Source organism: Insulibacter thermoxylanivorax (assembly GCF_015472005.1).
GTDB classification, from domain to species: domain Bacteria; phylum Bacillota; class Bacilli; order Paenibacillales; family DA-C8; genus Insulibacter; species Insulibacter thermoxylanivorax.
In genome coordinates, this window is sequence record NZ_BMAQ01000013.1 from 1 (window position 1) to 57,671 (window position 57,671).

59 protein-coding genes, 1 tRNA gene and 2 pseudogenes (1 of these 62 running past the window's edge) are annotated in these 57,671 nt (G+C 48.6%); 47 read left to right on the forward strand and 15 right to left on the reverse strand.

Annotated features, from left to right (window positions below; all coding sequences use genetic code 11):
• Positions 1–660: 660 nt before the first annotated feature.
• Positions 661–1,740: an HD-GYP domain-containing protein gene (locus PRECH8_RS07150; RefSeq protein WP_200966422.1), complete on the reverse strand. Its 1,080-nt coding sequence runs from the start codon at positions 1,738–1,740 to the stop codon at positions 661–663.
• A 144-nt stretch (positions 1,741–1,884) separates the two neighbouring features.
• Positions 1,885–4,440, reverse strand: coding sequence for a DNA gyrase subunit A (gyrA, locus tag PRECH8_RS07155; RefSeq protein WP_200966423.1), 2,556 nt, complete (start codon positions 4,438–4,440; stop codon positions 1,885–1,887).
• A 397-nt stretch (positions 4,441–4,837) separates the two neighbouring features.
• Here gyrA and PRECH8_RS07160 point away from each other — a divergent pair, with 397 nt between their 5' ends.
• Positions 4,838–5,452, forward strand: a complete 615-nt coding sequence (locus tag PRECH8_RS07160) for a DedA family protein (protein ID WP_200966424.1) — start codon at positions 4,838–4,840, stop codon at positions 5,450–5,452.
• A gap of 132 nt (positions 5,453–5,584) precedes the next feature.
• Here PRECH8_RS07160 and gyrB read toward each other — a convergent pair whose 3' ends face one another.
• The 6 genes from gyrB to dnaA form a co-directional block, all read right to left on the reverse strand.
• Entirely contained in the window at positions 5,585–7,495 is a 1,911-nt protein-coding gene (gene gyrB / locus PRECH8_RS07165; RefSeq protein ID WP_200966425.1) for a DNA topoisomerase (ATP-hydrolyzing) subunit B, read from the reverse strand.
• A 39-nt stretch (positions 7,496–7,534) separates the two neighbouring features.
• Positions 7,535–7,777: an extracellular matrix regulator RemB gene (remB, locus tag PRECH8_RS07170; protein ID WP_200966426.1), complete on the reverse strand. Its 243-nt coding sequence runs from the start codon at positions 7,775–7,777 to the stop codon at positions 7,535–7,537.
• 35 nt (positions 7,778–7,812) lie between these two features.
• Positions 7,813–8,919 carry a DNA replication/repair protein RecF gene (gene recF, locus PRECH8_RS07175; RefSeq protein WP_200966427.1) on the reverse strand — a complete coding sequence of 369 codons (1,107 nt, stop codon included), beginning with the start codon at positions 8,917–8,919 and terminating at the stop codon, positions 7,813–7,815.
• An 18-nt stretch (positions 8,920–8,937) separates the two neighbouring features.
• Entirely contained in the window at positions 8,938–9,153 is a 216-nt protein-coding gene (gene yaaA / locus PRECH8_RS07180; RefSeq protein ID WP_200966428.1) for a S4 domain-containing protein YaaA, read from the reverse strand.
• Between the two features lie 15 nt (positions 9,154–9,168).
• Entirely contained in the window at positions 9,169–10,308 is a 1,140-nt protein-coding gene (gene dnaN, locus PRECH8_RS07185; RefSeq protein ID WP_200966429.1) for a DNA polymerase III subunit beta, read from the reverse strand.
• Positions 10,309–10,501: 193 nt separating this feature from the next.
• Positions 10,502–11,863 carry a chromosomal replication initiator protein DnaA gene (gene dnaA / locus PRECH8_RS07190; RefSeq protein ID WP_200966430.1) on the reverse strand — a complete coding sequence of 454 codons (1,362 nt, stop codon included), beginning with the start codon at positions 11,861–11,863 and terminating at the stop codon, positions 10,502–10,504.
• A gap of 587 nt (positions 11,864–12,450) precedes the next feature.
• On the opposite strand from dnaA, the gene rpmH reads away from it, so the two are divergent.
• The 12 genes from rpmH (at position 12,451) to PRECH8_RS07250 (ending at position 23,424) form a co-directional block, all read left to right on the forward strand.
• Positions 12,451–12,588 (forward strand): 50S ribosomal protein L34, encoded by a 138-nt coding sequence (gene rpmH / locus PRECH8_RS07195; RefSeq protein ID WP_200966431.1) that lies wholly within the window; start codon positions 12,451–12,453, stop codon positions 12,586–12,588.
• Positions 12,589–12,657: 69 nt separating this feature from the next.
• Positions 12,658–13,035, forward strand: a complete 378-nt coding sequence (rnpA, locus tag PRECH8_RS07200; protein WP_200966471.1) for a ribonuclease P protein component — start codon at positions 12,658–12,660, stop codon at positions 13,033–13,035.
• A gap of 77 nt (positions 13,036–13,112) precedes the next feature.
• Positions 13,113–13,907, forward strand: a complete 795-nt coding sequence (locus tag PRECH8_RS07205; RefSeq protein ID WP_242457478.1) for a YidC/Oxa1 family membrane protein insertase — start codon at positions 13,113–13,115, stop codon at positions 13,905–13,907.
• Complete coding sequence (jag, locus tag PRECH8_RS07210; RefSeq protein ID WP_200966432.1) at positions 13,904–14,524, forward strand: RNA-binding cell elongation regulator Jag/EloR; 621 nt, start codon at positions 13,904–13,906, stop codon at positions 14,522–14,524. Before PRECH8_RS07205 ends, jag begins: the two co-directional genes overlap by 4 nt.
• Positions 14,525–14,647: 123 nt before the next feature.
• Positions 14,648–16,024 carry a tRNA uridine-5-carboxymethylaminomethyl(34) synthesis GTPase MnmE gene (gene mnmE / locus PRECH8_RS07215; protein WP_200966433.1) on the forward strand — a complete coding sequence of 459 codons (1,377 nt, stop codon included), beginning with the start codon at positions 14,648–14,650 and terminating at the stop codon, positions 16,022–16,024.
• A gap of 66 nt (positions 16,025–16,090) precedes the next feature.
• Positions 16,091–17,989, forward strand: a complete 1,899-nt coding sequence (gene mnmG, locus PRECH8_RS07220) for a tRNA uridine-5-carboxymethylaminomethyl(34) synthesis enzyme MnmG (RefSeq protein WP_200966434.1) — start codon at positions 16,091–16,093, stop codon at positions 17,987–17,989.
• Positions 17,990–17,991: 2 nt separating this feature from the next.
• Complete coding sequence (rsmG, locus tag PRECH8_RS07225; RefSeq protein WP_200966435.1) at positions 17,992–18,723, forward strand: 16S rRNA (guanine(527)-N(7))-methyltransferase RsmG; 732 nt, start codon at positions 17,992–17,994, stop codon at positions 18,721–18,723.
• Between the two features lie 138 nt (positions 18,724–18,861).
• The gene (noc, locus tag PRECH8_RS07230; RefSeq protein ID WP_200966436.1) at positions 18,862–19,677 is read left to right on the forward strand and encodes a nucleoid occlusion protein; all 816 of its coding nucleotides are present in this window, start codon (positions 18,862–18,864) and stop codon (positions 19,675–19,677) included.
• A 383-nt stretch (positions 19,678–20,060) separates the two neighbouring features.
• The gene (locus PRECH8_RS07235) at positions 20,061–20,822 is read left to right on the forward strand and encodes a ParA family protein (RefSeq protein WP_200966437.1); all 762 of its coding nucleotides are present in this window, start codon (positions 20,061–20,063) and stop codon (positions 20,820–20,822) included.
• Positions 20,815–21,675, forward strand: coding sequence for a ParB/RepB/Spo0J family partition protein (locus PRECH8_RS07240; protein WP_242457479.1), 861 nt, complete (start codon positions 20,815–20,817; stop codon positions 21,673–21,675). The genes PRECH8_RS07235 and PRECH8_RS07240 overlap by 8 nt, the downstream gene beginning before the upstream one ends.
• A gap of 97 nt (positions 21,676–21,772) precedes the next feature.
• A complete protein-coding gene (locus PRECH8_RS07245) occupies positions 21,773–22,921 on the forward strand; it encodes an aminotransferase class V-fold PLP-dependent enzyme (protein ID WP_200966439.1) in 1,149 nt (382 codons plus the stop codon).
• A gap of 17 nt (positions 22,922–22,938) precedes the next feature.
• Complete coding sequence (locus tag PRECH8_RS07250; RefSeq protein ID WP_200966440.1) at positions 22,939–23,424, forward strand: DUF4446 family protein; 486 nt, start codon at positions 22,939–22,941, stop codon at positions 23,422–23,424.
• Here the strand turns inward: PRECH8_RS07250 and yyaC are convergent.
• Complete coding sequence (yyaC, locus tag PRECH8_RS07255) at positions 23,399–24,010, reverse strand: spore protease YyaC (RefSeq protein ID WP_200966441.1); 612 nt, start codon at positions 24,008–24,010, stop codon at positions 23,399–23,401. The two genes, PRECH8_RS07250 and yyaC, sit on opposite strands and share 26 nt — an antisense overlap.
• A gap of 256 nt (positions 24,011–24,266) precedes the next feature.
• On the opposite strand from yyaC, the gene PRECH8_RS07260 reads away from it, so the two are divergent.
• The 3 genes from PRECH8_RS07260 to PRECH8_RS07270 all read left to right on the forward strand — a co-directional run bounded on the left by PRECH8_RS07260 (position 24,267) and on the right by PRECH8_RS07270 (position 25,022).
• On the forward strand, positions 24,267–24,503 hold the full coding sequence (locus PRECH8_RS07260; RefSeq protein WP_200966473.1) for a putative Se/S carrier protein: 237 nt from the start codon (positions 24,267–24,269) through the stop codon (positions 24,501–24,503).
• A gap of 31 nt (positions 24,504–24,534) precedes the next feature.
• Positions 24,535–24,738: a DUF951 domain-containing protein gene (locus tag PRECH8_RS07265; protein WP_200966442.1), complete on the forward strand. Its 204-nt coding sequence runs from the start codon at positions 24,535–24,537 to the stop codon at positions 24,736–24,738.
• 193 nt (positions 24,739–24,931) lie between these two features.
• Positions 24,932–25,022, forward strand: a tRNA-Ser gene (locus PRECH8_RS07270).
• Positions 25,023–25,061: 39 nt separating this feature from the next.
• Here PRECH8_RS07270 and PRECH8_RS07275 read toward each other — a convergent pair.
• Complete coding sequence (locus PRECH8_RS07275) at positions 25,062–25,247, reverse strand: YjzC family protein (protein ID WP_200966443.1); 186 nt, start codon at positions 25,245–25,247, stop codon at positions 25,062–25,064.
• 230 nt (positions 25,248–25,477) lie between these two features.
• Here PRECH8_RS07275 and rpsF point away from each other — a divergent pair, with 230 nt between their 5' ends.
• From rpsF to PRECH8_RS07325, 8 genes and pseudogenes are all read left to right on the forward strand, one after another.
• Complete coding sequence (gene rpsF, locus PRECH8_RS07280; protein ID WP_200966444.1) at positions 25,478–25,765, forward strand: 30S ribosomal protein S6; 288 nt, start codon at positions 25,478–25,480, stop codon at positions 25,763–25,765.
• Between the two features lie 21 nt (positions 25,766–25,786).
• Positions 25,787–26,239: a single-stranded DNA-binding protein gene (gene ssb, locus PRECH8_RS07285; protein ID WP_200966445.1), complete on the forward strand. Its 453-nt coding sequence runs from the start codon at positions 25,787–25,789 to the stop codon at positions 26,237–26,239.
• Between the two features lie 297 nt (positions 26,240–26,536).
• Complete coding sequence (gene rpsR, locus PRECH8_RS07290) at positions 26,537–26,821, forward strand: 30S ribosomal protein S18 (protein ID WP_023559051.1); 285 nt, start codon at positions 26,537–26,539, stop codon at positions 26,819–26,821.
• Positions 26,822–26,901: 80 nt separating this feature from the next.
• Entirely contained in the window at positions 26,902–27,408 is a 507-nt protein-coding gene (locus PRECH8_RS07295) for a spore germination protein (RefSeq protein WP_200966446.1), read from the forward strand.
• Positions 27,402–28,039 (forward strand): annotated as a pseudogene (locus PRECH8_RS14750) (spore germination protein). The gene PRECH8_RS07295 and the pseudogene PRECH8_RS14750 overlap by 7 nt, the downstream one beginning before the upstream one ends.
• Before the next feature lie 181 nt (positions 28,040–28,220).
• On the forward strand, positions 28,221–28,295 hold the full coding sequence (locus PRECH8_RS14755) for a CHASE3 domain-containing protein (RefSeq protein ID WP_081494688.1): 75 nt from the start codon (positions 28,221–28,223) through the stop codon (positions 28,293–28,295).
• Between the two features lie 960 nt (positions 28,296–29,255).
• The gene (locus PRECH8_RS07320) at positions 29,256–29,579 is read left to right on the forward strand and encodes a CBO0543 family protein (RefSeq protein WP_242457480.1); all 324 of its coding nucleotides are present in this window, start codon (positions 29,256–29,258) and stop codon (positions 29,577–29,579) included.
• 253 nt (positions 29,580–29,832) lie between these two features.
• Positions 29,833–30,885 carry a YkvI family membrane protein gene (locus PRECH8_RS07325; protein WP_200966448.1) on the forward strand — a complete coding sequence of 351 codons (1,053 nt, stop codon included), beginning with the start codon at positions 29,833–29,835 and terminating at the stop codon, positions 30,883–30,885.
• Positions 30,886–31,019: 134 nt separating this feature from the next.
• Here PRECH8_RS07325 and PRECH8_RS07330 read toward each other — a convergent pair whose 3' ends face one another.
• Positions 31,020–31,226: a DUF1657 domain-containing protein gene (locus PRECH8_RS07330; protein ID WP_200966449.1), complete on the reverse strand. Its 207-nt coding sequence runs from the start codon at positions 31,224–31,226 to the stop codon at positions 31,020–31,022.
• Between the two features lie 210 nt (positions 31,227–31,436).
• Here PRECH8_RS07330 and PRECH8_RS07335 point away from each other — a divergent pair, with 210 nt between their 5' ends.
• Positions 31,437–32,297 (forward strand): DUF421 domain-containing protein, encoded by an 861-nt coding sequence (locus PRECH8_RS07335; RefSeq protein ID WP_200966450.1) that lies wholly within the window; start codon positions 31,437–31,439, stop codon positions 32,295–32,297.
• A pseudogene (locus tag PRECH8_RS07340) lies at positions 32,296–32,991 on the forward strand (beta-ketoacyl-[acyl-carrier-protein] synthase family protein); the annotation flags it as partial. The gene PRECH8_RS07335 and the pseudogene PRECH8_RS07340, both read left to right, overlap by 2 nt.
• Positions 32,992–34,105: 1,114 nt before the next feature.
• Here the strand turns inward: PRECH8_RS07340 and PRECH8_RS07345 are convergent.
• A complete protein-coding gene (locus PRECH8_RS07345; protein ID WP_005832064.1) occupies positions 34,106–34,534 on the reverse strand; it encodes a cell wall hydrolase in 429 nt (142 codons plus the stop codon).
• 475 nt (positions 34,535–35,009) lie between these two features.
• Between PRECH8_RS07345 and PRECH8_RS07350 the strand changes: the two genes are divergently transcribed.
• From PRECH8_RS07350 to PRECH8_RS07440, 19 genes are all read left to right on the forward strand, one after another.
• Positions 35,010–35,369, forward strand: a complete 360-nt coding sequence (locus tag PRECH8_RS07350; protein ID WP_242457481.1) for a hypothetical protein — start codon at positions 35,010–35,012, stop codon at positions 35,367–35,369.
• A gap of 95 nt (positions 35,370–35,464) precedes the next feature.
• A complete protein-coding gene (gene dpsA, locus PRECH8_RS07355; RefSeq protein WP_200966451.1) occupies positions 35,465–36,301 on the forward strand; it encodes a dipicolinate synthase subunit DpsA in 837 nt (278 codons plus the stop codon).
• Positions 36,302–36,597: 296 nt separating this feature from the next.
• Positions 36,598–37,272: a PAS domain S-box protein gene (locus PRECH8_RS07360; protein ID WP_242457482.1), complete on the forward strand. Its 675-nt coding sequence runs from the start codon at positions 36,598–36,600 to the stop codon at positions 37,270–37,272.
• Between the two features lie 46 nt (positions 37,273–37,318).
• Complete coding sequence (locus PRECH8_RS07365) at positions 37,319–37,705, forward strand: sensor histidine kinase (protein ID WP_242457483.1); 387 nt, start codon at positions 37,319–37,321, stop codon at positions 37,703–37,705.
• 175 nt (positions 37,706–37,880) lie between these two features.
• Positions 37,881–38,318 carry an Hsp20/alpha crystallin family protein gene (locus tag PRECH8_RS07370; protein ID WP_200966452.1) on the forward strand — a complete coding sequence of 146 codons (438 nt, stop codon included), beginning with the start codon at positions 37,881–37,883 and terminating at the stop codon, positions 38,316–38,318.
• A gap of 105 nt (positions 38,319–38,423) precedes the next feature.
• Positions 38,424–38,771, forward strand: coding sequence for a hypothetical protein (locus tag PRECH8_RS07375; protein WP_128630790.1), 348 nt, complete (start codon positions 38,424–38,426; stop codon positions 38,769–38,771).
• Between the two features lie 8 nt (positions 38,772–38,779).
• The gene (locus PRECH8_RS07380) at positions 38,780–38,977 is read left to right on the forward strand and encodes a hypothetical protein (RefSeq protein WP_144943526.1); all 198 of its coding nucleotides are present in this window, start codon (positions 38,780–38,782) and stop codon (positions 38,975–38,977) included.
• Between the two features lie 1,014 nt (positions 38,978–39,991).
• Positions 39,992–40,279 (forward strand): 30S ribosomal protein S18, encoded by a 288-nt coding sequence (gene rpsR, locus PRECH8_RS07385; RefSeq protein WP_200966453.1) that lies wholly within the window; start codon positions 39,992–39,994, stop codon positions 40,277–40,279.
• Between the two features lie 242 nt (positions 40,280–40,521).
• Complete coding sequence (locus tag PRECH8_RS07390; protein WP_200966454.1) at positions 40,522–41,394, forward strand: DUF2232 domain-containing protein; 873 nt, start codon at positions 40,522–40,524, stop codon at positions 41,392–41,394.
• Positions 41,395–41,445: 51 nt separating this feature from the next.
• A complete protein-coding gene (locus PRECH8_RS07395) occupies positions 41,446–43,407 on the forward strand; it encodes a DHH family phosphoesterase (protein WP_200966455.1) in 1,962 nt (653 codons plus the stop codon).
• Complete coding sequence (gene rplI / locus PRECH8_RS07400; protein ID WP_200966456.1) at positions 43,404–43,844, forward strand: 50S ribosomal protein L9; 441 nt, start codon at positions 43,404–43,406, stop codon at positions 43,842–43,844. The genes PRECH8_RS07395 and rplI overlap by 4 nt, the downstream gene beginning before the upstream one ends.
• 37 nt (positions 43,845–43,881) lie before the next feature.
• The gene (gene dnaB / locus PRECH8_RS07405; RefSeq protein ID WP_200966457.1) at positions 43,882–45,243 is read left to right on the forward strand and encodes a replicative DNA helicase; all 1,362 of its coding nucleotides are present in this window, start codon (positions 43,882–43,884) and stop codon (positions 45,241–45,243) included.
• A 228-nt stretch (positions 45,244–45,471) separates the two neighbouring features.
• Positions 45,472–46,140: a hypothetical protein gene (locus tag PRECH8_RS07410; protein ID WP_200966458.1), complete on the forward strand. Its 669-nt coding sequence runs from the start codon at positions 45,472–45,474 to the stop codon at positions 46,138–46,140.
• Positions 46,141–46,376: 236 nt separating this feature from the next.
• Positions 46,377–47,765: a M23 family metallopeptidase gene (locus PRECH8_RS07415; RefSeq protein ID WP_200966459.1), complete on the forward strand. Its 1,389-nt coding sequence runs from the start codon at positions 46,377–46,379 to the stop codon at positions 47,763–47,765.
• A 278-nt stretch (positions 47,766–48,043) separates the two neighbouring features.
• Complete coding sequence (gene yycF / locus PRECH8_RS07420; RefSeq protein ID WP_200966475.1) at positions 48,044–48,757, forward strand: response regulator YycF; 714 nt, start codon at positions 48,044–48,046, stop codon at positions 48,755–48,757.
• Positions 48,758–48,759: 2 nt separating this feature from the next.
• Positions 48,760–50,586, forward strand: coding sequence for a cell wall metabolism sensor histidine kinase WalK (gene walK / locus PRECH8_RS07425; protein WP_200966460.1), 1,827 nt, complete (start codon positions 48,760–48,762; stop codon positions 50,584–50,586).
• On the forward strand, positions 50,583–51,869 hold the full coding sequence (locus PRECH8_RS07430) for a YycH family regulatory protein (protein WP_200966461.1): 1,287 nt from the start codon (positions 50,583–50,585) through the stop codon (positions 51,867–51,869). The genes walK and PRECH8_RS07430 overlap by 4 nt, the downstream gene beginning before the upstream one ends.
• A gap of 107 nt (positions 51,870–51,976) precedes the next feature.
• Entirely contained in the window at positions 51,977–52,714 is a 738-nt protein-coding gene (yycI, locus tag PRECH8_RS07435; RefSeq protein WP_200966462.1) for a two-component system regulatory protein YycI, read from the forward strand.
• Entirely contained in the window at positions 52,715–53,539 is an 825-nt protein-coding gene (locus PRECH8_RS07440) for an MBL fold metallo-hydrolase (protein ID WP_200966463.1), read from the forward strand.
• Here the strand turns inward: PRECH8_RS07440 and PRECH8_RS07445 are convergent.
• Positions 53,508–53,744: a hypothetical protein gene (locus PRECH8_RS07445; protein ID WP_200966464.1), complete on the reverse strand. Its 237-nt coding sequence runs from the start codon at positions 53,742–53,744 to the stop codon at positions 53,508–53,510. The genes PRECH8_RS07440 and PRECH8_RS07445 overlap by 32 nt on opposite strands.
• A 129-nt stretch (positions 53,745–53,873) precedes the next feature.
• Between PRECH8_RS07445 and PRECH8_RS07450 the strand changes: the two genes are divergently transcribed.
• Positions 53,874–55,214, forward strand: coding sequence for a S1C family serine protease (locus PRECH8_RS07450; protein ID WP_200966465.1), 1,341 nt, complete (start codon positions 53,874–53,876; stop codon positions 55,212–55,214).
• A gap of 160 nt (positions 55,215–55,374) precedes the next feature.
• A complete protein-coding gene (gene rlmH, locus PRECH8_RS07455) occupies positions 55,375–55,854 on the forward strand; it encodes a 23S rRNA (pseudouridine(1915)-N(3))-methyltransferase RlmH (protein WP_200966466.1) in 480 nt (159 codons plus the stop codon).
• A 185-nt stretch (positions 55,855–56,039) separates the two neighbouring features.
• On the opposite strand, the gene PRECH8_RS07460 is transcribed toward rlmH, so the two are convergent.
• Both PRECH8_RS07460 and PRECH8_RS07465 read right to left on the reverse strand, forming a co-directional pair.
• Positions 56,040–57,080, reverse strand: a complete 1,041-nt coding sequence (locus PRECH8_RS07460) for an IS30 family transposase (RefSeq protein WP_200966467.1) — start codon at positions 57,078–57,080, stop codon at positions 56,040–56,042.
• 150 nt (positions 57,081–57,230) lie between these two features.
• Positions 57,231–57,671, reverse strand: the end of a protein-coding gene (locus tag PRECH8_RS07465; RefSeq protein ID WP_200966468.1) for a DUF2326 domain-containing protein. The gene runs 1,263 nt beyond the window's last position; 441 of the gene's 1,704 nt are visible here — the last part of the coding sequence; the start codon falls outside the window, past its right edge — the gene reads right to left on this strand; it ends in the stop codon at positions 57,231–57,233.

The window sequence follows — 57,671 nt, forward strand, 5'->3', positions numbered from 1 at the left end:
TTCGTCGTCTCTCGGCCGCTCTGATAGTTTCGTCAGTGCCTCAAGGCGACTTTATTAATATAACACATCTTCAATCTTCTATGCAAGCACTAATTTGTGGATTTTATTTTCTTTTTGTGCTCTCATGTATTGGCATGATCAGAACAAAATAAATATCTGCTCTGCTCGGTTACAAACTCATCTCCTCGCTCATCCTGCATGAATTGCAGCGCAAGGAGCGTGAGGATTAATATAACACATACTTCCGATCTGCCGCAAGCTCATAAATCTTGGAAGATAAAGAGCAAGATGTTGTGAGCAGTACTTCACGAAGATCACAGACGTGTGTCGGAGATACTAACGGAACTAGAGTACGTTATTTGACCGAAAACAGCATGTATTGAAAAACTAACGGAACAATGGTTCGTTATTTGAGTAAAAAAGAGATGATTGAAGCTGATTTTGATGCAATAGCGCATCGTTGTTCCGTTACATTACAAGTAAAGCTGAAACGAGGCAAATAACGTACTGACGTTCCGTTACTGTTAATTCTGTTAAAATCGATCACAGTATGTTCCGCTACTCTGCTCTGCTGCGGTCAATTCCGAACCAATTCCTCAACCACTGTTGCACTCCGCCCTCCGCTCTATGCTGCAGCACGCGCTTCGGGCCCGCTTCCGGTTACTCGAGTTGATGTGAGATCACTTCTGCAATATAGAGATCACGCTTCTGCGTCAAATTGATGATCTCCCCTTGAACCTCAACCCAAGGCCGAGTAGGATTCGCGCTGTCGGCATAGACGATCTTGCCGATCCTGCCGCAGCTCAAGCGAATGGTATACCCGATCTGATGCTGGGTTAATTTATGAATGAAGGTCTGCACGAATGCAGGATCCAGCTTGCCAAAGGCATCCTGAGTCAACTGCTCCAACACGACATACGGCGAACGCGCATGCTGGTACTTCGTCGAATGCGTCATCGCATAGAAGACATCCGCAATCGCAACAACCTTCGCATAAGGATGGATCTTATCTCCGGTCAATCCAAGCGGATACCCTGACCCGTCCTCCCTTTCATGATGCTGCAGAGCGGCTAATTTTACTCCCTCATTGATGCCTTTAACAGGCTTCAGAAGATTATAGCCGATGATCGTATGTTTCTTAACTTCCTCCATCTCTTCCGCCGTTAATCGACCCGGTTTGTTGAGCAGCGCCGGATCAATCTCCATATTGCCGATATCATGCAGCAGTCCTGCCAGGGCCGCCGGCATGAGGTCCTTTGCCTTAAACTTGCTCCAACTTGCCAGGTAATAGGAGATCAGCCCGACTCCGATGCTTTTGTGAAAGAGATAGTCCTTAACCCTGATCTTGTCCTCGGCGGTAATCAGAAGATCCTGATAGTCATAATGCTGTACCATGATCTCAAGATGATTGCGCATCTCAACGATCGGTAAGTCTTCGGCGGCACTTGTATTCTTAAATGCGCGTTTCATAATCTGCAGAAGCTGTTCATAATGCTGCTCAAAAATCTGCGCATCGCTTAAGCTGGATCCGCTGCTTCTATCATCCGGATCTTCCTGAATCCCGTGCTTGCTTGCAGACGGATCGATCGATACTTCATCGATCATGAACGCTTTCAGAATCTCCAAGTCCCGCTCCGTAAGAACCGTGCCTTTGTAGAAGAGAATATTCCCTCGATGCGTCAAAACATCCGCAAGCAGCACGTCCCCGATCTCTAAACTGCTGACACGTACTTGTACCATACCAATCACCTACTAAGCTGTTATCGTTCACTGAGTATGTGTCAATCCGGGTGAATCCTGGCGATCTAGCAAAAAAGGGCCCTTGACAACTTAATATCCTTAATTGTCAAAGAAGCCCTTGCTTTGCACAATCTCATCTTATTGTTAATCTTCGCTCGCATCCATCTCCGGTTGGTCGCCCATCTCTTGCTGATCATCCATCACCGGATGGTCGCCCGCTTCCTGTTGGTCGTCTATCTCCGGCTGATCCGGCTGATCTTCGTCTTCTTCGTGGAAGGGATCCACTTCTGCTACCGTCGACACCTCATCCTCATCACGGATATGGATGATTCGGACACCTTGCGTATTCCTGCCCATCTCAGAGATCCCGGCAATATTCGTGCGAATCACCGTGCCGGTCGTCGTAATCACCATGAGATCATTCTTCTCATCGACAATCTGCAAAGCAACGACACGGCCGTTCTTCTCCGTGATGTTGATCGTTTTGATTCCCTTGCCGCCGCGGGATTGGCTGCGGTATTCCGATACCGGCGTCCGCTTGCCGTATCCGAGCGCTGTGACAACCAAGACATCGCCTTCGCCGTCATCATCGATGACATCCATGCCGACAACATAATCCTCTTCCTCGATGCTGATCCCCTTTACGCCGGCAGCGGTGCGTCCCATCGGTCGTACCTCTTCTTCGGAGAAGCGGATCGACATCCCTTGGGAAGTTCCCAGGATGATCTCTTGATTGCCATCCGTTAACCTTACGTCGACCAACTCATCTCCATCGCGCAGATGGATGGCGATCAAGCCGCCCTTGCGAATATTGGTATAATCCGCAAGCTGCGTCTTCTTCACGATCCCTTGACGCGTAGCGAAGAACAGATATTTGTCCAGATCTTCTTCGGAGACCGGGATCACGGCATTGACGATCTCACCAGGTTCAATCTGGATGAGGTTGATCACCGGCGTCCCCCGCGCAGTTCGGCCTAATTCTGGTACCTCATACGCTTTGATCCGGTAGGCCTTGCCCTTATTCGTGAAGAACAAGAGATACTGGTGCGTATTGGTGACGAATAGATGCTCTACGAAGTCATCTTCCTTCGTATCCATACCTACGACGCCCTTGCCTCCCCGCTTCTGTGTGCGGTAAGTCGTCACGGGCAGACGCTTGATATAGCCTGTATGGGTGATGGTGATGATGACATCCTCCCGCGGGATCAGATCCTCATCGAGGATCTCTTCCTCAGCGGCAATGATCTCCGAACGTCTCTCGTCGCCGTATTTTTCTTTGATCTCCAAGAGCTCTTCACTGATGATGTTCAGCACCAGCTGCTCATCAGCGAGGATCGCCTTGTATTCGGCAATCTTCTTCAGCAATTCATTGTATTCTTCCTCGATCTTCTCGCGTTCCAGCCCAGTTAACCGCTGCAGACGCATATCGAGGATGGCTTGTGCCTGCTCATGGCTCAAAGAGAACCTCGTGATCAGTCCTTCCCGCGCCTCCTCCGTCGTTCGGGAACTGCGGATCAGATTGATCACTTCGTCGAGGTGATCCAGAGCGATGCGGAGTCCTTCGAGGATATGAGCCCGTGCCTCGGCTTTCCGCAGATCGAACTCCGTTCTGCGGCGAATCACTTCGACTTGGTGCTGGATATAGTAGTGCAACATATCGCGAAGACCGAGAACCTTGGGCTGTCCATCGACCAGGGCAAGCATATTCACGCCGAAGTTCGATTGCATCGCCGTGTGTTTGTACAGATTGTTTAGGACCACATTCGGGTTCACATCGCGGCGCAGTTCGATCACGACCCGCATGCCGTTGCGATCCGATTCATCCCGCAGATCGGTGATACCGTCGATTCGCTTCTCATTGACGAGTTCAGCGATCTTCTCCACCAATCTTGCCTTGACAACTTGATACGGCAGTTCGTGAATGATGATGCGGGATCGGTTGCCGACTTCTTCGATCGACGTCTTCGCACGCATCGTAATCGCACCGCGGCCTGTGAGATAAGCCTGTTTGATGCCTTCTCGGCCCAGGATATAGCCTCCCGTTGGGAAGTCCGGACCCTTAATATATTGCATCAATTCCAGCGAAGTGAGATCGGGATTGCGGATCAGAGCAATCGCTCCATCGATCACTTCCGACAAGTTATGCGGCGGGATGTTCGTCGCCATCCCGACGGCGATCCCTGACACTCCGTTGACAAGCAGATTCGGAAAACGCGACGGCAGAACCGCCGGTTCCTTCTCCTCTCCGTCATAGTTCGGTACGAAATCCACCGTATCCTTATTCAGGTCACGCAGCAGCTCCATCGCGATCTTCGAAAGTCTCGCTTCTGTATACCTCATCGCAGCTGCCGAGTCACCGTCGATCGAACCGAAGTTGCCGTGACCTTCTACGAGGGTATACCGCATCGAGAAATCCTGCGCCATGCGGACCATCGTCTCATATACAGCAGCATCCCCGTGGGGATGGTATTTACCGATGACTTCGCCGACGATTCTGGCTGATTTCTTGAAGGGTTTGTCGGGGGACATTCCCAATTCAGCCATCGCGTATAAGATCCGGCGGTGAACGGGCTTCAGCCCGTCCCTCACATCCGGGAGCGCGCGGCTCACTATGATGCTCATGGCATAATCCATGAATGATTGACGCATCTCTTGACCTATATCAATATCTTTAATCCTGGATTGCATATCGTCAGCCATGAGAACCTCCTGTATTATGATCTAATCCATATGTGAACTAACCCCATATGCGATCAATTCCATATATCAAATCATTGTTAACCCATATGAAGATTGACTTGTTCAGCAAATAGTAAAATTATTCATATCTTCTCTATTATATTACTTTCTCAAAATAAGTACAATTAAACCGCCGCTCATAAGATCTCGCAAATCCTTGATGTTGTGCGCTTTTTGTAATGAACTTTCCTTTGGTCACAAGTCTTTGCTAAGATCCGTTCATGTGCGCCTCATGCTGCAAAGCAAAATTCGCGGTTCAATTATGCCCAATTCTGTTATATGCTAGTAAGGGTATGAAAAGGATTCGAACCAAGACACCTAAGACGAACATAACACTGCAATAGGAGCGACGGTACATATGGCTAATTGGATTCTGAATGTCATGGAGCAGTACGGTTATCTGGGCATCGCACTCATCATCGCAATCGAGAATCTATTTCCGCCGATCCCTTCCGAGCTGATCTTAACCTTCGGCGGTTTCCTCACCACTTATACGAATATGACCATTCTCGGCGTGATCATCGCTTCGACGATTGGATCGATCGGCGGAGCGGTCATCCTCTATGCCCTCGGCCGGATCTTCGACATCGAAGTGCTGCAGAAGATCATCGACCGCTGGGGGCGTATCCTCCGCGTGAAACGGGAAGATCTGGACAAAGCTAATAACTGGTTTAACCGCTACGGTTATTGGACGGTATTTTTCTGCAGGATGGTGCCGTTGATCCGCAGCCTTATCTCGATCCCTGCGGGCATGGCGAAACTGAATTTTGGTTTATTCCTGCTCTTCACGACCTTGGGTACGCTGATCTGGAATACCGTTCTCGTCTCACTTGGGGCCCTGCTCGGTGAGAACTGGGAGATCATCCTGCACTATATGGATGTCTACTCCAACGTAACCTATGCGGTCTTAGCGATCCTGTTCATCGCTTTCATCTGGTACTGGTTCTTCAAACGCAGCCGCAAGAACGGCTGAGCTCCGCAGACTCAATTGAACTGCATACTCAATTGGACGCCTGTCCGATCGCATAACCTTTACTGCTGTGCATATCCCATATACAGAGAGAAGGTGCTTGATTCTGCTAGAAGCAGCAGGCACCTTCTCCTTCTAGATATCCAGATTTCGAACATATCTGGCATGCTGTTGTATGAATTCCCGTCTAGGTTCTACGTTATCCCCCATCAGGATGTTAAACAGCTCATCGGCTTTCACCGCATCTTGTATGCTCACTTGCAGCAGAGTGCGGCTTTCCGGATCCATCGTCGTCTCCCAGAGCTGCTCCGGGTTCATCTCTCCAAGACCCTTATAGCGCTGGATATCAATTTTCCCTTCTCCCAGACTCGCCACGATCTCATCCCGCTCTTTGTCGCTGTAAGCATATCGCACAACCTTGTTCTTCTCGATCTTGTAAAGCGGCGGCTGAGCGATATAGACATATCCCGACTCGATAATCTGCCGCATGAAACGATAGAAGAAAGTCAGCAGCAGGGTGCGGATATGAGCGCCGTCCACGTCAGCATCGGTCATGATGATGACTTTATGATAGCGAGCCTTCGTGATGTCAAAATCTTCTCCGATTCCCGTGCCAAGAGCCGTGATGATCGCACGGATCTCCGAATTCGAGAAGATGCGGTCTAGTCTGGCTTTCTCTACGTTCAGAATCTTCCCCCGCAGCGGCAAGATCGCTTGGAAATGACGATCCCGGCCTTGCTTGGCAGATCCGCCTGCAGAGTCCCCTTCGACGATGAACAGTTCGCTGATCGATGCATCCCTGGATGCACAATCCGCCAGCTTGCCCGGCAGCGAGCTTGCTTCGAGCGCCGTCTTGCGCCGCGTCAGCTCCCGTGCCTTGCGCGCCGCTTCCCGCGCCCGGGCCGCTTGCAGCGCCTTCTCTACGATCTTCTTCGCCGTCGCTGGATTCTCATCCAGGAATTCGGAGAATTTCTCACTGAAGATCGATTCGACGATGCCGCGCACTTCGCTGTTGCCGAGTTTCGTCTTCGTCTGACCCTCGAACTGCGGTTCAGGGATCTTCACCGAGACGATAGCTGTCAAGCCTTCACGCACATCATCACCGGTCAGGTTGGAATCATTGTCCTTGATCGCATTGGTCTTGCGGGCATATTCATTGATGATCCTCGTCAACGCGCTCTTGAACCCAGATTCGTGGGTCCCGCCTTCGTGGGTATGGATATTGTTCGCGAAGGAATAGATGTTCTCCACATAGCTGTCGTTGTATTGGAGCGCGATCTCCGCATGGATATTGTCACGCACACCCTCCATATAGATCGGCGGTTCGTGCAGCGCTTCCCGATTGCGGTTGAGGTACTCGACGAACTCGATGATGCCCCCGTCATACTTGAAGGTCTGCCCGCTGTCTGTCCGTTCATCATACAACCGGATCTGAATGCCCTTGTTCAAAAAAGCCAGTTCGCGAATTCTCGATTCTAAGATCTCATAATCAAATTCCGTCGTCTCCGTGAAAATCTCTGCATCCGGCAGAAAATGAATCTTCGTACCCGTCTCATCCGTTTCGCCGATGACCTTGAGATCATACAGCGGAACACCGCGCTGGAATTCCTGTTTATGAATCTTGCCGTCGCGTTTGATCTCTACGGTCAGATGTTCGGACAAGGCGTTCACAACGGATACCCCTACGCCGTGCAAGCCGCCGGATACCTTGTAGCCCTCACCGCCAAACTTACCGCCGGCATGGAGTACCGTGAGCACGACTTCAACCGTCGATTTCTGCATCTGCGGATGCATGCCGACAGGAATCCCCCGTCCGTTGTCGATGACGGTTATGCTGTTATCTTTGTGTACGATGATCTCGATCTCCGAACAATACCCAGCCAAGGCTTCGTCGATCGAGTTGTCAACTACTTCCCATACCAGATGGTGCAGACCCCGAGCGCTGGTCGAACCGATATACATGCCGGGACGTTTCCTAACGGCTTCAAGTCCCTCTAATACTTGAATCTGGCTTTCATCATATGACTTATTCTGAAACGATGTCATGGCTTCACCTACTCTATTAATGTGAATTGCAGCGAGGTTCTAGAAGATATGATTCAGTCGTTTTTTCAGCGTGGTGGATGAGATCGGCGAATAATAGATCTGATCCTGCGTCATGACGATGGACTTAACCTCTTCTTCCCCTACCTGTACGACCCGTCCCTGTTCTCTCGCATGTTCCATATACTCACTGGATATCTTGGAAGACTGTTCGATATTCACATCGAAGATCGCGATCAGTTCTGCTGCTCGAATCATCCGATCTGCACCGATATGGATGTACATATCCTCACTCCTGTCCCATCCCACTGCAATCTCGATTACTTGGTGCGAACTTGGCCATTCTCGACAATATATAAAGCTGCATCATGCAGCTGCTGCAGCCTTAAACTCTCGATGCTGGTTGTCGTGATGAAGGTCTGCACCTTGCTCTGAAACGTCGTAATCAGCTGATTTTGCCGATTCTGATCGAGTTCTGACAACACATCGTCCAGAAGCAGCAGCGGATATTCTCCGATCTCCTGATGAATGAGTTCAATCTCGGCCAGCTTAACAGACAGCCCGACGGTGCGTTGCTGCCCTTGTGAGCCATAGACTTGTGCGTCCTTGTCATTGATCAGAAACTGAATATCATCGCGATGAGGACCGACCAGCGTCGTGCCGCGCCTTACCTCCTGGTCCCTCATCTGGGATAACTTTATCATAAATTGGTTAATTAATACAGATTCCTCATCTAACGGATTGCAGTCGAAGGATGGTTTGTATACGATCTTAAGCTGTTCCGTATCATTGGTGATCCCTGCATGGATCTCCTCTGCCCAAGCTTGCAGTTGTGTTATAAATTGTTGACGTTTGCGCATGATTTTAGAACCATATGCTGCAAGCTGTTCGTCCCAGATCTCCATCATGACCTGATTGGCGGGGCTCCATTGCTTCAGCGCATTGTTGCGCTGCAACAGGATCTTCTGATACTGACTGAGATGATACAGATAAGTCGGGTATACCTGACCCAGCTCAACATCAAGAAAACGCCGTCTAACCCCGGGGGACCCCTTGACGATCTCGAGGTCTTCCGGAGCAAACATCACTGCGTTCAGAGAACCGATATATTGACTTAACCTGCGTTGCTCCAAGCCGTTGATACTGGCTTTCTTCCCTTGTTTGGAGATCCTGATTTTAAGTCTTAGATCCCCAAGTTCGCGTGTAATCCTTCCTTCGATCTCCGCATGTTCAGCATCCCAGGCGATGAGTTCCTTATCCTTGTGCGTCCGATGCGACCTTGTCAAAGCAAGCACATAGATCGCTTCCAGCAGGTTCGTCTTACCTTGAGCATTGGCACCTATGAATAGATTCACTTGGTGATTCGTAGAAAGCGCAAGATGTTCATAATTCCGGTACCGAATCAGCTGTATATCGTTAAGATACAAAAAAATATCCTCCTGCTGTTAATTGCCCGTTATCTTGAATTTACCGCAACCTTCTACTGCAATTATATCATTTTTGTAGAGTTTTTTCCCTCTTTTGTTTTCCGGCTCTCCGTTTACATATACGCTCCGATCAGCGAGGAATGCCTTGGCTTGACCGCCTGTATCTACAATATAGGCCAGTTTTAGAAACTGGCCTAAGGTGATATATTCCGTTGAAATCCTAACTTCCTTCATAGTATGCTTCGCTCCTTAGTTCGTCGTGCGATAAGGCAGGATGAGATGCAGGACGGCGTCGCTTCCCTCAGGAGTAACGATGATCGGGCTCATCGCACCTGTAAAGGAGATATGTACCCGCTCCGTATCCATCACTTTCATCACATCCAGCAGATACCTCGAGTTAAATGCGATTCTAAGCGGTTCCCCGCGGTATCCCTCAACTTCGATCTGTTCCGTTACCTTGCCGAGTTCGGTAGAGGAAGAAGAGAGTTCGATCGTCTGCTCATCGATGGAAACCAGCCGCACGATATTCGTCTTCTCTTCCCGTGACAACAGATAAGCCCGGTCCAGCGCATCGGTCAATTGCTTCGTATCCAGCGTGAACTCCGTCTTGAAGACCGTCGGAATGATCTTGGATGTGTCAGGATATGTACCGTCCAAGATTCGGGAGTAGAAGAGCATGTTCTCCATCCGGAACAGAACTTGATTGTTCTCGATCACGATATCGATCATCGCGTTCTCCGGAAGGATCTTGCTGAGTTCATTGAGTGTCTTCGCCGGAATGACGATCGGCCGATCGCTGTTCGGTTCATGTCCTTGAATCTCGACTTCGCTGCTTGCCAGACGATGGCGGTCCGTAGCAACAAACTTCAAGCGATTGCTCTGGATATTCCATAGGATACCCGTGAGGATCGCGGAATTTTCATTCGTGGAAGCTGCGAACGCCGTCTGGCGAATCATAGTACGCAGCATATCGCTGCTAAGATGCAGAACATGTTCTTCCGAAAGACGCGGCAAGAGCGGGAATTCTTCCGGATCCAAACCGACGAGCTGCACTTCCGAAGAACCGGCACGGATCATCGTGACAAAGTGCTCGAAAACTTCGATTTCAATGATGTCAGAAGGCAGTTTCTTCACGATCTCCGTCAGAAATTTGGCAGGCAGAACCACACTGCCTGCTCGCTCTAATTCGATAATCGTCTGATCTTCTTGAACCGATGGAATGAAGCTTTGGATCGAAATCTCGGTATCGCTTGCCGTTAAGGTTAATCCCTGTTCATCAGCATCGAGCTTAATCCCGCTCAGGATGGGAATGGATGTTTTAACAGCAACAGCTTTGGAGACATTAGAGATCGCTTCATTAAATTCATGTTTGGCAATATTGAGTTTCATAGGTTCAACTCCCAGGGATAAAGGTGTTCTAAATCGCATTACACATACATATAGATATATTTTAACTAATTAGAAGCAGTAGTAGGGGCTGTGAGTATGTGAATATGTTATTAAAACTCATGAATATACAGGTTATCCACTTGTGTATAATCTGTTGACAGCAACCCCTTAATTTCTACATTTATCAACATGTTCATAAGCCATTCAAATTCTTAATCTTATCGGTCAGATTTTGAATGATCTTGTATAATTCTTGGTCTTCTTCGATGGTTTGGGAGATCTTGTCATGGGCGTGGATGACCGTTGTATGGTCACGACCGCCAAAAGCTTCGCCAATCTTAGGCAGCGAGAAATCCGTGAGCTCCCGTGACAGGTACATCGCAACTTGGCGCGGGAAAGCGATGGCTTTGGTCCGCTTGCGGGCTTTGAAATCCTCGATCTTCAGGCCGAAGTATTCGCCGACCACCTGCTGAATATCGTGAATCGTGATCGATTTGGGGCGTCCTGCTGGAATGATATCCTTCAGCGCCTGCGCAGCCAGATGGGCGGTGATGTCCTCATTTACGAGGGAGGAATACGCGATGACACGGATCAAAGCGCCTTCCAGCTCACGAATATTGGTATTGATATGATTGGCGATATACATGATCGCTTCATTCGGGATATCCAGATTTTCCGCTTTGGCTTTCTTGCGCAGGATGGCGACCCGCGTCTCGAGATCCGGCGGCTGGATATCCGTGATCAGACCCCACTCGAATCTGGAGCGAAGTCTTTCCTCTAGAGTAGGGATCTCCTTCGGCTGCCGGTCACTGGAGATGATGATCTGCTTATGTGCTTCATGCAAGGCATTAAAGGTATGGAAGAACTCTTCCTGGGTTTGCTCTTTGCCAGCGATGAATTGGATATCGTCGATAAGCAGTATGTCGATATTCCGGTACTTCAGACGGAACTCTTCACCGCGGATGTCGCGGATGGCATTGATGAATTCGTTCGTAAATTTCTCGGAGGACAAGTATAAAACTCGGCTCCGCGGATTATGCTCAAGAATATAGTGTCCAATCGCGTGCATGAGATGCGTCTTACCCAGGCCAACGCCGCCGTAGATAAACAAAGGGTTATACGCCTTGGCCGGCTGTTCAGCTACAGCCAGTGAAGCGGCATGGGCAAAGCGGTTGCCGGCACCGATGACAAAGGTATCAAAGGTGTATTTGGGGTTCAGCATGCTCGCGTACGACTCTTCATGGACTTCTACTCTGGGCTTTTTAGGAGGTTCTTCTTGCTGTTTGCTCACGATCTGGGCTGCTTCCGGTTCGGTAACAAACTTGATCTCCTTAGAGTTCCCGTTGATCTCGATTAAGGTATTCTTGATGAGTTGGGAATACTTGCCCTCCAGCCAGTCCCGAGCGAATTCATTGGGGGCCAGAATGGTCAACGTCGTATCATCCGAATGGATGACTTTGGTGGACTTGAACCACGTGTCGAAACTGGGCTTACTGATCTTCGTCTGAATGATGGATAGGGCTTGCTGCCACAGATCATGGACCTGCTCTTCCAAATTATGTTCACTCCTTCTTAAAAAACAAAGCGCGGGATCTTGTGTGAGGATGTGTTTATATAGAAGAAAAAGAAATTTCAACTCTAGGCAGGGTTGAAATTTGTCGTTATTATTCACATAAGATCATGGCTGAGGATAATTCTAATCACATTGGGGAAAAGTTGTTCACAATGTTATCCACAGGCTGTGTATAATTCACTGGTCCAAACGGTTATTCACAGCAAAAGCACCTATTATAATATCAAAACAATGCCGTGATTTCAATGAATCCAGCGAAATTATCCACAATTTCAATACCTTGTGGTTAATAGTTATCAACAACACTACATATTGTGAATAATTTGTTTATGATCCGACAGAATTCGTTATTTTGCGATAGAAAGTTATACACATGTGAATACTTCTTTTTGTGGAAGTGGCGAAGGGAGGGGCCAGGTGACGAAATTCATGTTCTTATTGACTTTTGAGACATGTAGTGGTTAAATATTTAAAGGCATTTTTTCTATAAAGCAGAGGATGAGCTCGAAACGCGGTTCATTCAGATAATGGTCTGTATGTATGGGGTAACTTTGTAAGGAGGTGCGATCATGGGTAAGCCGACATTCCAACCGAATGTTAGAAAGCGTAAGAAAGTGCACGGTTTTCGCAAGAGAATGAGCACGAAGAACGGCCGCAAGGTATTAGCTGCTCGCCGTCGTAAGGGTAGAAAAGTAATCAGTGCTTAATTACAAAAGGCCACGAAGGTGGTCTTTTTCTATATCTAGTACCAAATTCATAATGATACGGTGATAATGTTGCAGAAAGCATACCGACTGGCGCAGAAGACGGATTTCAACAAAGTCTATAGACATGGGAAGTCAGCGGCGAACCGACATTTTGTTCTCTATGTGCTGCCTAATCAGAAGACAGAGCACTTTCGATTAGGAATCTCTGTAAGTAAGAAGGTCGGGGGAGCTGTTGTCCGCAACCGGGTGAAACGATTGATCAAGGAAATCGTTCGTCTGCAGCTTGCGCCGCGGATTGCTCCACATCATGATCTCGTCATCGTCGTGCGCAAAGCAGCGCTGGACTTGGATTTTCACGAGATGAGCAAGAGCCTTGCGCACGTGTTCAACCGAGGCAAAATTCTACTCAAAACCGACAAAAGTTTTTCACGACAAGATCGCGTTTAATTTATTTTCTTTCATATGTGGATATGATATAGTGAACATTGGCAGACAAGGACTTGGAAAATTGGGAGGAAAAATCTTTGATACAGAGATCAGTGCGCAAACCCCTGATGATCGCAGGGTTACTCTTATTCGTAATATTGTTATCAGGCTGCACGGCAGATCATATACCTACGATCCCGCCGGAGGAACTCGCCCAGGGCGGATTCTGGCAGCGCTATATCGTCTATCCGTTCATGGTTACTTTGGACTTCTTGGCAGGATTGTTCTTCAATCAATACGGCATCGCGATCCTGATCCTGACGATCGTGATTCGTCTCTTGATTCTGCCGCTCACCTTAAAGCAGTATCGCAGTTCCAAAGCGATGCAAGCACTGCAGCCTGAGCTTATCAAACTTCAGAACAAATATAAGAACGATCGGGAGAAGTATCAACAAGAGATGATGAAGCTCTATCAGGAGCATAATGTTAATCCGCTTGCCGGATGCTTGCCGATCTTGATACAGATGCCGATTCTTCTGGCGCTCTATCATTCGATTATGTACAACCCTGCGATTCGCGGCGAACACAGTACATTCTTATGGATGGACTTAAGTCAGCCGGATACCTATTATATCTTGCCAGTCATCGCAGCACTTACGACTTATATCCAGCAGAAGATGGTGATGTCGCAATCGCCGAATAACCAGATGCAGGGGATTATGATCATATTCCCAATCTTGATCTTCGTCATGTCTATGTCTTTCCCTGCGGCACTGCCGCTGTATTGGGTATACAGCAACTTGTTCACGCTTGTTCAGACTTATTTCTTGTATGGAATCGGCAAAGACAAGAAACGCCAAGTTGAAGAAGTTAAGGGGGCAAGGCGTAAGTGAATAAGATTACGGTGACGGGCAGAACGGTCGAAGAAGCGATTGACTTGGGGCTTCAGCAGCTGCAAGTCGCGCGGGATCGGGTCGAAGTAACGATCTTGGAGCATCCGAGCAAAGGCTTGTTTGGACTCATCGGCGCCAAGGATGCAAAGGTTGAACTTCTCGTAAAGCCCGATGCGATCGATGAAGCGGTACAATATCTTCACGAGATCGCCGGCGCGATGAAGTTGGAGATCCAAGTCAATCGACGCGAGACGGAAGACGGGGTTGTCTTGGAATTATCCAGCAAAGATGACATAGGGATCTTAATCGGCAGAAGAGGACAGACACTGGATGCTTTGCAGTATCTGGTGAATATCGCTGTGCACAAACCCGGCCAGCCGCATCGGCGCATCATCCTTGATGCGGAGAACTTCCGCGAGCGTCGGAAGAAGACGCTGGAAGAGTTAGCGGCACGGCTCGCGAGCAAGGCCGTTCGCACCGGCCGTGATGTCGTGCTTGAACCGATGCCGTCACATGAACGTAAGATTATTCACACGTACTTGCAAGACCATCCGAAAGTAAAATCCTACAGCAAAGGCGAAGAACCGAATCGACGAATTGTCATCGGCCTCAAATAAGCAACACGAAAGCAATGACTATTCCAGTAGTCATTGTTTTTTTGAACTTATACCGAAGGATATACTTGGTTCTAAAAGCCTGCGTTCCAGGGTAAACTATGGCAGAGAGAAGGAGGCTAGGCCATGCTATCGGATACAATAGCGGCGATATCTACACCGCTGGGTGAGGGAGGGATAGCCGTTATTCGCGTCAGCGGAGATGAAGCGATTCCACAGGTTGATCAGATCTTCGATTCTAAGAAATCCCTTGAAGAGGTTCCTACCCATACGGTGCACTACGGCTATATCAAGGATCCAGAGCGCGGTGAACGGATCGAAGAAGTCTTGGTAACCGTGATGCGTGGCCCAAGATCGTTTACGAGAGAGGATGTCGTGGAGATCAGCTGCCACGGGGGAATCATCTCCGTGAATAAAGTCCTGCAATTGTTATTAAGACGCGGTGTTCGTTTGGCCGAGCCCGGTGAGTTTACGAAACGTGCCTTTCTTAATGGAAGAATTGATCTTACGCAAGCTGAGGCGGTCATCGATCTGATCCGATCCAAATCTGACCGCGCGTTCTCTATTGCTTTAAAGCAGGTAGAAGGCAGGCTTTCGAAGAAAATCAGGGAGTTGAGACAGGAATTAGTTGAAGTATTGGCTCATATCGAAGTGAACATCGATTATCCGGAACATGATGTGGAAGAGATGACAAGTGCATATATTAAGGAGAAGAGCGAGAAGGTAATCGCTGAGATCGACGGTCTTCTCCATACTGCCAGACAAGGGAAGATCCTGCGGGAAGGGATTGTCACGGCTATCGTCGGGCGACCTAACGTGGGCAAGTCGTCTCTGCTGAATGAATTAGCGCAGGAAAATCGTGCAATCGTGACAGACATTCCAGGTACGACGCGGGATGTGATCGAAGAATATGTCACCGTGGGCAATATCCCGCTAAGGCTACTGGATACAGCGGGAATCCGAGAAACGTCTGATCTTGTGGAACAGATCGGTGTTGAACGTTCCAAACACGCCATAGCGGAAGCGGATCTGATCTTATATGTTTTGAATAATGGAGAACTGTTACAGCCTGAAGAAATCGAGCTTCTTGAGCAGATTCGAGACCGGCAATACCTGGTCATTATCAATAAGATCGACCTGCCCAATAAGCTGGACCTCGCTAAAGTAGGCGAGCTTATACCGGAAGACCGCATCGTGAAGATGTCGGTCAAGGAAGGAATCGGGATCGAAGAATTGGAAGCTGCCATTGCCAATCTCTTCTTCAGCGGTGAACTTGAGGGACAGGATCTGACCTATGTCAGCAATGCACGGCATATCGCCTGTCTGGAACGAGCAAAACAATCCCTCCAGGATGCGATTGAGAGCGTAAATGCAGGCATTCCGATCGATATCATGCAGATCGATGTGCGTGCGGCCTGGGAACAGCTCGGCGAGATCGTCGGCGATGCAGCACCGGATTCGCTGATCGATCAGATCTTCTCCCAGTTCTGTCTCGGTAAGTAAGGGATGGCGCTTGGCGCATCATCCTTGGTTCAAGATACTTCATTCATGTGAGATCGGAGGGATATGATGAGTCATTATGATGCTGGGCACCACGATGTGATCGTTATCGGAGCAGGCCATGCGGGATGCGAGGCGGCATTGGCTGCTGCCCGCTTGGGTTGCGATACGCTTGTGCTCACGATCAATCTGGATATGATCGCTTTCATGCCGTGCAATCCGTCCATCGGCGGTCCTGCGAAAGGACATGTGGTGCGTGAGATCGATGCCTTGGGCGGTGAGATGGGACGCAATGTGGACAAGACCTTCATTCAGATGCGCATGCTGAATACGGGTAAAGGTCCTGCCGTTCATGCGCTGCGTGCACAAGCGGACAAAATGCTGTATCAGCAAGAGATGAAAAAAACTTTGGAAAACACCCCAAACCTTACTCTGCGTCAGGGGATGGTGGAGCGGCTTATCGTTGAGGATGGCGTCTGCAAAGGCGTCGAGACGCAGACCGGTGCACGGTATTATGCCAAAGCGGTGGTGCTGACAACGGGGACATATCTGCGCGGCAAGATCATCGTGGGCGAATTGCAGTATGAAAGCGGTCCGAACAATCAACAGCCGTCCGTTAATCTGGCGCATAATCTGCGGGAGTTGGGATTTGAGTTGACGCGCTTTAAGACGGGAACGCCGCCGCGCGTCTTGAAGGATTCCATCGATTTCGACAAGATGGAGATGCAGCCCGGCGATGAGAAGCCGAAGTTCTTCTCCTATGATACGGTAGAACCGCCGCCGGGAGAACAACTTCCATGCTGGCTGACCTATACGTCAAGCGAGACCCATGCGATCATCCAGGAGAACCTGCATCGCAGTCCGATGTTCTCGGGAGCGATCGAGGGTACGGGCGCGCGGTATTGCCCTTCGATTGAGGATAAGGTCGTGCGGTTTGCAGATAAGCCGAAACATCAAGTATTCTTGGAACCCGAAGGACGGAATACCTCCGAGTACTATGTCCAAGGATTGTCGACCAGTATGCCGGAGGATGTGCAGCTGAGGATCCTCCATTCCGTACCGGGTTTAGAGCGAGCGCAGATGATGCGTACGGGTTATGCCATCGAATACGATGTGATCGTGCCGACTCAGCTCAAACCATCCTTGGAGACGAAGCTGATCGAGGGATTGTTCACAGCGGGGCAGATCAACGGTACATCCGGATATGAGGAGGCGGGCGCACAGGGGATTATCGCGGGGATCAATGCGGCGCGCAAAGTTCAAAATCTTGAGCCGCTGATCCTGAAGCGTTCCGACGGCTATATCGGGGTCTTGATCGATGATCTGGTGACCAAAGGAACGAATGAACCGTATCGTCTGCTGACATCGAGAGCGGAGTATCGACTCCTGCTGCGCCATGACAATGCGGATCTGCGCCTTACGCCGATCGGCTATGAGATCGGTTTGATCCCAGAGGAGCGATATCAGCGTTTCCTTCATAAGAAGAAGATGGTGGAGATGGAACTGGAACGCCTTCGCAAGACGAAGGTCCGGCCGGAGGAACATGTGCAGAAGGTGCTGGCAGAAGCGGGAACAGTTGTTCTCAATAATGCGGTAGATGCGATCTCCCTGCTGCGCCGGCCGCAGATTATCTATGCTCATATCGAACAGATCTGCCCATCTCCTTATGAATTAACGGATGAGATGAAAGAGCAAGTCGAGATCCAGGTGAAGTACGCCGGTTATATTGAGAAGCAGCTGCAGCAAGTAGAGCGCATGCAGAAGATGGAGAATAAGAGGATTCCAGAGGATATCAATTACGATGAAATCCATGGTTTGTCGACGGAAGGCAGACAGAAGCTGGCGAAGATCCGTCCGATCTCCATCGGTCAAGCATCCCGTATATCCGGTGTATCACCGGCCGACATCTCCATTCTGCTGGTCTACATCGAACAATATCACAAAGTATTAGCGGCTAGAGGTTCTTAATGATGAATGATGAGGTACAGACTTTATTTCAAGAGCAGTTAGAGAAACGCGGAATACGCGTATCGGAAACGATGCTGGAGCAATTCGAAACCTATTATCAACAATTGATCGAATGGAATGAACGCATGAATTTGACAGGGATTACGGAGCGGGAGCAAGTGTATATTAAGCATTTCTACGACTCCGTTTCCCTTGCCTTTTTTGTAGATATGAATGAGATCAACACGCTTGCAGATATCGGTTCCGGCGCCGGATTCCCCAGTATTCCGCTCAAGATTATTTTCCCTCATCTGAAAATTACGATTATCGATTCGTTGAACAAACGGATCCAATTTCTTAACCATATCATCGAGTCCCTGGATCTTCAGCATACAGAAGCGATCCATGCGAGGGCAGAAGAAGCAGGCAGACAAGCCCGCCTGCGGGAACAGTTTGACCTTGTAACGGCTAGAGCGGTGGCAAGATTAAATGTGCTGAATGAATTTTGCCTGCCTTTCGCTAAGCTTGGAGGATATTTCGCGGCGATGAAGGGCACCAGTCCACAAGAAGAGATCGCTGAAGCAGCATACAGCACAAAGATTCTGGGAGCGAAGCTGATGGAGGTTCATCCGCTTCGATTACCCGTGGATGATTCTGAGCGGCATATCATCGTCATGCAGAAAGTTAAACAAACACCCAGGTCCTATCCGAGAAAACCAGGCACGCCGCTAAAACAGCCTTTAATGAAACGCTGACGACATGTTTCACGTGAAACATCGACCGGTTTCCAACTCTGGATGTAGAAGGAATCGCATGACAAATGGCGAAATATTGAAGACGGCATGTGTTGTGCGCAGTGCGGGTAATCTGAGTAACGGACAGGTGATCATGAGATGAAAGAACAGATAACGAGAATATTTGGCCTCTCTGAGCGAAGCAACAGCGAAGAGGTCAAACAATTGCCGGTTGACGATATTATTCCCAGCCCTTATCAACCGAGATCCGTGTTTGATGAAGAACGAATCGATGAGCTGTGCCAGACGATCAAAACACATGGCATCATCCAGCCTATCGTAGTACGAATTCGCGATGGCAAGTATGAATTGATCGCAGGGGAAAGAAGACTTCGAGCCGCCAAGAAACTCGGCATGACGTATATCCCTGCGATTATTCGTGAGTTCAATGATGCGCAGACCGCATCGATTGCTCTGATCGAAAACTTGCAACGCGAGAATCTGACTTCCATCGAAGAAGCCATGGCTTACCAGCAATTGATCGACATTCATCATCTAACCCAGGAAAGCCTTGCTCAGCGGTTAGGCAAGTCCCAATCGACCATCGCCAATAAACTTCGGCTGTTGAATCTATCCGAGCCGGTGAAGCAGGCGCTTCTAGAAAGGAAAATCTCCGAGAGACATGCTCGTGCACTGCTGCCGCTGACGGAAGATCTGCAGTTCAAACTCCTGGATGAGATCATCAAAAAAGAGCTGAATGTCAAACAGACGGAGCAGCGCGTCAAGATGTACGTCGAACCGCGCCAAAAGGGAAAAGCACGCAGGGTATCTTTCTCCAAGGATATCCGTTTGGCCATCAATACAATCAGGCAATCCGTGGAGATGGTGACAAGCTCCGGCATGCAGATAGATATGAATGAAACGGATCATCAAGACTATTATGAGATTCAGATCAGAATCCCCAAAACCCGTTGATTTTAAATATATCAATATCTTTAATATATATCTATTGAACTCATCGAACATCAATTCATAGGTTATAACGCGAATTGAAACACCTCTTCGAACGGTTAGCAGGGCAACACCCAGCCGTGGCAAGAGGTTTTCTTTTTTATTTGCGCTATCTTTATGAAAATTACGAGGTTACTTTCTTTTCAATAGAATAGTTGGTATCATTGAATTTGTACGATTGTTGACCGGAAACATCGTTTATTCCATATGCTTGATTTATGCATGAAGATACATGGTTCTAGAATGCGTTTTAACGCATTTATTTTTCTTCGCATGGGCAGTTGGTCGAGAGAATCGATTTAAAACGAAATGAGCGATTTAGTTTTACAAATTATGAGGTGAACAAGTTGGCTAAGATAATCGCCATTACGAATCAGAAGGGCGGCGTTGGCAAAACAACGACAACCGTGAATCTAGGAGCATGTTTGGCAACGCTTGGCAAAAAGGTTCTGTTAGTCGATATTGACCCGCAGGGCAACACAACAAGCGGAATAGGTATTAACAAAGCGGACGTTAAGTATTGCATCTATGATGTACTGATCAATGAGATCGATCCTAAAGAAGCGATCGTCGATACGGCGATCGATAACCTAAGCATCATTCCGGCGACCATTCAACTCGCCGGTGCAGAGATCGAATTGGTACCGACGATCTCCAGAGAGATCCGTCTTAAGAAATCCTTGCAGCAAATCAAACACCTATACGATTACATCCTGATCGATTGTCCTCCTTCCTTGGGGATTCTTACGGTAAACTCATTAACGGCTTCTGATTCCGTGATCATTCCGATTCAATGTGAATATTACGCGTTAGAAGGCTTAAGTCAATTACTCAATACCGTAAGGCTCGTGCAGAAACATCTCAATACATCGCTGCAAATCGAGGGTGTCTTGCTTACGATGTTTGATGCTCGTACGAATCTCGGTATCCAGGTGATCGAGGAGGTTAAAAAGTATTTTCAACAGAAAGTCTATCGCACGATTATCCCGCGCAATGTTCGTTTGAGTGAAGCGCCGAGTCACGGGCAAGCGATCATCACCTATGATCCGAAGTCGAAGGGTGCAGAAGTGTATCTTGAACTTGCAAAGGAAGTGGTGTCAGTTGAGTAAACGAACCGGACTCGGCAAGGGATTGGACGCACTCATTCCATCATTAAGCATTCATGATGACGACAAGGTGGTTGAAATCCCATTGACCCAGCTGCGGCCAAACCCTTATCAGCCGCGTAAATCATTCGACGAAGATGGGATTCGCGAATTAGCCGAATCCATCAAAGAACATGGCGTGATCCAGCCGATCATCGTCAGGAAAGCTCTGAAGGGATACGAGATTATCGCTGGGGAGAGAAGATACCGCGCTTCCCAGTTGAGCGGCAAGGCTACGATTCCCGCCGTAGTCAGATCTTTTACCGACCAACAGGTGATGGAGATTGCATTGATCGAGAACCTGCAGCGGGAAGACCTTAATGCACTGGAGATCGCCGCAGCCTATCAGAATCTCATTGATACCTTTAAGCTAACGCAGGAAGAACTGGCGATGAAAGTGGGGAAGTCGAGGTCGCATGTTGCGAACTTCCTGCGTTTGCTGCAATTGCCGGCTGAGATCAAAGAATATGTTTCACGTGGAACATTAAGCATGGGACATGCACGAGCGATGATCACCATTGAGGACCCGAAGGTGCAGAAACAGCTGGCGAAGCAAGCGATCGAAGAAAATTGGAGTGTTCGGCAGCTTGAAGAAGCTGTGCAGCAACTGCAATCGAAGAAACCGAAGAAGACCAAAACGGTCAAGAGCAAGAAAAGGGACCCTTTCATCGAAAGTGTAGAGGAAGAATTGCGTGAATTGCTGCAGACTACCGTTAAGGTGAAACATGATAAAAACAAAGGTAAGATCGAGATTTCCTATTATTCGCTGGAGGATTTTGAACGACTGTTGGAAATGTTAAAACGCAAAGAAGCATAGCCGAGATCAGCATGCCGCAAGGTGTGCTTTTCTTTGGCTGAATTTCTGATGTTTTCTTATTGTACAAGCTGGGATCCATGATCGGGAGGCTGAGAAGATGGTCATATATCTGGATAATGCCGCAACTACATGGCCAAAACCGCCGGAAGTCGGCGAAGCGATGCTGGAATGCTTGAACATATACGGTGCAAATCCTGGACGCGGCGGCCATAAGATGTCTGTACAGGCCAGCCGAGTGCTGTTCGAAGCAAGAGTGAACATCAGCAAATTGTTTCATATCAAAAATCCAAACGACATCTCATTTACGCTAAACACGACACATGCATTAAACTTAGCGATTAAGGGCTTCGTACGGCCCGGCGATCATGTGATCCTAACCTCTGTGGAACATAATTCCGTACGCCGTCCACTGGAGTATCTTAAACGGACGCAAGGGGTTGCGGTTACTTATATCGAAGGGGACCGACAGGGTTATGTGACGCCCAAACAAGTTGACGAAGCCATACAGTCTAACACATCACTGGTGGTCGTTAATCACAGCTCAAACCTCTTGGGAACGATTCTGCCCGTTGCTGAGATCGGTGAGATCTGCCGGCGCCGTGGAGTCAAATTGCTGGTCGATGCAGCGCAAACGGCAGGAACTATCCCCATCCATGTCGAAGATATGTCGATCGATATGCTGGCCTTCCCAGGGCATAAAGGTCTTTTGGGACCGACAGGAACCGGGGGATTGTATGTACATCCTTCGATCGACTTGGAGCCGATTCTTCATGGTGGAACGGGCAGTCAATCCGAGGCCATCGATCAGCCGGATGTCCGGCCTGACCGGTATGAATCAGGCACACAAAATACCGTTGGCATCGCAGGGTTGAATGCAGGTCTCAAATTCATCCTGAATGAGGGGGTTAAAAATATCCATAATAAAGAGTGGATGTTAACGCAGCGCATCATGGAAGGGCTCAGCCGGATTGAAGGAGTGGAGCTGTTCGGGCCGCCGATCGGGGAGAATAAGACGGCCATCGTTTCGTTTAATCTGCAGGGCATGGACAGTGCAGAGGTGGCCTATATTCTGGATCAACATTACGACATCGCAGTGCGAGCCGGCCATCACTGCACACCTCTGGCCCATGAGACTGCCGGGACGATTCGATACGGGGCCGTGCGCGTAAGTCCGGGTTATTATACCACCGAACAAGAGGTGGATGCTTTGATCTCAGCTGTTCAAGAGATCGTACAACATCTATAAACCGCGGGGGAGTCGAATTGAATATTCTAACGGATTATCTAGAGTGGATCACATTAGGAACGGCAGCAGTTGGTTTCATCCTATTCATCTTAGTCCTTGTTCTGATTGCCCAGATTCGGGGGCTGAAGCGCAAGCTTAAGCATCTGCTAGGAGGGGCAGGAGCGAAGGATCTTGAGGAATCGATTCGAAAAAATCATGAGCATCTGGCTAAACTGGATGAACAGCAGGTTAGAATCAACCAGACGATCGAGCAGATGATCCGGCAGATGAAAGAGATGAAAGCCAATGTATCGATCAAGCGATACAATGCTTTTCAAGAGCAGGGGAGCGATCTCAGCTTCTCCATAGCCGTTGTAGATGAACATGGGGATGGGTTTGTCCTGACGGGAATCCACAGCAGGCATGGCACTCAGGTGTACGCGAAACCCGTAAACAAAGGGCAGTCCTCGTACACCTTGTCACCGGAGGAGACTGAGGTTATCCGTCAAGCCTGGCGGCCGTAGCAGGGATCGGCCGGTGCAGCCGCAGCTGAGCTTGGTACAAGCACTCTGCGATCACATCGGCCATATGGAACACGATGCTGAGACGGGTATTCTGTAAGACGAAATATTCCATGAATCCGCCGACATTGACGATGCCTGTCAGATGAATATCGCCGACAGGGGGCAGGTCTTTGTTCACGCCGGCGCCGGGCTTTACCGGGCCTCTGCCGACCTGAATATGACCAACGCTCGATGATTGACCAAGACAGGCATCGACGGCAACGATGAACGGCTGCTGAAAAAGCTGTTGAATCCTCTGAATGTTCTCCTTTAAGTTCATGGCATGAACAGGTTGATCTAAGGTTCCAAACAAATGTTGATCACGCAACCCCATCTGCAGCAGTTTGGACCCAACCAAAGGTCCCAAGGAATCACCCGTAGACCGATCAGTGCCGATACATACGATGACGATCTCCTGTCCGGGAACGGCATCAGCATAATACTCCAGTAAATGTTGAATGATCCGTTCTTTGGATTGCTCGTCGGTATAAGGGACTTTTAGCGGCTCTTCGATCTTCGAAGCGCCGAACTTAATCGGAAAATGCATCGCATACCCTCCTGCATGACTTGCCTTCGCCGCAGCTTGCCATTATGCTTAATAACAAGCAGTTGAAACAACTCATGGATGCATCATGCTGACTCAACGCAGTTCGAACATATGATGGTTGCTAATCAGTATACGAACATTTGGCAATTTCTATACATCCTATTGGGGCGGAAGATGTAAGGATCGAAATATGAATACCAGCAGTACATCAGTGCAGAAGAAGCCGTTATAGACAAGGGGGATGTGGAGGATGACGATGTTAATGGCTTTTGATTCGACGCAGCAAGCCCTGCGTGCGGAGATGCTGCTTGAATATGCGAAGATCGAGATCGATATTCAGCCGACTCCTAAGGAGATCACAGCGGGCTGTGCCATCTCCATAGGATTCGACGATGACGATCTAAGCAAAGTACAGTCCATCGTTCGCAGTGAAGGCGTACAGATCAAGGGGATTTTCCGATATCAAGACGGGGAATATACGCTTGTAGAGTAACGCTTAATCGCGATGCAGGGGAGGAGACGACATGGAAAGGAAAACCTACAAACTGCATGATATCGTCATGATGAAGAAACCGCACCCTTGCGGTGTGAATGAGATGGAGATCATTCGCATGGGCATGGATATCCGAATCAAGTGTACGGGCTGCAAACACAGCATCTTAATGCCCAGGTCTGAATTTGAGAAAAAACTGAAGAAGGTCCTGCGTTCGGCGGAAACAGCAGAATAACGCTCCATTTTGGATAAGGATCAACGTGAACGAAGTTGTACGACGATGCATCCCCCTGTTCATATAAGACTTGATATGATTCTTGTGCGCGGTTTATTATCAACGTCATCAGACAGCAGGATGGTCTTGCATTTATGAGGCCAGATGTGGTACAATACTTCTTGTCTCCAAAAGGACACAGGTGTTGACATACGGAAAGGTACCCAAGTGGTCCAAGGGGGTTGACTCGAAATCAACTAGGCGCCGCAAGGCGTGCGTGGGTTCGAATCCCACCCTTTCCGCCATACATAACACATTAGAAACGGCTCCATTGGAGCCGTTTTTTAATGCTGACTTTTGCGGGTCCATTTGCGATTGTGGTTGGTTGTTTCGGGGAAGGAAGAGCCCGCCTTCAGTTCGACCTGCTTCGGCTTCTCGATTCCCATGATGTGATCGTTCTCACCGGTTTCGATATAGACACCATCATTGGGGACTTCATCTCCCGGATTGAATTCTGTGCGTTCGCCCATATGGTCCTCCTTATATTCCTTATATTCGTGTTATGCCTAATATTAGATGCGCACATTTATTATGAACGGATCGGATCAGGATGATTCCAGGCAGGAAAAATGACACAACAAGACCCGCTTGTCACCGGGCAAATGTTTTGGTATATTTAATTAATGCGAGTTTAAATCGCTCCTTGCTCCCTCCATCATGCAGGAAGAGGGGGCCTTAAGTCCAGAAGGAGGTGAATGTTGTGCGCAAATATGAAGTGATGTACATTCTTCGTCCTGATCTTGAACAAGAGGCTGTAGATGCTACAGCTGAAAGGTTCAATGAAATCATCACATCGGGCGGCGGAGAGATTACGAAGCATGAAGTGCTTGGTAAGAAACGTCTTGCGTACGAGATCAAGAAGTTCCGTGACGGAATCTATGTGCTGACGCAATTCACTTGCGAGCCTGCCGTCGTAGCTGAACTGGAACGGATCATTAAGATCACGGATGAGGTCATCCGCCATCTCGTTGTTAGAGACGTTGCCTAAAGTAAGCAGGAGGGGATTCGATTGCTGAACCGCGTCATATTAATAGGAAGATTGACCAGGGATCCAGAATTGCGATACACCCCAACAGGGATCGCCGTTACGCAGTTCACGCTGGCCGTGGACCGGCCGTTCACGAACAGTCAAGGTGAGCGAGAGGCGGATTTCATCCCGATCGTCACTTGGCGGCAGCTGGCTGAGACATGCGCGAATTACCTGCGCAAAGGCCGTCTTACAGCTGTGGAAGGCCGTATTCAAGTGCGCAGTTATGATAACAATGAAGGTCGCCGCGTATACGTAACGGAGGTCATCGCAGACAATGTTCGATTCCTGGAGTCGATTCGCAATGACGATTCTTCCGGGGGCGGTAGTTACGGGAATAGGGACTTGCCCTTAAACCGTGACGACAGCAAACAGGATCCTTTCGCGAACGATGGCAGCCCGATCGATCTGTCTGATGATGATTTGCCATTTTAGAGAGCGTAACATCTGAGAGCAAGAAAATGCTTTAAGACCTCAGTAAAATCAAGGGGTTTTAAAGCATTTTAACTGTGTAATGGTAATCTTCATTTACGACCAGCATCCACGGTTTATTAAGATCGCACGATGTTGAGTAAAATGTGTAATATGTTATGACAGTCTATGTAGTCTAGTGATGATGACCATCCTTATTACAAGATGTGGGTACAGCCCCGTAGTGAGAAGTTGGGGATAGCCAGAGAAAGCTTATTACGTTTGACCAATATGCATAATGAAAGGAACGAGAGTATAACAATGGCATTTGCACAAAGAAATGACGAAGAACGTGGCGAAAGAAAGTTTGCTCCACGTAGAGGTGGCAAAGGTAAACGTAGAAAAGTTTGCTACTTTACAGTCAATAAAATTACTCATATTGATTACAAAAATACGGAAGTTCTTAAAAAGTTCATTAGTGAACGGGGGAAGATTCTTCCTCGCCGTGTGACTGGAACAAGCGCAAAATATCAACGTGCTTTAACAGTTGCAATTAAACGTGCTAGGGCGGTAGCGTTGCTTCCGTACACAACGGATAATATCTAGGAAAAAGGTGTGTTGGCCTTATGGCAACACACCTTTTTCTATGGCAGCACAAAAGAGTTCATGGTTCATTGTAAAATTAAATGCAACAAGTAAATATCAATAAAAGCCACGGTAATTCCGATGTAAGGATTAGGTCTCGCAAACCAATCCATAACAGGGGGAATTACCAATGGCTCGCTATTCACGATGCACAAGTGTATGAGTTGGATGCGGGAGGGCGGAAAGTCAAGCTGTTCTACATCCGTTCCTTTGTGGATCAAAATCAGGTCGAAAGCGACATCGTGCTTCCCCTTTTGCACGCCCCGGACGAACAAGCAGGACAAAAGGTGATTTCCGAAGATCGGGTGGACGTAACGACGCTGCAGCAAACCGAAGAGCTCATCTTGCAAGGAGGAATCCTTGTTTTTGATGAAATCGGGAACGTTTGTGCAATCAAAAAGCAGAATCAGTTGGGCCGCGCCATCGATTCTTCCGAGCAGGAATCGATTGTGTACGGCCCTAAAGACAGCCTAACCGAGCAGTTGGACAAAAGCTTGAGCTTAATTTGTTTCAATCCCCAGAAGACTATGTACATCGCTGGTTGGTAAGCACCTTCCTGCGGGGACTTCGTTTTGTCGCGTTTGTAATTGCTTTGTTTTTGACCCCGGCTTACGTAGCGGTGACGGTTCATCATTATCAGGTGGTTCCTTTGGAGATGCTGTTTGTCCTGATGTAATCGCGGAGTGAAATTCCATATCCACCGTTCTGGGAGGCGCTGCTCATGCTGCTGACTCTGGAAATATTAAAGGAAGCCAGTTTGCGCATGCCCACCAAATCCAGCCAAACACTCGGCATCGTACGCGGTATTGTCATCGGTCAAGCAGCCGTGGAGGCGGGAATCGCAAGCAACGTGATGGTGATTGTAATCGCCATTTCCGCCATGCCTCCTTTCTCGTTCCCAATTATTTAATGACAAATGCGAGCAAGCTTCTTCAATTTTCACTGTTGATTCTGGCGGCATGGCTTGGCATGTGGGGTATCGGTCTTGGTTTGATCTGGTTCTGCATCCACCTGCATGGACTGACTTCGCTCGGGCAGCCGTACTTGCAACCACTTAGCCCGTTTTTTGCTAGCGACTGGAAAGATACAGTGCTTCGTTTGCCGCTATCCAAAATGCGTACAAGGCCAGCTTATTTGAAGACGTTGCAACGGATGCGCGTAACCGGGAGGAAACCGTGATGTCCCCCCTGTGCGTCCGGTCAGTTTGTATTCGATTTCAGCGCCTTTCGGATTTTTGTCCCTCGCTTTCTGGGCAAACCGGATGCAGATGGCTGCATTCCAGAAGGAAACCGAGTTTATTACGAATCATGATATGGAAGTACACAGCCTGGCTCAATCCATCGAATAAGATCTTGTCGATATGGAAACGGGCCAGCGTGGTTTTGTGATAATCGGAGAAGCGCAATATTTGGATCCTTATAATAACGGGAATTAAAACTGGCAGACGTACTATGACGCTCTGTTCGGACTTGTCGCCGATAACCCGGACTAGCAGGAAAAACTGAAATTCAAGTCGCCGGAGAGAAAGTGATTGCTTTGCTCGCTTCGCGCGTTAGTTGGAAAATTCAAAGTATAATTTTCGAAGACAACTTATCCTGCGAAATAGGACCAAAGCCCGGCTGTTGTCCAATATGGACAGATCCGGTCTTTGATATTTGTATGCGGGGGCTGGAGTAGATTGGATCAAAGTGGAACTTTCACGATGCGGATTGCTGCTTGGCGGAATAGGATAATTCGTTTCTGGACAACTTAAATGCTGTTTGCATAAATTTGGAAAGGTGGATACCTGCATGTCACCAACATCCAGTACAAGCGTTGAAAACCGGACTACCTCTGCCCCAAGACAACCGAATCGATGCAAAAATTGCATCTGGGGCAACTGGGATGGACTGAAACAATTTTGTTCAAAACCTGTCTGCATTAAGAATCAACCGCTATAATTGAAAAACGCCAACAAATGTCAAGGAGAGGGATGAGTTTCCATTTAGCCATTGCTTTGTGGACAGTATTGTGTTTCCGCTGAAAGGTAACGTCCAACTTCTGGCGGGATTGCCTGTTCAGAAGTTGCTGAATATAATGACCGTATTCACAGGAATCGAAAAGGATGCGTCCTCATTATGTTGGCCTGCAGGAACGGGATACTCGAAGCCATAGCGAGATTGAAAGAGTCCGCCATCGCTTGGGGCAATCGATACGAAGAGCGAGCGGCTTTCTGCAAGGCTTGGCGACCGCTTCAGGATTTTCGAAACGGTTCCTGCCGTGCTGCACCAAGAAGTCGACAAGACGTTGGACAGACATCTCAGCAAGCTCTTCGATCGATTCGAACTCCTGGCTATTTTGAATCGGATTTCGGGATAAGAGGGCTACGGGACACTTTCTACTATCCGGGTTTACGATGATTATCGTGTCATCATGGCCGAACCAGCTTGGGATTGCCATGGGACTCTGGCATTATCACAGGGAAGTCCTACCGTTCATGTCGGCCAATTTTCCAAGGAATTTTTCACTTCTTCCCGCCACAGTGATGTTCTTAAACCAGTACAAGCCGGAACCCGCTGATAAAGGCTCTCCTATTTGGGGTTTTTCCGCTTTTGTGGCCGAGCCGATCTCACAAATGGCTGATTTATATTATTCCATTCACTGGAAGCAATATCTATTCATTTCCGATCTATGTCGGGCTATATCTGCTGGCTTCGAGCATCGCCAAGCGGGGCGTTGATTGCACAGATTCATCCTCGGTAGATAAATAAAGGCCAAAACCATAAGTTTACCGATTCCAAAAATCATGCCCAGATTCATGAGCTGCATATTTACCATGTCATTGTTAAAGACTCAAGTTTGTTAATTGATGATCTACCGGACCACTATCGTTTCTCGTCATAACGGCTGACAACGAGTTCCTTTTGGAATAAGCAATTTTTTTAAGCATAGAATTTAATGATTCTATTCTCTACCAGGACATGGGTGAAAATATGAAGAAAAAAACAAATATGATAATACAAATCGCCGCGACATATACGGGAACCGTGGTGGGAGCCGGATTTGCCTCAGGACAGTCGATTATGCAGTTTTTCACGGTATACGGAGCCTATGGGGTATTAGGCATTTTATGCAGCACCTTTCTTTTTGTATGGATCGGCACTAAAATGATGATTCTAGCTCACCAGATCAAAGCATTTTCATATCAGGAGTTTAATGTTTATCTGTTTGGCAAGAGTTTCGGCAAAGTCGCAAATGCCTTGACTTTTATTATTCTATTTGGGGTAACGGCCGTGATGCTTTCAGGTACCGGTACCATTTTCGAAGAACAACTCCGTCTACCCTATCAACTGGGTATTATCATCAGCATCATTTTGTGTTATCTGGTGATGACGAAGGAAATCAGCGGAATTATGTTCGTAAACTCGTTAGTCGTTCCCATGATGCTTTTTTTCACTATTCTCCTTGTCGTAAAGGTTGTCAGAATAGACAATATTTTTGATATAGTCGGTTGGCAGAACCAACAACTGTACAATTTGAAGTGGTTCGTGAGTCCGTTTGTGTATGCAGGATTGAATTTTGCTTTTATTTTAGCCGTTATGGTTCCTCTAGGGAGTGAGGTGGATGACGAAAGCGCATTAAAATGGGGAGGGTTTTGGGGAGGCATTGGTCTTGGTTTTATGCTTCTTGTCAGCCATTTTGCAATGAGCTCAAAGATGCCCGAGATTCTTCAATACGATATTCCGATGGCCGAGATTATTCGAGATTTCGGGCAGTTTTTTCATGTATTGTTTTTGCTCGTAATCTATGGAGAAATATTCACCACATTGATAGGCAATGTCTTCGGAATTTCTCGTCAAATCCAAAGTCTATATCATATTCCTAAAAGTTGGTTAGTTCTCGGCATATTACTTGCTAGTTTTTTGATTAGTCAAGCCGGTTTCACCTCCTTACTTACTTATCTTTATCCGCTGTTTGGATATATGGGTGTGATACTTCTCGTTTTTTTTAGCGGTTCAACGGCTGCCCAGGGACTAGAAGGTTAGCTGTCTAAACAAAAGAATAGTGGGAAAAGAGATCAAACCCTACAAGTTGAGTAGGGTTTGATCTCTTTTCTAATCTGTTCACCGATGAAATCAGACAAGCCATGTCCTCAATATTCATGGCTTGTCTGATTTTCTTAAAACCCCTTATATTGAGGCTCTTCATTTTCCAACTGTTGTACGCGGCTTGCAACTTGCTGCACGATTTGTTGGGTTTGTTGGGCCGCATTCGTAAAGAGCGATTTTGCTTCTTGATTTTGTGTTTCCAAAGCAAATTGTTCCAGACTTGCCTGAGCACTTTTTAAAGATGCTAAGCACGTTTTCACTTGAGAAGCAACTGTCACGGAACGTCACCTCCTTTACCTTAGGATAGGATAATGTTTCACAGGTAATAGGAATAGATGCTTACATTCTCCCCATACCGAAATTAATATTTCCGTCTCGCAACAAAAGCATACGTTAGAAAAATTTTCAGATGGAAATACATAAAAATAATGGAATAGGGACATATTTACCTTTGTCGATTATTGTGATTGGAAAGGAATGGTGATATTATGCCGGATTGGCTAGAAATCGCTTTGCGAACGTTATTGGCTATGGGGGTTCTTTTTGTCCTAACGAAGATATTGGGTAAACGACAGGTATCACAGCTTTCATTGTTTGAGTATATCACCGGAATCACGATCGGCAGCATTGCAGCTTACGTTTCGTTGGATCTGGAGACCAATTGGTATTTAGGCTTGGTTGCGATGACGGTTTGGACCGTTGTTTCTTTAGGGATTGAATATTTACAGCTGAAAAGCAAAACGGCAAGAGACCTATTCGACGGCAAAGCAACAGTGCTCATTAAGGAAGGCAAGATCATGGAGGATAACCTGAAAAAAGAAAGGATTACCTCGGATGAACTTATGGAACAGCTTCGAAAAAAAAATGTGTTCAAAGCTGCCGATGTTGAATTCGCAGTCATGGAGCCGAGCGGTGACATTAGCGTTCTTCTAACCAAGGAAAACCAACCGTTAACGCCTAAACACCTTGGAGTAAATGTCGGGCCGGAACAAGAGCCTCAAACGGTCATTATGGATGGAAAAATAATGGACGAGCCGCTTGCCACGATAGGTCTAAACAGGCAATGGCTGGATACGGAACTGGAGAAATTAGGTGTTTCGATTGATAACGTATATCTTGGACAGGTGGATTCCTATGGCCAGCTATACGTTGATTTATTTGATGATCAGATCAAAGTACCGAAACCTCAGAAGAAAGCCGCATTGCTTGCAACATTGAAAAAGTGTGAAGCGGATCTCGAAATGTTTGCCTTATCTACCAAAGAACAAAATACAAAGCAGATGTACGAGCAATGTTCAAAAGCGTTAGAAAAGATTATTGATGAAGTGAAACCATTGCTGATTCGTTGACATTGTCCATGGAGAATCCATGATGGGACAAAAGAGCTGGGAGAAAGCAGAAAAGGTATTGATTGAAGAAGCGGCAAAACTGGCTATTGAAAATGCGGGGTTGACAAAGGAACAAGTACAGTTTTACATAGGCGGGGATTTGATGAATCAAATCATTAGCAGCAGTTTTGCCGCGCGAACATTATCGACCCCTTACATCGGTGTGTTTGGCGCTTGTTCAACCTCGATGGAAAGTCTGGCATTAGCAGCTAACCTTGTAAATTCCGGTTCGGCGAAATTTGTGTTGGCGGGGACATGCAGCCATGATTCCAGTGCGGAGAAACAGTTCCGATATCCGACCGAGTACGGTTCGCAAAAACCGCCAACCGCCCAATATACGGTAACCGGGGCCGGTGCTGCCATCGTATCCATGGAAGGTGACGGACCGGTTGTTACATCTGCCACCATTGGCCGGGTTATCGATATGGGCATTAAAGATCCGTTTAATATGGGCGCAGCGATGGCTCCTGCAGCGGTAGATACCATTGAGGCGCATGTTCGAGATTTGGGAATTGAACCGGGTTATTACGATTTGATCGTTACCGGCGATCTTGCGAAAGTCGGATATGAAATCGCCTGTAAATTGTTTAAGAAACATAACTTTCCCATCGAACAAACCGAATATTCCGATTGCGGGATGATGATTTACGATTATCTTGCCGTTTTGATTCGGTGTTTAAATTGTGATTTAAGTTCGCTTTTTTCCATATTTTCTCCTTTCCATTTGCCATTTTCAGAATATGTAACTGATATTATTCCGATATTCATATCCTTTATACATCATCGGAGTCAGTAGACGGTCGGCGCTTCGGTTGGTGAACCATCGATCTTACCCTTTTGGTCCAAAGCATATCAAGGAAATGGCCGAACTGTGGAATGTAAGCGAAGAAGATCTTCCGATCGGATCAGAAACTTCTCGTAGGTGATGCCGGACATATCGGCTGGCCTGCCTTTGGACACCCTCTTCCATTCCTCAAAACACTCCTCTGGTATACGGTAAGAAATCAAGATACCAAAATCGGATTTTATGCCTACCGAAGGATCAACTTTGGGACATCATCGGATTCGTGTAAATGTTCAAAAAGACGCCGATTCTCCCTGCTCCATCAACTCAGTAATTTCCTCAATGCCTTGGAGAAGTACAATGAGTTGTGTTGGCTGGTCAATAAAGAACTGATTGGCCGGTTGGTACTGGCATTGGCATACACGAACCAAAACTGGAAGATCCCCATACCTGCAAAGTATTACTCCAAACGGTTATGCAGAGATACTTCCCGACGACGCGGACAGACTAGGGCTACTCGATAGCCCGCAATTAAAGTAATAAATCGCATGGCGAAAAGTACTTCGGTTTCGGGGTCCTCTTCGCATTTCTTCCTCCTGCATATAGAGCGATGTGATGAATTGGCAGCATTCCGAATCAAAATCTGGGACCGTTATATAACCCTTTGTTCCCAATATGGAACCCGGATGCCCCTGTCCTTCGATCAGTTCTGGTACGACTTTCTGGCCAGACACATGATATCCGACGACGGCGTAGAGAAAGTGTATGAGGACTTCTGCAACGCCTGGGAGAATCAATGTTTGAGGAACATTCATGATTGCTGCCAGGTTGGAAAAAATCCCAAAATCCGTTGAATGCAACCGGTTAGATTAGAATGGAATTTTCATTGTACGTTAAAGAAAGTGAAGAGATCATCAAACTGTAGTAGTTTATTGCGCTTAATACATATAAGACGCTGACCGGATTAGGCCTGCGTCTTATATGTTTAAAAAGTATTGTAAATATTTTCGCATTCTACACCTGTCGGTTCGTAAAAGCAGTGGCTTTTGTATCTTCCGACAAAAGGCTGATTGTACCATGTCGAAGGGCAATTTGCGGGGGGTTTGAAATACCACAAAGCGAATTTAGCAGGCCATGGTCGCTCACCGTTAATTGACTTTCGTGCAAGGCGTCTATCTTTGTCCCTTGCCTTTTGATAAAAGTAACCGTGTATGGTTGCTTCAAACGCATGCGGCTGAAATACCATTTGCGGAATCGTACGAATGCCTTTAAAATCGGAGCAGTTTGCCCGAATCCGATTAATTCCTACAGCCCCGACGAGCAGCATTCCTTGTTCGCCTTCCCCTTCCGCTTCGGCTCGAAGCAATCTTGCCAACAGATCTATATCACTTGCCCTGGCTTTGACAACGGCCATTGTATCACCTCATTTTAGTATTCAATATATTCCCATTGTTCTATTTAGTGCTTGAGTGGCGTTTGGAACCCGATCCAGTATTCAACTATACCAGCGTTGTTATGCTTCACACCTTTTGCATATATCCTGCTTTTCTCTACCTCACCCGTTTTCCAGAAGTCGAATGGAAGGCTGCGGTTCACATTGCAAAGTGGGTGCTGATTTATATCGGTGTTGAATGGGTCGGATATCGCCTCGGTTATATTACCTACTCCCGCGGCTGGAATTGCTGGTGGTCGCTTTTTTTGACGTACACATGTTTCTCATGCTTCGTTTTCATCATACAAAGCCGGTTTGGAGCATCCCGGTGACGGTATTGTCGATCTTCTTTTACTTGATCATGTTCGGTTATCTGTAAAGGAATCCAAGCCCCGTGACGGGCATTTTTACCGTGGACGCATATAATGGCGTAACCGAATAAGAGGAGTGATGAGTCGTGGCCGATGCCTCGCAATCCATATCAAAGGTATTACCCCCCTTTTCCATTTGGGGAGTTTATGCATCCGTCGCCGGCAGGCCGGTTGTATGGGGCAAGCTTGTGATGCGCGTTTTGCCGGACCAACGAGTTCAAGGCACTATCCAATTTCGCGGAACGCCGATTCCGATTGAAGGAAGCTGGAATGAAAGCGCGCAGCAGATCGTGTTTCATTCCCCCTACGCTGCCTATTCCGGTCATTTAACCATCTATGACGATGTCCAGATTCAACTTCGACATTTGGTCCTCACCGGACGCCTTCGAATGCTCCCCCCCCTCTTTACAGGCGGGCGAATATGGAACCTGGGTAGCGACAACTGATATCAACTTGCCGGAGCATAGCGGCTATGTCACATCCCAACCGTCTTCAACTTCGCTGCCGCCGGTCGGCGTATTTGTAACGTCAAATATTCTATATGGAAACTCGCGCAGATGAAGCAGGCACTCTTCATGAAGTCCGGCACGCAAAGCTTACGAAGGAAGTACTTAGCAAGGCGGATGTATTGATTTTACCGGTTGTTGGTACGGATGACCATGGCAAAATAGAGTCTTCATTTTCGACCGAAACGCTAATGCTGAACAAAGAATATATGTCCTGTTTGCCTAAACATGCAAAAGTTTATTCCGGCATAGCTAAGTCCTACTTGAAGAACCTTTGCTCGGAAGTGGGTATCGATCTGATTGAATTGCTCAATAGGGACGATGTTGCCATATACAATTCAATTCCCACTGCAGAAGGCGCTTTAATGATGGCCATTCAACATACGGATATTACCATACATGGTTCGCGTTGTATGGTTCTGGGATTGGGGAGAGTCGGTCTTACGTTAGCCAGCGTGCTTCACCGTCTGGGAGCACACGTCAAAGCAGGTGTGCAGAAACCGGAGCAGTTTGCACGTGCCTTGGAGATGGGGATTGAGCCGTTTTATACGAAAGATTTGTACGAAGAAGGCGCAAATGCGGATATTATTTTTAACACGGTTGCGGCGCTAATCCTTACATCTCGTGTGCTAACTCGTATACCGCATCACGCAATCATTATTGATTTAGCTTCCAAACCTGGCGGGACAGATTTTCGCTTCGCCGAAAAACGCGGAATCAAGGCCATGTTGGCGCCAAGTTTACCGGGAGCTGTCGCGCCAAGAACAGCTGGACGAATATTGGCGAGTACGTTATGTCAAATGATGCAGGACGAACAACGGAATCGAAATCGGGAGCAAATGGACATACTTGCTTGTCCTTCTGGGGTGTGAGATCGCGAACGTAATTTAGAGAGGCATCTTGTTTATACTTGATCAGAGAGGTCGGTACTTTGCCGGCCTCCGTCTTATTTGCGTAAGAATCGGATAATGAAGCGTGGTAAAGCGGCTCTTTCTTAGATCACAAGTCGGTTTCCATGTAACGGGGGACTCTAAATTAGTGTTGGTCTCGGAATCTTGTTTCAACTGTTAAAAATGCCATATATAATAGAGAACATCCATAGATTTTTAACAGAAGACCGTTAAGGTTGCAAACATAAGCTTATTGCACAGTCGGAGGTTACTTGCAAATGGATATTTCACATCCTGCCGCTCACCACGCATTTCATTATACACTTGTCGGAAAAGCTTTAGTTCGATTCGGTGGTGAAGTGGCAATGGTCAATCGCTCGCTATGCAACATGCTGGGCTATACAGAACAAGAACTGCTGCGAATGAGAATACTTGACATTATTTATACGGAAGACGTTCCATTATATAACGGGTTCATGAATGACTTGCTAGGCGGCAATTCCGATTATGTCGAAATGGAGAATCGTTATATTTGTCTTGACGGCAGACACAAATGGGGAATGACAACCCTATCGGTCATCGATGTGGAGGGACATCCGGAAAGAGTATTCTTGATCCAGGTTCAGGAGATCACGTATCGCAAAAGGCTTGTTGAATTGAACGAGGCATACGCCGATAAATTCAGAATACTTGCTGACCATCATTCCGATCTTGTTTACGACGTCATGTTAGATGGAAGTTTCAGCTATGTGAACCGCGCCTGCACGAAATTATGGGGCGATGACTTATATGAGTTGGAAAGAGCACTTGGAGACACCATTCGGAAAAGTCTGGAACACGTGATGGAATCATTTACGAATTCCCCTTTTGAGATGGAAACTTCATTTGAAAGCGAAAGACGGCAAAATGTTGAAATACAGCGTACTGAATATTCCCAATTTCATTCAGAATGAACTCGTAGGGCTGCATTAATGGATTCCAGATATACAGGTCCAAGCATTGGAGAAAACAGTACGTTTCGCTCTGGAATTTCCGGAGCAAAACGGTTTTGTGTTTGGACACCCCAAGTTGCTGCGAGCGGCGCTGCAAGAAATCATTAACAATGCATTAGATGCAAGTCCCCTAGGTTCTGTCTTAACGCTCCGAATTAACATTACGGATAATCACATCCACATCATTGTTCGCGATCAAGGAGCAGGAATTCCAGAAGATCTGCAGTCCCGAATCATCCTACCGTTTATTACAAGTAAACAGGACGCCATTGGATTTGGGCTCAGTTTTAGTCAAGTTATGATCGAAAAAATGGGAGGCTCTTTGAAAATCGATAGCTCTGATCTAGGCACAAACGTTATTGTTCAATTACCCGCATTTAAGGGAACAGTTTAAATGTGTCGGTAACATTGCGGCAAACAAACGCTCAACAATTTTTTCAGGGGCTCTTGCCGGGAGTCGCGACCCAAAAAAGCATATTTCAATTCAACAATGCAGGGTAGCAAAGAATAATATTTCCCGAAGAGTACAAAATAAAGCTTGAAAAAATGATGACAATGGAGGGAATTACATGCCGCTCATTCCTTGGGATTCGTTTCGCAATATCGATCTATGGAGAAGGGATTTGGAAAAAATTTTTAACGAAGGTCTTCCGGAAATCGGCGCGCGTCTAGGATTTGCAATCCCTCGTATTGATGTATTTGAGAATGAACATGAAGTGATTGCTTCTTGTGAAATCCCTGGTTTGGATAAAAAAGAAGACCTTCATATCGATGTGGATGAAAACATGCTTACAATTAGTGGGACCATAAAGCAAGCGAATGAAGTGAAACAGGAACAAATACACCGCAAAGAACGGTTTGTCGGACGATTCCAACGGTCGGTGTCTTTGCCATCACGCGTTCAAACGGAAGGAACGACAGCAACGTATCGCAGCGGTGTCCTTGAAGTTCGAATGCCGAAATTAAAAGCCGATACCCAACGGCAAATTGATGTGCAGTTTCATTAAAATGAAGTGTGAGATCACAATATAGACGTTACATGAAAAATGGGCGCTTGCACAAAATAACCTTTGGGGGACGAAGTCCTGCCATATTGAAGGAGGTCAATGATCGTGTATCAACAAAACCTTTCACAGCAAGCAAGCCAATGCGCGCAGATTATTCAACAGTTGATCCAGCAAACGCAGCAATCGAGCAACATGTATCAGCAAATGTTGCAACAGGAGCAGCAAAACGCCGCCCAACTGGATCAGCTGGCCCAGAAAGAACGTCAAGCGGTTCAAACCATTCAATTTGTTCTGCAAGGACATCAAACTGCCATACAGCAGATGCAGCAGGCGATGCAAATTTGTTCTCAGCTTCAACAAACAGCGCAACAACAACCCGGCTTGCAGAGTGCGGGCTGGCCAACGGCTCAGAGCTGGCAGAATCAGAATTTGCAGCCACGGCAATATCAATAAAACAGCAAGTGAAAACGATCGTATTCTTTAAAAAGAAGGCGGTCGTTTTTTCACTTGACGATGCGTATACCCCAAAACCATCCAAGCCAAGGCGCGCTGGTTTGCCCGGGATGCTGAAGGCGCTGGGCGAGGCAGAGGTGCAAGTCACGTTCGGCATGCTGCCTCTTGCGCGGCATTTGCGACTATTTGCAAAGAAAACAGGGTAAGCTTTTAGCGGCGGACATTTGTCCATCGCTTTTCTGGTTGCAAAAAGGAATTTCACTCCCGTACCACGAACCCCGATTTTGTGGAACACGTGAACCGATACGTGAGGGATGTTGAGCAAGGAAGACCCGTTTAGCGGATTTTTCGAAGAATTTAGCGATATGGTTCAGCGAATTTTTCCAAATGTCCAGAGTAAATTGAATGAGGATCCTGCCTTCATAGGCGGGGGATTTTTTTCGCCTATCTGATTAGGGATTTTGGTGCTAGGAAAAAGCAGATTGTACACTTCGTCCTTCATCTCACGGCTAATTCGTATTTTTTGCGACGTGTTCAAAGCCTTCTTTGGCCAGGGCGTGGTATGATTGATAACCGGCTTGCCCGCCGGGACGGCGCGCAGTCCACTTTTCTCTGTCGGCCGCTCATACCGACGACGAACTAACCGATGCCGCCACCCGCATATGCGAAGGATACCATTAGAGTCGCTGTATCACTTCTCGTACAGGCTACCAAGGCGCTGGCGCCGACAGCTTTTATCGCATTAAAGTATCGCTGAAGGAGAGGATGAAAAACAGGAAACCGTCTACGGAAAGTTAGCGTATAGTATGAAAAATAACAGGACAACGAGGGCTTAGTACAAAAATTACATATACATCTTTCGTCTGGGAACGTTTAAATTTCTGCCTGTTTAGTTCTGGAGAGACAAATAGACTACCATAACTAACAATCGTGGTAGCCTATTTGCTCTAAATGCAAGGAGGGGACTGTACCCCACCATTAGTATATACACCGAGGAGGTTGTATAAGTACGTACAATTATCGAGGCGGAACGTGGCCCGATTCGATTAAACATTTGATTTTTAGATGTATTTGTAGTAATTTAAGAAAAGTGAATTCACGATTTACACAGCGACGTGTGTGTAATCAATAAAAACTCAATTAGAACAAGGGGTATCGGGGAATTACACAGTGTACGTTCTTCAATACTTCCATTCTAATAAGGAAAGGATGAGGTGTACATGAGCGAGCAGCAACAAGAACGCAAGCCGGCAGCGAGCCAGCGCGAAGAGAGAAGACCGTATAACCGTCGCGGCCGCAACAAGCGTCGCAAAGTCTGCTACTTCACGGTGAACAAGATCACCTACATCGACTACAAAGATGTAGATACGCTCAAGAAGTTCATCAGTGAACGCGGCAAGATCTTGCCTCGTCGTGTAACGGGAACAAGCGCGAAGTATCAACGCATGTTGACTACAGCGATCAAACGTGCACGCCAGCTTGCGCTTTTGCCATATACAACTGAGTAATCTAACATTAAGGAGAACTGCCCTTGATATGGACTGCACTTTCATTTGTTAGCCGGTATCTAACAGTTGAAGGTGCGCACAGCGAAGGGGCAGTTCTTTTTGTATCCGGCAGTTGAATGGTGACGGGGATTTTTAAGTGCGAGATCAAAATATGATATAATCATGAACGACAAGTCAGATCTTATATGCTCAGAGGTGAAGCTATGCAGGAGTGGGCTCGACATCCTATATTCTGGTCCATCATGATCATCTTGTTAGGACTTACCGTCTTGACGCCGTTACAATTAATCACCGTTCATATCGCGATGGTACCGATCGTGATGATCGCCGCTTTAGCGCCGAAACTTCCTATGGCGGCCGTATATATCGCTGCTCCTGCTATGCTCTTAATGCTTCTGTCGGGACCGGCTTGGCCGATCACCGCGATCGTTATGGCCGTCATGTTCGTACCCGGCGCAGCAATGGGTTATATGTACAGGCGAGGTGCGAATGCGGTTGCATCGATCACCGCCGGCGTCGTCGGGATGATCGCCGTATTGCTGGCGATCCTTGTATCTCTGACTTTGGCAGGCATCAATATCCAAGCAGAGATTCGCAATATGATCATGGAACAGTTCCAACTGTTTACCCAGATCACGGGCAATCCGCTGTTCTCGGAGGAGGCGCTTGATGCTGCCATTTCAGTTGCAGTGAGACTGCTGCCGCTGTATATTATGGTCATCGCTTTCTATTATGCGGTGATCACGCATGTGATCGCCCGCAGGCTGCTCAATAAGCTGGGAGTTCCGGCGAAGGCGATGCCCCCAGTGCGCGAATGGCGTTTGCCTAAGTCGCTGGTATGGTATTATCTCGCTGTTTTAATCCTGGAACTGTTTACACCCGTGGAAAGCGGTTTTTATACCCTGCTTCTCAACGTCTATCCAATTTTATTGATTACATTTATGGTACAAGGGCTGGCCTTCTATTTTGCTTGGGCATATTACAAGGGGAGAAGCCGTGCGCTGCCGATTGCGGCGATCGTGTTATGCTTGTTGTTTCCGCCGGCGATGCAAATCACTAGCTTGGTGGGACTCATCGATACGGCATTTCCCATTCGCAAATTTGCCAATCGCTGATTTCATGCTGACTGGTCTTAGGTAACTACAAGTTTGGGAGCGATTCGACCCATGCACAAATTTCTTATTACTAGATGGCATGGCCTCCATATGTGGCTCAGTCTGATCGTCTTGATCGTCCTGGATATCGCGCTCATGCACTATGAGTGGATCCTCGGGATCATCGGATTCATACTGACCGGGGTCATCGTCTACTACACGATAAGAGCGGAAAAGGCGTTCCGTGAAGATCTCCGTGAATATATCATGACTTTATCCCATCGCGTGAAGCATGCGGGGAACGCTGTGATTCATGAGCTGCCGATCGGGATCATCCTGTACAGCGAAGATCAGATGATCGACTGGCACAATCCCTATGTGGCGAAGCTGTTCGGCAATGAGTCCATCATAGGGGATTCGCTTGCGGATCGGTTCCCAGATGTTACGAACAGGAAAGACCAGGACGGTACCGTGCGGATCACGATAGGCGATCGGATCTATGAGGTGCTCATACGCGCAGAGGAAAGACTGCTGTATATTCAGGATATGACCGATTATGCGGAACTGTCCGAGAGATACGAAGCAGAGAAAATCGCCATCGGTATCGTCGCTCTGGATAATCTGGATGAGGTTACCCAGGGGATGGAAGATCAAGCGAAGGCGGTATTGGTGGCGGAAGTGACGAGCGAGATCAATGAGTGGGCGCACAATCATCAGATCTACTTGCGGCGCATGGCCACGGATAAATTCTTGATCGTGTTGAATCAGAAGACCCTGAAACAGCTGGAGCAGAACCGCTTCGAGATCATCGATGACGTGCGCGATCTGACCGCTGAGCATAAACTTCCGCTTACTCTGAGCATCGGAATCGCATCGGAATTTGACAGTTTGACAGAATTGGGACAGATGGCGCAGTCTAGTCTCGATATCGCCCTTGGGCGGGGCGGTGATCAGGTAGCTGTGCGGGCAGGACAGCGGTTGTCCTTCTACGGCGGCAGATCCAATGCCGTGGAGAAGCGCACGCGCGTAAGAGCCCGCGTGATTTCCCATGCGCTGCGGGATCTGATCCGGGAAAGTGATCACGTGCTCATCGCCGGTCATCGAACGCCCGATATGGATGCCATCGGTGCAGCCATTGGAGTTCTCAAAGCCGTTCGCATAAGCGGCAAACAAGGCTATATCCTGTTGGAAGAGATGAATCCGTCGATCAAACAGATCATGGCGGAGTTGGCGGAACACGAGCATATCTATGACAGCTTCATCACTCCTGATCATGCGCTGAACCTCGTTACTGAGGACAGCTTGATCGTGATCGTCGATACGCATAAGGCCTCGATGCTTGCTGAACCGCGTATCTTGAACCATACGAAACGCATCGTCGTCATCGACCACCATCGCCGGGGCGAGGAGTTTATCGATGAAGCGGTGCTGATCTATATCGAACCGTATGCTTCATCGACGAGTGAGCTGGTGACGGAGCTCCTGCAGTATTTCCATGAGCGCATGAAGCTGGACCCCATCGAAGCGGCAGCTTTGATGGCGGGCATCGTGGTCGATACGAAGAACTTCACGCTCAAGGCGGGTTCCCGCACCTTCGAAGCGGCTTCTTTCCTGCGCCGCAATGGTGCTGACCCGGCTATGACGCAGAATCTGCTCAAAGAAAGTTTAGAAGACTATATTCAAAAATCCGAGATCATCAAAAATGCCGAGGTCATCTATGACCATATCGCCATCTCAGCTACGGATCCCGGCTATCGATGCACGCAGCTCGTCATTGCCCGGGCCGCGGATACGCTGCTGAATATGTCGGGGATCTATGCCTCGTTTGTGATCAGCGAGCTGCCGGACGGCCGTATCGGCATCAGTGCGCGCTCCTCGGGCAAGATCAACGTGCAGGTGATCATGGAACGCTTGGGCGGGGGCGGGCATCTGACGAATGCGGCGGCACAGCTGGATGGCACCGTCGACGAAGTTAAGGAGCGGCTTATGCAAGTGCTGGCAGATATCGAAGCAGAGGAGGGGCTTTTCGAATGAAGGTCATATTCTTAAAGGATGTTAAAGGACAAGGCAAGAAGGGCGAAGTGAAAGAAGTCTCTGAGGGATATGCGCGCAATTTTCTCATTCCGCGCGGTCTGGCAACCGTGGCCAATGAGAGCAATCTGAAGCAGCTGGATCAGTTGAACAAAGCTGAGCAGCGCCGCAAGGAGCAGGAGAAGGCCGAGGCGGAGCAGCTGGCCGGCAAGTTAAAGGACGTCACCTTGAAGTTCAAGGTCAAAGCGGGTGAAGGCGGCCGGTTGTTCGGGTCCGTAACCAACAAGCAGATCGCTGATGAACTGGGTAAGCAAGGTTACAAAATCGATCGCCGCAAGATTCTCTTGGATGATCCGATCCGTACTTTGGGTGTGACGAAGGTGGAGATCAGACTGCATCCAGATGTTACGGCCGTGGTGAATGTTCAGGTGTCTGAATAGTGATGAGTGAGTAGCATCTGCAAAGGGGAAGCGTAGGATGAATGGGGAATTATTAGCCGGCCGCGTGCCGCCGCAGAATATCGAAGCGGAACAAGCGGTGCTGGGTGCGATCTTACTCGACGGTGAAGCGCTGACCGTGGCGCAGGAACGAATCCGAGCAGAGGATTTCTATCGGACGGCCCACCAGCGGATCTTCGAAGCGATGGAAGAGTTGACGGAAGAGAACGAACCCGTCGATCTCGTCACGCTGACCGCGCGGCTGCAGGATAAACAGCTGTTGGAGGAGGTCGGCGGGGTCAGCTACTTGAGCGAGCTTGCCAATGCGGTGCCGACTGCGGCGAACGTGGATTACTATGCCGCGATCATCGAGGAGAAAGCGATGCTCCGCAGACTGATTCGCGAAGCCACGGAGATCATCACGCACGGCTACTCGGGAACCGAGGATGTTACAGAACTGCTGAGTGAGGCGGAACGCCGCATCCTCGACATCTCGAATCGCAAGCATACCGGGTTTATCCCGATTAAGGATGCGCTGATGGAAGTGTTTGAACGCATCGAATATCTCCATTCGAATCACGGCGGTACGACCGGCGTGCCTTCGGGTTTCATCGATCTCGATAAGATGACCTCCGGCTTCCAGAAGAGCGACCTCATCATCGTCGCTGCCCGTCCGTCCGTTGGGAAGACGGCCTTCGCTTTGAATATCGCGCAGAATGTCGGCGTTCGCGCGAAGGAGACGGTCGCGATCTTCAGCCTCGAGATGTCGGCAGCGCAGCTGGTGCAGCGGATGATCTGCGCTGAAGCGAATGTCGATGCGGGGCGCATGCGCACCGGTTACTTGGAGCCTGAGGACTGGGAGAAAGTGACGATGGCGATCAGTGCCATGGCGGAAGCGCCGATCTTCATCGATGATTCGGCGACGCTGACGGTGGCGGATATTCGCGCAAAGTGCCGGAGGTTGAAGAAGGAACACGGCTTGGGTCTCGTCGTCATCGATTACCTGCAGTTGATTCAAGGCCGCGGCAGAGGAGCCGAGAACCGGCAGCAGGAAGTTTCCGAGATCTCGCGGACGCTGAAGCAGATCGCTCGTGAGCTGGAGGTGCCGGTGATCGCTCTCTCGCAGCTGAGCCGGAGCGTTGAGCAGCGGCAGGACAAGCGTCCGATGATGTCCGACCTAAGGGAATCCGGTTCGATCGAGCAGGATGCGGATATCGTGGCGTTCCTCTATCGCGATGACTATTACAATCAAGATTCAGATCGACAGAATATCATCGAGATCATCATCGCCAAGCAGCGTAATGGTCCGGTAGGCACTGTTGAACTTGCTTTCCTAAAGAACTTCAATAAGTTCGTCAATCTCGATCGTTCCCACCAAGATGCCGCAGCTGCGGGGATGTAAGTCGAGGGCATGCGGATGACGGGATGACGGTCAGACTACTGTGATCATGAATCGCTGCAGCAGAAGCGAACTGCACCCCATGGGTTAGATCGGCAGAACCCATGGGGTGCAGTTCTTTGATTTGATAAAAATAGTCCGTAAGGGGTTATGAATATCCCAACCTGGAAATAATGAGTAATGCTGCTTAGCTTATCAATAATCGATGTGATTCAACAAGGTGGGGTATCATTGGTACGAAAATGGAGCCGCTGGTTGGTTCGCAATCTGATCACCGCAGTGTTTGTGAGCTTTCTTACGGTGATTGTAACGATGAATATGATCGAGATCTATATGAATCGTCTGCTGGATCGGGCCGCTGTTCTTGAAGAGAAGCGCGTGGAGCTGGATGAATTGTTAGCCCATCTCAGCGGCATCTCAGCGGCCAAACATAGGCAAGGGGATCTGACGCTGTGGGAGCGTATTACACAGGATGATGGAGAGACGGCTGCAGAGCTAAACGATGTTTCGGTAGAGGATGGCAGAGAGGGTGCGGATGCGAATTCCGGAGATGAGGTTTCGAGCACGGGGGATCCCGGGGAGTTCGAAGAGCAGGATCTTGCGGATGCGATTCCGGTATTCGGCTATCTGGATCTCTATGAGGACGCGGCAGGCGATGAACTGGTCATGTCCGCGGAAGAATTCGTGATGAAACAAGAGAACATGTCAGAGGAGGACAAGCTGGCGGTCTTCTCGATCCTGTTCAGCAAGGTTCCGCAGCATGAATTCCAGCAAATGTCTTATTATCTGGAAGATGGGCTGACTGCAGGTGAAATAAAGGAGATTTATAAGATATTTGACAGGTATTTGTCAGAGGAAGAGATACGAGAATTGGCCAACATCCTCCAAAAATATGAATAATTCATGATTGTTTCTCCAATGTAAGCGTTTAACCGTTGAAACTTTTCTATAAGCTGTGGTAAAGTATAATGCAGATGAAATTCGGGCTTCGTCCGACGAGGAGAAAGGTTTCAATTTAAACTGTTTGCGGGGAGACGGGCATGAATAATCTATGGGGAAAGATCCGGAACCACGCTTTGACCGCCAAGCTTAACTCCGCGGTAACCAGCGTTGTATCTGGACTCAATCGGCATAAGATGCCAATCATTAAAGGTGTCGCCGCAGCTGCCTTGATCGGCGGGCTGACGGTGGCAGGACATGAATATGTGAAGGCGAATACGAACGAGATCTATCATGTCTATTTTGCAGATGAACATATCGGAACGGTAAGTGATCCAGAAGTTGTAGAGGAATATGTCATAGAGAAGACGCGGGAGATCGTCGCTGCGAATCCTCACGCACATATGGTTGTGAACTCCGACGAGATCTCTTTCCAGAAGGAGAAGAAGTACAAAGGCGAGACCGATGATGAAGCAGCTCTAACGCAGCTGGCAGGGAAACTCACGGCCACGGCGATTGGCGTAGAACTCATCATCGACGGCAAAGTCTATGCAATAGTCAAGGATCAGGAGACGGTGGACCAGATCCTTGCTCAAGTGGCGAACAAGTACATACCGGAAACCGAGCAGCAACGCTCCGGTGACGTGCAGATCTTATCCGTACATAACGAAGAAGAAGAACAAGCTGAGTTAATGTCGATCGATTTCGTCGAAGAAGTGGCTACGAAGACGGTAGAGACGGATCCAGAAGCGATCGAATCCATAGAATCTGTGCTTGAGAGAATCGAGACCGGCGGTGTGAAGCCGACGAAGTATATCGTCAAAGAAGGTGACACGATCCTCGGCATAGCACGCAAGTTCGGTCTTACGGCACAGCAGATCTACGATCGCAATCCGTGGATCGTGGATGATTTCTTGCAAATCGGCGACGAGCTGGATCTGACGGTGCTGCAGCCGGATCTTACGGTGCGCACCGAGGAACAAGTGGTAGAAGAGGTACCGATCCGCTACGAGACGGAATATATCGAAGACCCGAATCTGCGCAAGGGCAGAACGGTAGTCGTTACGCCCGGCGTGGACGGTTTGAAGAAGGTCACTTATCTCGTCACGAAGATTAACGGCGAGATGATCAAGGAAGAACTGATGCATGAGGAAGTGCTGCAAGAACCGGTGAAGGCCGTGGTCAAACGCGGTACGCTTGTGGTCAAGGGCGTGGGCACCGGAAACTTCTCGTGGCCGGTATCGAATGCGAAGATTACGAGTAAGTATGGTCCGCGTTGGGGCAGAACTCACCGCGGCATCGACATCGTGTCGAAGAATCGCGATATCAAGGCTGCGGACAGCGGCAAGGTGATCTTCGCGGGCACGGAGAGCAGCTATGGCAAAGTCGTGAAGATCGATCATGGCAACGGTTATGTCACGGTGTATGCACACCTCAGCTCGATCAATGTGAAGAAGGGCGAGGCCGTGCAGAAGGGGGACAAGATCGGTGTGATGGGCAACACCGGTAACTCCACAGGGGTCCACCTGCATTTTGAGATCATCAAGAATGGCAAGCATCAGAATCCGTTAAGCTATCTGAACTAACGATTGGAATTCAACAGAACTTGGTAGAAGGAATTTTCTCAGAAGGGATTTATCTATAGATTACTTATAGAGTTAGTTGGAAATAGGAGAAGAGACTCATCCTCTTAGGGCATCGAGTTAGGTGCCGGGAGGAGGGTCTCTTTTTTGATATGTAATTTCACCCGCAGGCAGAATGACCAGGTGTTTTATGATAATATGAAAGAAATGAAACTTCTTGGAGCATGGTCGATTAATTATTAGATATAAAGATTAGGGCAGGTGTTATAAGGGTGGTCTCTCTGGGGCGTATATTAGTGGTCGATGACGAGAAGCCAATCGCAGATATACTGAAATTTAACCTTGAGAAAGAAGGCTATGAAGTAATCTGTGCCTTCGACGGCGATACGGCGGTTCAGCTGGCTTACTCGGAAGAGCCGGATCTGATCCTGCTGGACTTGATGTTGCCCGTTAAGGACGGGATGGATGTATGCCGAGAAGTACGTATGCAGTCCAATATTCCGATCATCATGTTGACAGCTAAGGATACGGAACTGGATAAGGTGCTGGGGCTCGAACTCGGAGCGGATGATTATGTGACGAAACCGTTCAGTACGAGGGAGCTGTTGGCCCGGGTGAAGGCCCATCTCAGACGTCTGAACAAGGTGCGGGAATCTGCGGCGGCTGTTGAGCCCAAGAGCAACCAGCTGAGGGTACATGAATTGACCGTAGATGTGGACACCTATATCGTTTACAAGAACGGTACAGAGTTGGATCTTACGCATCGGGAATTCGAGCTCTTGGTCTACCTTGTTCGCAACAAAGGGCGTGTCATGACGCGGGAGCATCTGCTGCAAGCCGTATGGGGGTATGAATATTTCGGCGATGTGCGGACCGTCGATGTGACGATCCGGCGCTTGCGTGAGAAAATCGAAGATGATCCGGGCAAGCCGGAATATATCATCACGCGCCGCGGTTTGGGTTATATGCTGCGGAATCCGAAAGCCGGTGGCTGATGATGCGCAGGACGAGTTTTTTTCATACCATTCAATTTAAAGTCATCATCATCTTCGTGCTGTTGATCCTGTTCGCGATGCAGCTGATCGGAGTCTATTTCTTGCGCACACTGGAAAATTCTTTCATAAACAATTTCTCTGAATCCCTGCGCAACCAGGCTGCGATCCTTGCGAACTATGTACAGCCCTATCTGGCTCCCGGCAACGAGGGACAGAACGAACAGCAGATCTATCAGGAACTGGACGCGATTATTAACAATTTGAACACGATCAGCGGTGCGGAGATTCAGGTGATCGATTCCACAGGGGTTGTGGTCAGCGCTTCCTCCCAGCTGCCGCGCTCGATTATCGGGCAGCGCAATTCGCAGACGGAAGTGACGAGGGCGCTGCAAGGCATCCGCATGAATGAGAAGGAGATCATCGACTCGAACGGGATCAGGAAGAAGACGATCGCCATACGCGTCGGTGAAGGCGGACAGGTCTATGGGGCTGTCTACATGGTGGCATCGATGGAGGAACAGTTTGAGACGATTAATAATATCATCGGTTTCTTCATGTACGGGACGTTCTTCGCCTTGGGAATGACGGTGCTGCTCAGCATCATCCTGTCCAACACGATCACCAAGCCGATCAAGGAGATCACGAAGCAGGCGACGGAGATGGCCGAGGGGAACTTCAGCCGCAGCGTTGCTGTGAAGAGCAGCGATGAGATCGGTCAACTGGGCGAAGCTTTTAACTATATGAGCAAGCGCCTGCGAGAAGCGCTGGCCTCGAATGAAGAGGAGAAGAAGCGCCTGGCTTCGATCCTCTCCAATATGAGCGATGGTGTGATCGCTACGGATGATGCGGGCCGCGTGATCGTAATGAATCGGCGGGCGGAACAGATCCTCGATCTGACGGCGGATGAAGCGATGGGCAAGCCGATCAGTGAAGTGCTGGGGGTCACACTGGAAGAAACATTGGAATACACCTTGGGGCAGGATGTCAGCGTCTTACTGCACAGGGAGAAACGCGATGAAGAGATCGTAAATGTGCGCGTGAACTTCACAGCGATCCGCCGGGATGAAGAGGTTACGGGGATCATCGCTGTGCTGCACGATGTCACCGAGGAGGAGAAGATGGAGAACTCCCGCCGCGAATTCGTCGCGAATGTATCCCATGAACTTCGCACGCCGCTTACCACGATTAAGAGTTATCTGGAAGCTCTGGAGGACGGGGCGCTGGAAGATCCGGAACTTGCGAGACGGTTCATCGGTGTGACGCGCACCGAGTCCGAGCGGATGATCCGGTTAGTGAATGACCTCTTGCATCTGTCGAGATTTGATTCCCATCAGGCGACGATGTTCAAAGAACCTGTCGAGATCCAAGAGATGTTGGAGGAGGTCATCGATCGCTTCTCCTTCCAACTGCAGCAGCGGGATATTCGAATCAACCTGAATATCGAACCGGGTATGCCATTAGTATCCTGCGATCCGGATCAGATCGATCAGGTGTTGGACAACTTGATCTCCAATGCGATCAAGTTCTCCTATGAAGGAGGTCTGATCGAGGTGACCGCTCGTCAATTGGATCAAGAGTTTGTCCAAATATCGGTGAAAGACTCGGGAATTGGGATCCCGCAGCGGCATCTGGAGCGGATCTTCGAGCGTTTCTACCGGGTGGACAAAGCCCGTTCACGCAACATGGGCGGAACGGGACTTGGATTGTCTATTGCCCGGGAAATAGTCAAAGCCCATGGCGGAACGATCCATCTGGATTCAGAGATGAATAAGGGAACAACAGTGGTCTTCACCCTGCCTCTGCATCGAGAGGAGGGAGCAGCGGTATGAAGGAACGGTTTAAGTCATGTCTGCTCTTCGTGCTGGTCGTCACAAGTTTGATCCAAACCTATCTGCTCGCTTACAGCAAGCCGTATTATGAACTTGTGGATGAAGCGGAATATATTCAGCCGGAATTGATCGGGACGCGCGTCGAAGCAGCGGATCTGATCTATCCGAATGATATCGTGCTCCACCTCGGAGAGGGAGAACATGTCGTCTTGTATCCGCAGAATGTGTTCTATGAGGAAATTTTCAATAAAGTCCGCATGAGGAGCGTGGGCGGATTCCGGCAGATCGAGCGGCGATCCGTTGACTGGGCGTCCCTTAGGGATCAGCATCACGGAGTGGAGATTCGCTTCCATGGGCAGATCCCGGCGCCGATCCTGGAGAACATCATGCAGATCGACGGGGTGTTCCCAAACAGTGAGGAATCCTTCGACAAGATCTGGATCGCAACGAATGAGACTGGGGAAGAGGTGCGCACCTTCTTCTTCAATACCAGAGACGGTGTGATCTATGAAGTGACAAGAGCGGACCTGACGAGCAAGGACGTGGAGCAATTCGTCGGCTTCGGCGAACAGTATCAGCCGAAGTACACGGCTCTGCCCGTTGGCAGCAGCGGCCGGGCGCTGTATGTGCCGCTCAGCGATCTTGAGATGGTGCGGTTTAAAATGCAGATTGACACCTTTACTCCGGAACAGCTGCAGAACAACCTGTTCGTCAATCCGGGAATCACGAGAAAGCTGATGGAGCGGGACGGCACGGAGATCTACACCGACGGCAAACGGGGGCTGCAGATCGACCATGATCGGAGATGGATGAGTTATTCCGATCCGATCGCCCCGATCAATATGGCGACGGATCTGCCGAATCATCTGCTCTCCGCCGTGCAGTTTGTGAATCAACACGGCGGATGGAACGGCACCTTCCGCATCGAGACCTATGCGGGGGCGACGGATCAGGAATATATCTTCCGCCAATATTACGGTCAATATCCGATCATCGGTCTCTATCCGCAGTCCTTCGGTGTGATCCGTGTTGTGATGAACGGCGGGATCGCCAATCTCTATGAGCGCAGCCTGGTTTCGATCGTGCATTCAGGAGCGGAGCGGGAAGAAGCCCATCTTCCGGGAGGCGATCTGCTGCTGGAGTTGTTGCGCAATCATTCGAACATGATCCTGATGGACAGGATCTATCCTGCTTACCAACCCGTTGTCCACGATGATCATATCGTGTTGACGCCGGTTTGGATCGCCGAATTCGTCAATGGGACGAAAGAGATTCTATTCTAAGACATGCGCAGTAAGGTATAGGCGAAGGCGCAGAACTGCAAGCGCCGCTGCAGCGTTGTGTTCATCAATGGGCGTTGTATTCTTTGCGATAAAGCGAGGGTTGATCTATGGAGTGGGGACGGGCGAAGTCGATCCTAATCTTAGCGTTTCTCATGTTGAATCTGGTACTTGGATACCAATTATGGGACAGCAAGCTAAAGTTTTCTAATGAAAGAAACGAAATCGAATTGATCGCCGATGAAGTGCTGTCGATCGCCGCCGGCAAGAATATCACAGTAGACGCTAGAGTGCCTCGTGAGACGCCGCGGATGAACGAGATTACGGTCACCTTCGGGGAAGAAGGGATCATCGGAAGGCAAGGCCTGTTCGATCCGCCCGTTCCTTATCATGCGCTGATGACAGAGGGTGAGCTGTGGGATCAGATCCGCGTTCATATCCCGAATCTGGATCATTATCAGATCGATCCCCATACCAGCGGTTCAGGCAGCATCATCTTGCATCAGTTGACCGGCGGCTATCCGATGTTCGATGTGAGGCTGGAACTGCAGTATGAGAACCAACAGATCGTGTCTTATAAACAGCATGTCGTGAATATATTAGAAGGCGAAGAGGCGACGGAGCAGAAAGTGCTCTCTGCTTATCTTGCGATCGGCCGTCTGGTAGAGAACTATCTGGAACCAGGCACCGTGATCACCGATGTTCGGCTCGGTTATCACGGACAGATCTTTAACTCAGAGACGCAGGTATTGGCGCCGATGTGGCGTATTATGACTAGTGATGATGAGATGTACTACGTACACGCAATAAACGGTTCAGTAGAGACACCAAGTAAGGGGATAGAGTAGATGGGGTTAAGATTCTCAGTGCTGGCCAGCGGTTCAACGGGCAATGCATTATTGATAGAAAATCGCGAGGTCAGGCTGTTAGTCGATGCAGGATTAAGCGCGAAGAAAATCGATCAATTGCTCGCTTCCCGCGAGCGGGACGGATCGCGAATCGACGGCATCTTGGTCACGCATGAACATTCGGATCATATCAAAGGAATCAGTGTATTCGCCAGGAAATATCAGATCCCGGTCTATGCGAATGAGAGGACATGGCAGGAGCTGGAGCGCCTCCTGCCCAAAAGCGAGTTCATCGAACGACGCGTCTTCCGCACAGGGGAGCGCTTGGACTTCGGCTCGATGACCGTTGAATCCTTCGAGACCTCCCATGATGCGGCGGAGCCCGTCGGCTACCGCTTCCACTCCGGGGATCAGATCTTAAGCCTGGCTACCGATACCGGTTATGTCAGCGATAAGATGAAGGCTTTGCTGGCGGATTCCGATGTGCTCATCTTAGAGGCCAACCACGATGTGGAGATGCTCCGCGCCGGCAGCTATCCATGGAATGTGAAGCGGCGGATCCTCAGCGATAATGGCCATCTGTCCAATGATGCTGCGGCGGAAGCGCTGTGCGATATGCTAACCGGCCGCATCCGCCGCGTCTATATGGCGCATCTAAGCCGCCATCATAATCTGTTGGATCTAGCGAGATTGACGATGAGCAATATCCTGCAGGAACGAGGTTTCCAGATAGGCGCTGCGGGTTCCATGAATGCGAAAGGCGTGGTTCTGATGGATACGTATCATGACCGTCCTACCGAGTGGGACGATCTGCTTCTCGCTTAGGCGGCTTGATTGGGTTGCCGGGCATGGCCAATTGATCCAGCTGTTTGATCTTGCGATCGAGATCATCGGTGGTGAGCAGGTTCTTCTCGACTAAGAGTTCGACAATCGCGCTTAAGAGCAATGTATTGCGATAATGTTGATCCTTGAGATCCGCAAGTTTGCCGATGATGTCCACTTCTTGGAAAACCCGGTGGATGTGATTCATAAGATTAGGACTCCTTTCAATTGATAGATTGCTGCCTCGTTTAAGAGAATCTGTATTACTAGTCTAAGCAGCAACCCGGCAAAACATTCCTGATTCTATGAAAATATTTGTTAGGAAGGGGGAACAAGCATGGGTTTGTTCCAGGATGATTTCTATTCTACGAAGCCTTCCAGAGCGGCTGTAAACCGCCGCAGGCGCATGCGGATCGAGCCGCTGCGGTTGCCAGTCCTGCTCTTCATCATCGGTCTGGCCCTGATCCTTGCGCAGTTGACCTTGGGATCAGCAGCGGAGGATCAACCGGTAAGCGGTGAAGTGCATCTGGAGCTGCCAAGTGATGTCGACAGCAGCGCCGCGTACGATCAGAATGGGGATGAAGATCCAGAACCAAGCACAGGAGAGCGCGCGGTGCACGCATCGCAGGAAGAAGATAAGGACGTACACGGGCACCCGAACCATGGGGACAGCAGCTCGGCCGATGATTCGGTTGAGGGAATCGATGAGATCAGCTATCGGAGTGACATCGCGCGGGCGACGGCTCAGGTCTACGATGCCGTTGTCAGCATTGTCATGAAGAGCGAAGAGGAGACCGTGGATTGGGATAAAATCTACGCGATTGGCTCAGGCATTGTCTTCCGTATAGAAGGGGATACTGCCTATATCGTGACCAATCACCATGTAGCCGCTGCGGCGGAGGATCTGGAGATCGTCTTGGCCGATGGGCGGAAGAAGGCTGCGGAGCTGATCGGCAGCGATGCGATCTCTGATCTGGCCGTCTTATCGACGGACGCGGAGGGCATCACGAAGACGGCGGTATTCGGAACTTCTTCGAATCTCCAGATCGGTGAGCCGGCGATTGCCATCGGCAACCCGCTTGGGCTGGGGCATGCGCATACGATCACATCAGGCATCATCAGTTCGACCCAGCGCTCGATTCCGGTATCCCTAAGCGGCAGCGGGGTGCTGGACTGGGAGATGGAAGTGCTGCAGACCGATGCGGCGATCAACAGCGGCAACAGCGGCGGTGCTTTGATCAATATCAACGGCGAAGTGATCGGCATCAATACGATGAAGATCGCTTGGTTCGGGGTAGAAGGCCTGGGCTTCGCGATACCGATTGATCTGGCGGCGCCGATCATCGAGGAGCTGGTCGAGAAGGGACGTGTGAGCCGGCCGTATATCGGGATCGGAGCGGTTAATCTCCGCGATTATACGGGAGAAGATCCGCTCGATCTGCCGGAGCAAGTGAAGGCAGGCGCGGTAATCTTGAGCGTCGATGGCCCGGCGAAGAAGGCGGGTCTGCGCAAGCATGATGTGATCGTACGTCTCGATGATACCGCTGTGAATGATATGATCGATGTGCGCAAGTATCTCTATAATCATAAGGGGATCGGCGAACCGATCAAAGTGACGCTCTATCGGAACGGCCGGGAACGGACGTATGAATTTGAATTAGGCGAGATGCCGGAATAACAGGGGGTTGCGATGGAAGAGCTCGTTAGGAAAGGAGATCGAGCTCTTCTCTGTCATTGGGATCATTCTGGACAGCCTATCATTCTGGGCAGCCTATATGGAAACCGCATGGATATAGATCAGATGAACGAAACAATCGGTAATAATGGAGATTAGAGGTATGAATATACAGATCATTGCAGTCGGTCGATTAAAGGAGAAGTACTTGGTCGACGGGATAAAAGAATACATGAAGCGGCTTGGTCCCTATGCCAAAGTAACGGTGCATGAAGTCGCCGATGAGAAAGTACCGGAGACGCTGAGCGCCGTACAGGAGGAGCAGGCCAAGGAGCGGGAAGGGGAGCGCATCCTGGCTCTGATCAAACCGGATACGCATGTGATCGCTCTGGCGATTGACGGGAAACTCTGGTCCTCTGAAGAGTTAGCAGAGCAAATCGAAAGCTTGGCCACCTACGGACGCAGCCAAGTCGCTTTCGTCATCGGCGGCAGCCTCGGTTTATCACAGGCAGTGTTGCAGCGCGCTGATCAGAAGCTCAGTTTCGGCCGTCTAACTTACCCTCATCAGCTGATGCGATTGATCCTTGCAGAGCAGATCTACCGGGCATTTAAGATTATCCGGGGAGAACCGTATCATAAATAGGTGATGGGTATGCTTAAAATAAATAGCCCGCAGAAGAATAGAGGGCTTGTCATGGATATGTAATAACGGATCCTGGGGATCCGTTGAGGCATGTACACGATAAAGGAAAAGTGAACATATTTCAAATGATATATTAAATTGCAAGAATAAATGCAACAGATCACGATAACCCATAATATGTAAGTTTAGACGACTGATTTCAACTCTTCTTGATAAGCTTCGCTTGGGGAGCGATACCCTAGTATTTTTCTGGGGAGCGTATTGCACCAGTTCTCCACATAGGCAATGAGTGTCTCATCGATGTCGTCAATGGTCTTGCCCTTGGGGATGAATCTACGGATCAATCCATTGTGGCGCTCGTTCGTCCCCCTCTCGCTTGAAGTGTAAGGATGAGCGTAATACACTTGTTGATTAGTATCGTCGAGAGCGTGGCTCAACTCACTGAATTCGGAGCCGTTATCAGCAGTGATCGTCTTAAACACTTTAGAGAATATAGGGCCATACGTTTGCTTAAGTGCCTGGAGAGCTTGCTTCACACATGTTGCTGTCTTCTGGCCGATCTTAAGAATATGCTCATGACGCGTCTTTCGCTCTGTTAAGGTGAGAAGAACAGCTCCCTTTGCTCGAGTACCTAGTACGGTATCGATTTCCCAGTGCCCGAATTCCTCACGCTCATCGATATGGGCTGGACGCTGTTCGATGCTTGTTCCGAGAACCTTCTTGTGCTGACGTACACGTTTTATCTTTGTGTTTCGGGACACCTTCAGAGGGAGGTCGATGTTCTTCACAGGAAGCAATCCTAGATCGATATAACGATACAGTGTTTTCGTGCAAACTGTGGTATTCTCGAACAGCTTCTGAGCCTTCACATAGCCGTATACGGCGTCAGGAGACCAATGATCCTTTTGCATCTTCTCCACAGCGAATTGGATGAATTCAGAGGCCTCTGCGAGCTTGTATTTCGCGCCACAGCGAGAACGATTCTTCTCATAGACGGCTTGTCCAGTGTCAGGGAAATAAACCGGACGTTCGGTTAGATCTGATCGTCTTTGTGTGACGCTGCCACGTTGGAGTTCTCGTGATATCGTTGACTTATGACATCCGATTTCATCAGCAATTTCCTGGAGTGTTTTGCCTTGCTTGTGCAGGGCTTGGATTTTACCACGATCAAATGCTGTAAGGTGTTTAAAGGTTCGTTTCTCTGTGTTATGATTGGAGCGAGCCATTGGTAATTCCCCCTGTTATGGATTGGTTTGCGAGACCTAATCCTTACATCGGAATTACCGTGGCTTTTATTGATATTTACTTGTTGCATTTAATTTTACAATGAACCAATTTATTCCAACCTACTGAACAAAATTATTATTCCTTTAAACCTAGTTTAGCCTAAAAAATTTATTATCCGAACTTAGCTCCAAGACTTTTGCACTTTCTAAAATATTTTGATCAACCTTTCCAACACGTTCCCGCAAAATAGGAATTATATATTGACCTTCGATTTCATTACAAAGCTCAAATATGCTTTTTAATTGATTGATATGTGTATTTTCCAATTTGTCATGAATTACAAACTGTGGTACTTTAATACCTATTTCATGTGCAAATTTCATATATGCCAAGTCAAAAGCAACTATCACTCCTTTTTTCATGCCTGTCCCGACCCTGCCCTTAAACCAATCCAACATGACAGGGAACTTTTTCTTTTTCTTCCAATCTCGATCATAAACAAACCAATATTTCTCACCATACAATTTTTCACAGTATGCCGAGAAATATTCATTAAATTTGGTGACTTTCTTAGTAATATTATCCGGCTC

What these genes read in the sequence shown, in the direction of transcription:
- rpmH (WP_200966431.1), top strand. Translation starts at nt 12,451, where the DNA reads ATGGGTAAGCCGACATTCCAACCGAATGTTAGAAAGCGTAAGAAAGTG.
- PRECH8_RS07295 (WP_200966446.1), top strand. Translation starts at nt 26,902, where the DNA reads ATGCAACAAGTAAATATCAATAAAAGCCACGGTAATTCCGATGTAAGG.
- gyrA (WP_200966423.1), bottom strand. Translation starts at nt 4,440, where the DNA reads ATGGCTGACGATATGCAATCCAGGATTAAAGATATTGATATAGGTCAA.
- PRECH8_RS07415 (WP_200966459.1), top strand. Translation starts at nt 46,377, where the DNA reads ATGCCAATCATTAAAGGTGTCGCCGCAGCTGCCTTGATCGGCGGGCTG.
- PRECH8_RS07360 (WP_242457482.1), top strand. Translation starts at nt 36,598, where the DNA reads ATGGATATTTCACATCCTGCCGCTCACCACGCATTTCATTATACACTT.
- PRECH8_RS07440 (WP_200966463.1), top strand. Translation starts at nt 52,715, where the DNA reads ATGGGGTTAAGATTCTCAGTGCTGGCCAGCGGTTCAACGGGCAATGCA.
- PRECH8_RS07325 (WP_200966448.1), top strand. Translation starts at nt 29,833, where the DNA reads ATGAAGAAAAAAACAAATATGATAATACAAATCGCCGCGACATATACG.
- rplI (WP_200966456.1), top strand. Translation starts at nt 43,404, where the DNA reads ATGAAGGTCATATTCTTAAAGGATGTTAAAGGACAAGGCAAGAAGGGC.
- walK (WP_200966460.1), top strand. Translation starts at nt 48,760, where the DNA reads ATGCGCAGGACGAGTTTTTTTCATACCATTCAATTTAAAGTCATCATC.
- PRECH8_RS07395 (WP_200966455.1), top strand. Translation starts at nt 41,446, where the DNA reads ATGCACAAATTTCTTATTACTAGATGGCATGGCCTCCATATGTGGCTC.
- PRECH8_RS07370 (WP_200966452.1), top strand. Translation starts at nt 37,881, where the DNA reads ATGCCGCTCATTCCTTGGGATTCGTTTCGCAATATCGATCTATGGAGA.
- mnmE (WP_200966433.1), top strand. Translation starts at nt 14,648, where the DNA reads ATGCTATCGGATACAATAGCGGCGATATCTACACCGCTGGGTGAGGGA.
- yaaA (WP_200966428.1), bottom strand. Translation starts at nt 9,153, where the DNA reads ATGAAGGAAGTTAGGATTTCAACGGAATATATCACCTTAGGCCAGTTT.
- rpsR (WP_023559051.1), top strand. Translation starts at nt 26,537, where the DNA reads ATGGCATTTGCACAAAGAAATGACGAAGAACGTGGCGAAAGAAAGTTT.
- rlmH (WP_200966466.1), top strand. Translation starts at nt 55,375, where the DNA reads ATGAATATACAGATCATTGCAGTCGGTCGATTAAAGGAGAAGTACTTG.
- dpsA (WP_200966451.1), top strand. Translation starts at nt 35,465, where the DNA reads ATGGAAACTCGCGCAGATGAAGCAGGCACTCTTCATGAAGTCCGGCAC.
- PRECH8_RS07265 (WP_200966442.1), top strand. Translation starts at nt 24,535, where the DNA reads ATGGAAAGGAAAACCTACAAACTGCATGATATCGTCATGATGAAGAAA.
- PRECH8_RS07160 (WP_200966424.1), top strand. Translation starts at nt 4,838, where the DNA reads ATGGCTAATTGGATTCTGAATGTCATGGAGCAGTACGGTTATCTGGGC.
- mnmG (WP_200966434.1), top strand. Translation starts at nt 16,091, where the DNA reads ATGAGTCATTATGATGCTGGGCACCACGATGTGATCGTTATCGGAGCA.
- PRECH8_RS07260 (WP_200966473.1), top strand. Translation starts at nt 24,267, where the DNA reads ATGTTAATGGCTTTTGATTCGACGCAGCAAGCCCTGCGTGCGGAGATG.
- rsmG (WP_200966435.1), top strand. Translation starts at nt 17,992, where the DNA reads ATGAATGATGAGGTACAGACTTTATTTCAAGAGCAGTTAGAGAAACGC.
- PRECH8_RS07275 (WP_200966443.1), bottom strand. Translation starts at nt 25,247, where the DNA reads ATGGGCGAACGCACAGAATTCAATCCGGGAGATGAAGTCCCCAATGAT.
- dnaB (WP_200966457.1), top strand. Translation starts at nt 43,882, where the DNA reads ATGAATGGGGAATTATTAGCCGGCCGCGTGCCGCCGCAGAATATCGAA.
- PRECH8_RS07445 (WP_200966464.1), bottom strand. Translation starts at nt 53,744, where the DNA reads ATGAATCACATCCACCGGGTTTTCCAAGAAGTGGACATCATCGGCAAA.
- PRECH8_RS07320 (WP_242457480.1), top strand. Translation starts at nt 29,256, where the DNA reads ATGATTATCGTGTCATCATGGCCGAACCAGCTTGGGATTGCCATGGGA.
- PRECH8_RS07150 (WP_200966422.1), bottom strand. Translation starts at nt 1,740, where the DNA reads ATGGTACAAGTACGTGTCAGCAGTTTAGAGATCGGGGACGTGCTGCTT.
- PRECH8_RS07460 (WP_200966467.1), bottom strand. Translation starts at nt 57,080, where the DNA reads ATGGCTCGCTCCAATCATAACACAGAGAAACGAACCTTTAAACACCTT.
- gyrB (WP_200966425.1), bottom strand. Translation starts at nt 7,495, where the DNA reads ATGACATCGTTTCAGAATAAGTCATATGATGAAAGCCAGATTCAAGTA.
- dnaN (WP_200966429.1), bottom strand. Translation starts at nt 10,308, where the DNA reads ATGAAACTCAATATTGCCAAACATGAATTTAATGAAGCGATCTCTAAT.
- yyaC (WP_200966441.1), bottom strand. Translation starts at nt 24,010, where the DNA reads ATGCATTTTCCGATTAAGTTCGGCGCTTCGAAGATCGAAGAGCCGCTA.
- PRECH8_RS07450 (WP_200966465.1), top strand. Translation starts at nt 53,874, where the DNA reads ATGGGTTTGTTCCAGGATGATTTCTATTCTACGAAGCCTTCCAGAGCG.
- PRECH8_RS07345 (WP_005832064.1), bottom strand. Translation starts at nt 34,534, where the DNA reads ATGGCCGTTGTCAAAGCCAGGGCAAGTGATATAGATCTGTTGGCAAGA.
- remB (WP_200966426.1), bottom strand. Translation starts at nt 7,777, where the DNA reads ATGTACATCCATATCGGTGCAGATCGGATGATTCGAGCAGCAGAACTG.
- PRECH8_RS07390 (WP_200966454.1), top strand. Translation starts at nt 40,522, where the DNA reads ATGATCATCTTGTTAGGACTTACCGTCTTGACGCCGTTACAATTAATC.
- noc (WP_200966436.1), top strand. Translation starts at nt 18,862, where the DNA reads ATGAAAGAACAGATAACGAGAATATTTGGCCTCTCTGAGCGAAGCAAC.
- PRECH8_RS07335 (WP_200966450.1), top strand. Translation starts at nt 31,437, where the DNA reads ATGCCGGATTGGCTAGAAATCGCTTTGCGAACGTTATTGGCTATGGGG.
- yycI (WP_200966462.1), top strand. Translation starts at nt 51,977, where the DNA reads ATGGAGTGGGGACGGGCGAAGTCGATCCTAATCTTAGCGTTTCTCATG.
- rpsR (WP_200966453.1), top strand. Translation starts at nt 39,992, where the DNA reads ATGAGCGAGCAGCAACAAGAACGCAAGCCGGCAGCGAGCCAGCGCGAA.
- PRECH8_RS07430 (WP_200966461.1), top strand. Translation starts at nt 50,583, where the DNA reads ATGAAGGAACGGTTTAAGTCATGTCTGCTCTTCGTGCTGGTCGTCACA.
- PRECH8_RS07245 (WP_200966439.1), top strand. Translation starts at nt 21,773, where the DNA reads ATGGTCATATATCTGGATAATGCCGCAACTACATGGCCAAAACCGCCG.